Genomic DNA, 56,794 nt, shown 5'->3' on the forward strand with positions numbered 1-56,794 from the left:
CTCGTTCCAGGATTTGGCCCCCAATTCCCGCGGTGAACAATCGGTTTGCAGTTGGGCCAGCAGTCGATGCGACGGGGCGGGTAGCTGAGAGCGCAGCGTCTCGTATTCGTCGAGCACGGCGAGCAGCTCAGTACGGGTCAGCGAGCCGACCTCGCAGGCCGCGAACGCGTCAAACGCCGCCCGCAACCCGGCAATCGCCGCGACCACACCACCCTCCATTCATCGAACATACATTCGACCACCGACAAGTCCGCGCCGCGCATAGATGTGATGTATCAGGACATCGGTGACAGTTCTGTATCAGGACATCGGTGACGGTGAAGACGCTGGCTGTTCTCGAGGTGGTCGAATGCGCCGACCCGGGATTGGAGTCCACGCCGTACTCGACACAGAACGGCGAGACCTCCCACGAGGCGCTTCACCGGGCCACCGCGAGATGGCGAGGCGAACACGAGGATCGATGGGTTCATTAACGGCCACCGCCAGAGCCTGGGGCCTGAAGTGTCACCACCAAGACCACCAGAACTGTCACCGATGTCCTGAGACATAACAACGCATGTCGGTGGGTCGGCATAGCGTCTCGAACATGAGTTCGATATTGGTATCAGAAAAGGACATCCTGAGCGATGCTCTCGATCACCTGGCCTCCGCCTGCAGAGAGATCGACGCGTTGTCCGTGCACGGGTTGACTCGCTCCGAGCTTCAGGAGGTGCTGAGTCGGCTCTATGCCGGCGAGAAACGGTTGGCGGCCGTTCAACAACGGCTGCTGGGACGGATGGTCGCCACCGGCACCGCCGCACCGCCCCAGTTCAATCCCGCCGGGGTGCTGGCCAGGAGATTGCGGATCTCACTCGGTGAGGCAAAGCGACGAATCGAGGAAGCTGCTCCGCCTGCCGCGTGAGCCCACGGGCGGAGGTCAGCGTCGTGGCGCGGCCACGGCGTCGGCGACGGCCTTGCCCAGCGCCTCCGTCGTCGCGGTACCGCCCATGTCGGGGGTGAGCGTGTCGCCGCCGCGCGCCAGCACGGTCTCCACCGCCGCGAGTACCGCTGCGGCGGCATCGGGTTCACCGAGATGTTCGAGCATCATCGACGCACACCAGATCTGGCCGATGGGGTTGGCGATCCCGCGGCCGGCGATGTCCGGGGCCGAACCGTGCACCGGTTCGAACAGGCTCGGGAAGATGCGTTCCGGGTTTATGTTCGCGCTCGGCGCGATACCGATGGTTCCCGTGCAGGCGGGGCCGAGGTCAGACAGGATGTCGCCGAACAGATTTGAGGCCACCACGACGTCGAACCAGTCCGGGTGCATGACGAAATTCGCCGTCAGGATGTCGATGTGGTACTTGTCCACCGCCAGATCGGGATAGTTCGCGGCCATCGCCTGTACCCGCTCGTCCCAGTACGGCATCGAGATCGAGATGCCGTTGCTCTTGGTGGCGGAGGTCAGATGTTGCTTCGGGCGGCTCTGGGCCAGATCGAAGGCGAACTTCAAGATCCGGTCGACTCCGACGCGGGTCATGACAGTCTCCTGCATCACGACCTCGCGGTCGGTGCCCTCGAATATCTTGCCGCCGACGCTGGAGTACTCACCTTCGGTGTTCTCCCGCACGACGTAAAAGTCGACGTCGCCGGGGCTGCGTCCGGCCAGCGGGCTGGGCACCCCGGGCATCAGGCGGACCGGCCGCAGGTTCACGTACTGGTCGAAAGCGCGACGGAACTGGAGCAGGCTGCCCCACAGCGACACGTGGTCGGGCACCACCTCCGGCCAGCCGACCGCGCCGAAGAAGATCGCGTCGAACCCGCGGAGTTCGTCGAACCAGTTGTCGGGCAGCATTTTTCCGTGCTTGGAGTAGTAGTCGGCACTGGAGTGGTCGAAATGCTCGAAGTCGAACTTCACGCCGAACTCCGATGTCACCGCATCGAGCACGCGCAGCCCTTCCGGGACGACCTCGGTGCCGATGCCATCGCCGGGGATGACGGCTATGCGATGGGTCAGGGTCATTGAAGTGTTCCTCTCACAGCGTTGTCGTCTCACAGCGTCGTGGTCGATCTAACGGGGCGGGAAGGGCCATGTCCAAGACGCAGATTCGACCAGTTCGATAGAGAACAACTATCGGTCACGGCGCGAAGCCTGGATGAACGCCGCCGCGGCCGGGCTGAGGCGACGCTGCTGCCAGACCAGACCCACGTGCAAAACCTCCGTGGTCGCCAGGGCTCGAACGGACAGCCCGACTGAGTCGGCCAGTTCACGCCAGGACTCCGCGACGACGGCGACGCCGAGGCCGCTGAGGACCAGCGGAAGCAGCGCTTCGCGGTGCTCGATCTCAACGGCCAGGCGGCAGTCGGTGGCAGCGAGGATCGCGTCGGCAACACGGCGCATGCCGGTGCCGGGCTGGCCGACGATCAGGCGCAGGCCACTCAGGCGCGCGATGTCGACCGGGTCGCCGTCGGGCAGGTCGACGTCAGGCCGCGCAACGAGCACGAAATGTTGGGTTTCGACAGGCAATGTCTCCAGATCATCGAATTCGTCGAGCCCGCGCGGAGTGGCCAGCAGACCCAGCTCGGCGGTGCCCGTGCGCAGCGCCTCCCGGACGTCTTCGGGCCGGTCACTGGCCACGACAGCCACTTCGACATCGGGATAGTGGTTGGCGAAATCCGCCACCATCCGCGTCAACGGACTCACCGCCTGCGACGGCATCGACGCGATCGTGAGTCGACCACCGCGCAGCCCCTCGACCGATTCCACCGTGGCCCGGGCCACCTCCAGGAGTCGCACCAGCTCGCGGGCCGGATCCACCAGAGCCTGGCCCGCCGAGCTCAGCACCAATCCCCGGCCACGGCGCATGAACAGTTCTGTCCCGAGTTCCTCCTCGAGACGGCGCAACGAGTGCGACACCGACGGCTGTGCGACGTAGAGATGGTCAGCGGCGCGATGGACGGTGCCCTGGTCCACCACTGCCAGGAAGTACCGCAGCTGTCGGATGTCCACGCAGACCCTCCGGACCAGGAGAAAACCGATTGATAGACGCAGACTATCTAATGCACTCAGAACTCGTCTTGGACAAGGTGGCAGTGACTGCGGTCACCTTTTGACATGTCGGATCAAGTTCTGTTGCTCGTCAACGCCGCGGCCGCCATCATCGGCATCGTTGCCAGCATCACGTGGCTGAAGTTCCCGCCCGTGTTCGCCCTCCTGCTGGGCACGCTCTATCTCGGGGTGACCACGAAGTTGGGCTTCGCGGGCACCCCCAAGGCGATCTCGGACGGATTCGCCGACGTCATGGGCGACATCGGTGTCCTGGTCACCTTCGGCGTCATCCTCGGCGCGCTGCTGACCGTCACCAACACGATGCAACGTCTTGTCGAAGCGATGCTGCGGCTGTTCGGTGAACGCAGTGTGCCCTACGTGTTCGCTGCGGCGCTCAGTTCGCTGTTCTCCTCGATCTATTCGGATGTGCTGCTCGTCCTCTCCGCCCCGCTCGCCCGTCGTCTCGGGCCCAAATTGGGAGACCGCGGACTGGCCATGATGGGCGGCGCACTCACCGCTGGGATCGAGGTCGGTCTGGTGTTCGTGGCACCGGGAGTCGCCGCGGTGGCCATTGCCGGCATCCTCGACGTGCCGCTCGGTCAGATGTTCCTGCTCGGACTTGCCGTGGGACTGCCGACCGCGCTGCTGACGATGTTCGCCTTTCAACTGCTGCTTCCGGTGATGGGCTGGAACGCCAAACTCGATGAAATCGACGTGGGCGACGGGTTCGACGCAAACGGCATCTCTGACCGGGCAGTTGACGAGGGCACACCGTCCGCAGCCGACGGCCAGGCCGGTGACACTGCCGCGCAGACCGGTGACACTGCCTCGCAGGCCGGTGGCATCGCCACCGCAACCACTACCGAGCCGAAGGTCCGCGAACTCAACCTTTTCGTCTCCATCACCCCCGTCCTGCTCACCTTGGTACTCATCGCCGGAGGCGCCCTGGCCCAGGCCGCCGGCTGGGAGGCCGATGTCATCACGTTCGTCACCGATCCCGTGGTGGCGATCTTCGCCGGAGCCGGACTGGCTTTCATCCTCGCCAGCCGGGTACGTCAGCGCGCCGAGATATCCAGCGCCATCGGCACCGCCCTGACCTCCTGCGGCCCCATCCTGGTGTTGAGTGGCATCAGCGGATCACTCGGATTCGTCATCGAAGGGTCGGGAATGGCCGACATGCTCGGCAGCGCATTCCGCTCCGATTTCCTGCCGCCGCTGCTGCTCGTGTGGATAGTCGCCGCCATCCTCCACATCGCTCTCGGGTCGATCACCGTCGCCGGAATCACGGCCGCAGGAATCCTGGCGCCCATCGCAGGCACGTTGGGAGTTCCCGTCGTCCTGGTCGCGCTCGCCGCAGGCTCCGGGGCGCTGTTCCTACCGCACGTGAGTAGCAACTTCTTCTGGATGTTCCAGTCGCTCTTGGGATTCTCGACTCGGGGTACCTTCAAAACGCACAGTGGCGCAATGACTCTCGCTTCCCTGATTTCACTGCCGATCATTCTCGCCCTCAGCACGGTCCTGTAGCAGAATAGGGGCATGCCGACGCCCAGCGACTTCGTCGCGAACTGTTCGATGCTCTATGCCGATACGCCGACACTGCGACGTCCGGCCGCGGCGACGGCAGATGGTTATCGAAAGCTGGAATTCTGGTGGCCTTTCGAAGTTTCCGTTCCCGACGCCGCGGCCGTCGACGAGTTCGTCGATGCGGTCGCCGAGAGCCGGGCGCGGGTGGTGGCAATGAATTTCACTCTCGGCGACACCGAATCCGGTGGGCGCGGCATTGTCTCGCATCCGGACCGGGCCGCCGAGTTCGGTGAGCATCTCGGCGTGGTGGCCGACATCGTCACGCGGCTGGGCATTCAGCGGTGCAACGTGCCGTTCGGCATACACCTGCCGCAGTACACCGCCGAGCAGCAATTGGACACTGCGGTCGCCAATCTCAGCAAGGCAACCGACCGGCTGCATTCGTTGGGTGCGGTGCCGATGCTGGAGCCGCTCAGCGGCGTCGACAACTATCCGGTGGTGACCGCCGCACAGGCCGTGCGCATCATCGCGAAGGTCGACGATGCGGTGGGCCGGCGTGGCACGGTAGGGCTGCTCGCGGATCTGTACCACTTCGCCGCCAACGGCGAAGACATCGATGCGGTGCTGCACGATCATTGGGAACGCATCGTGCACGTCCAGGTCGCGGATTTCCCGGGCCGGCACGAGCCGGGCACGGGACAACTGGAGATCGATCGATACCTGGGGCTGCTCCGGGACCTCGGCTACCGCGGCGAGGTGGCGCTGGAATACATTCCTTCGCAGTAGTTCACGCGATGCGGGCCACCACGCCGTTCGCATCGACGGGGAATCTCCGCATCACCTCGGGATCGTGCCCGGGCACCACTTCCGCATCCTGCGCCCGGGTGCGCAGCCACTTCAGACCCGCATACATGTCCGGCAGGCTGGATGCGATGTGGAACGGTCGCTCCTTCTCGAATTCCTCGTACATGTGGGACGCGTCGGACGCGAGAATGACCGGGCGCCCGGCAGTTTCGACCTCGACGACGATCTGGCCGGGAGTATGGCCGGTGACCTCACGGAACGACAGGCCCGGGATGGCGGGGTCTTCCCGCGGCACCAACGTGAGGCGTTCGTCGACCATCGCCTTGCGCACCATGTCCACCTCCTGCGCCTCGACCGCGGTGGCGAAGATCGGTTGTTCAGCGATCTCGCCGGTCCAGAATTCGTACTCGGTGGCACCGGCGACCACGTGTGCCCGGTCGAACAGATCGAGGTTGCCGATATGGTCGTAATGGAAGTGGGTCAGCACCACGTGGGATACCGCGGAGGGATCCACCCCCGCCAGAGCGAGCGCGTCGGGCACCGGTGTGACCAGCTCGCGACCCCGGCGTCGGGCAACCTCCGGGCGGAAACCCGTATCCACCACCACGGTTCGTTGCGCATTGCGCACCACCCAGAAGAAGTAGTCGATCTGCACCGGCGCATCCGGCTCGTGGTACACATCGAACGAGTGGTAGATCTGGCGCATCGTGGTGTGCCACACGCCGTATCGGACGGCGAGTACCTCGTAGGGTTCCGGCGCTGGTGTGCTCATGCCTTCGATCCTGTCTGTACGGCCGTCGTCGCAGCGTCGGGTTCGGGGACTCCGGACTGGGTCGGTGGACGACGCGACCAGTAGTTGGCCAGCAGCGATCCGGTGATGTTGCCCAACGGGCTGAATACCGCCGCGGCCAGGCCTGCCGTGCCGATCATGCCCATCGACGATGCCAGACCTGTTGCCATACCGCCGTTCTGCATGCCGACCTCGAACGACACCGAACGCGCCGAGGATTGGTCCAGCCCGCTGAGCCGACTGCCCCAGTAGCCGAACACATAACCGGTCAGGTTGTGCACGATGCCGACCGCCAGCAGCGTCAGGCCGACGTCGAGCAGCGCATCGCGTCCGGCGGCCGTGGTGATGGTGTTGTAGTACATGATCCCGAACATCGACGCGTAGGGCATCGCGGTCTCGATCAACGGCAGCGGGCCCGTCACCAGCAGGTGATACACCCTGGCCACCACGATCGCGGCGGCCACGTACGACATCGACTGGAACACACCGAGTTCGGTGTCCGTCAGGTGTGCGGTGGCGAAGTTCCAGCCGCCGGCGACCAGTGCGACGAGCCAGGCTCCCGAGAGCACGACCGCGATATCGACCCGACGAATCGCCTTGGGAGCCGCGGTCCGCAGGTAGTCCACCAGCAGCGCGGCGGCCACCGGCACCAGGGTGATCCGGATGACGTCGAACATCATGCTGATGAAGCTGACGTCGACGATGCGCCCGGCGAACACCTTCATCAGCAGCGGGGTCATCAGCGGTGAGGCGATCGTGGACATCGCGGTGATCGTCACCGCAAGAGCCAGATTGGCCCGGGCCAACAGGCTCATCACATTGGAGGCCAGGCCGCTGGACACACAGCCGTAGAGGATGACGCCGAGGCCCACTTCCTTGGGCAGGCCGGCGAATTGCACCAGAATGAACGCCGCGACGGGCATCACCGTGTAGTGGCCGATCAGGCCGACGAGGACACCACGCGGGTGGCGGGCCACTCCCCTGAAGTCGGCGAGCCGCATCTGGGTGGCCATCCCGAACATGACCAGCTGGATGATCGTGGTCATCAGGAACTTGCCGGTCAGTTCCACGCCGCCCCAGCTGTGGAACGCCTGCGGGAACATCAGTGCAGCGATGACGCAGGCCAGGATCCAGGCGGTGTACTGGTAACTCTTCACCGATTCGATCGCCCCGATGCCGATCGCGGCGCCGAACACCGCCACCAGAACGGCAGGTTGCCAGACGCCCGGCACCGAGACGAGCAGGCCGATGACCATCACCACCGTCGCCAGCGCGGCGATGGCCAGACAAGACTTTCGTACTGTGTGCATTCCGCCTCCGCAGAGTTGTTGGCGTCGCCTCAGACGAAGGCGCCGAGAATCATCACGCCGATCCCGGCCACCACCGACACCGTGCAATCCATGACCGTCCAGGTTCGGAACGTGTCCTTGACACTGAGATTCAGGAATTCCTTGACCATCCAGAAACCGGCATCGTTGACGTGCGACATGAACCGCGACCCGGCGCCGATGGCCAGCGCCATCAACGCAGCGTGGTTCGGACTCATCCCCATTGCCACCGGCGCCAGCAGGCCCGCGGTGGTCACGATGGCGACAGTGCCCGAGCCGACCGCGATGCGAATGAGCGCGGCCAGCAGCCAGCCCAACATGAGCGTCGGCAGTCCGAGGCTGTGCGCGTGATCGGCGATCACATCACCGACTCCGGTCGCGACCAGTGTGGACTTGAATCCCCCACCGGCACCGACGATCATGATGATGCCGGCCACCAGCGGCAGGCCGGATCCCATCACACTCCCGACCCGTTCTTTGCCCATGCCGGTGGCCAGCCCGAAGGTGAACATGGCAGCCACACAACCGGCGAACAACGCCACGGTCGGCTCACCGATCAACTCGGCCGCAGCCCGAACGGTATTCCCCTCGGCCAGAACCAGTTCCGCGACGGCCCGGATGAGCATCAGCGCCACCGGCAGCAGCATCGTGACCAGGGTCGCGGTGGTACCCGGAATCTTCAGCGCAGGCTTCGGCGGCGCCATGGTCGTCGTACCGCCGGAACCGGACGGCTCCTCCTTATCGGGGGTGTTTCCGCTTGTGTTGCCGAACAGCAGGCTCTTGACATCCGGGGACGGCACCCATCGGTTGAGCACATTGCCCAGCAGCGGCCCGCCGATGATCACGGTGGGGACGGCGACGATGATGCCGAACAGCAGGGTGCGGCCCAGATCAGCGTTGAACGCCGAAACCGCAAGCAGCGGACCGGGATGCGGTGGCAGGAATCCGTTGAGCAGCGACAGCGAGGCCAGCGCGGGCATCGCCACTTTCAACAGCGACATGCCGGTGCGACGCACCACGAGCACGATGATCGGGAAGATCAGCACGAGCGCGACTTCGAAAAACAGCGGCAGCCCGATCAGGAACGCGATCCCGGCCATGGCCCACGGAATGGCCCGCGGTGGTACGGCATGCACGAACCGGTCGACCAGGCTGGTGGCCGCGCCGGAGACATTGAGCAGTTGTCCCAGCATCGCACCGAGCGCGATCAACAGTCCGGTGTCGCCGATGGTTCCACCCAGGCCGTCGGTGAAGTTCTCGATGGTCGCCCCGGCGCCGAGCCCCGAGGAGATACCCAGCACGGCCGACCCGGCGATGAGCGCGATCAGCGGATGCAGCTTGGCCCACGCGATGAGAACGATGATCAGGACGACGCTGCCGATGGTCAAGCCGAGCAGCAGATCGTCACCGACGGTGGCGGTCGGTTCCTCGCCGGCAGCCAGCAGCGCGGCGGTGGCCAGGGTGTTCATGCCGCGTGCTCTTGGGCGACGCGCGCGACGGCTTCGGCGACCGCGTCGCCGAACTCCGAACAGCTGAGGCTGCCCCCGAGATCCGCCGTCAGCTGACCGGACGCCATCGTCTCGACGACGGACTGCTCGATGATCTTGGCCCCGGCGCGCAGATTGTCGTCGTCGTGCCGCTGCGCCAGCCAGTCGAGCATCATCCTGGCCGAGACGATGGTGGCCACCGGGTTGGCCCGGTCCTGGCCTGCGATGTCGGGTGCGGAGCCGTGCGCCGGCTGGAACATCGCATGGTCGTCGCCGATGTCGCCGGACGGCGCCAACCCGAGTCCGCCGACGAGAGCCGCGGCCAGGTCGGACAGGATGTCGCCGAACATGTTCTCGGTGACCAGGACGTCGTACTGCTCGGGCTGCAGCATCATGTTCATGGAGAACGAGTCGACGAGCGCGTGGTCGGTCTGCACACCGGGATGTTCGGCGGCGACCTCGTCGAACACCCGCCGGAAGAATGCCAGCGAGCGGAAGATGTTGGCCTTGTCGACACAGGTCACCAGCTTCTGACCGTCGCTCGGGCGGCCGTTCCGCTCTGCGGCGAGGTTGAGCGCGTACCGGCTGATCCGTTCGGTGCCTTTGCGGGTCACGATCATCGTGTCGGCGAAGACGTCGTCGCTGACCTGTGCCCCACCACCGAACGAGGCGAACAGCCCTTCGGTACTTTCCCGCACGATCACCAGGTCGACCTCGGCTTCGGGGTCGAGACCCCGCGAGCCGGGATAGGCCTTGATCGGCCGCACGCCGGCGTAGAGGTCGAGGGACTTACGGGCGTTGACGATGAAGTGGCCCTGCACCTCGGTGCCGTCGGGCATCCGGATGTCGGGGTGCCCCATCGAGCCCATCAGGATCGCGTCGGCGCGCCGCATGGCGGCCCACGTCTCCTCGGGCGCGACCTGGCCCGTACGCACGTAGTAATCAGCGCCGCCGTCGAGGTAATCCAGTTTCAGGTCGACTCCCCGGACGGACTCCGCCGTCGCCGCCAGCACCTTGGTCGCTTGATCCACGATTTCGGGCCCGATGCCGTCGCCCCGCAGGATTGCAATGTCGTAGGTCACCGATGATTCCCATTCTGAACGTGTGTTGTTTCGCATACCAACACGATGAGTCGTATATCGAACTTCTAGTTCGATGCGCAACACGATAAAGTGATCCGCATCTCAGCGTCAAGACGTAAAACCCGAGTCCTTCCTCAAAAATGCCTGGCATTGACACGAGACCGACAGCGATTTAGCTTTGGCTAGCGAATCAATGATTCGCAAACCGATAAGGAGTGTGACTCAGTGACCGAATCCGGCGCCGAGGCAATGGCCGCCCACCCGGCACGACGCGATCGTGAAGTCGCGTCGGTGTCCAACGCGATGCGGCTCATCGAATCCCTCGGCCGCGTCGAGTCGTCCGGCATCACCGAACTCGCCCGCGAACTCGACCTGTCCAAGCCCGCGGTGGACCGGCTGCTGAGCACGTTGATGAGCGCCGGCTACGTCGAGCACGTTGCCGAGGGCCGCAAATACCGGCTGACCATGAAGCTTGTGGCGGTGGCGAACTCGATCAAGGACCGCACCGGGCTCATCGACCTGGCCCGACCGAAACTGCTCGAGCTCGCCGAGCAGTTCCACGAGACGGTCAACCTCGGCACCCTCCACCGGGGCGCGATCGTCTATGCGGACAGCATCGCCTCACGCCAGATGTTCCGCATCGAGCCGATGCCCGGCTCGGAACATCCCGCGTACTGCACAGCCATGGGCAAGGTGGTGCTGGCGTACTCCCCTGCCGATCAGCTTGAGCAGTATCTGCGCGAGTTCCGTGCCGTGCCCTACACCAGGTTCACCGCCACCACCGCAGGCGAACTGCGCGACCGGATCGAAAAGGCCCGCAGGGACGGCTATGCCGTCGATGACGGCGAACTGGTCGAAGAGGTCTGCTGTGTCGCGGCGCCGGTGCTCGACACCACAGGGTCTGCGGTAGCCGCTATTTCGATCACCACCATCCGCAGCACGTTCTCCCGATCCGGCGATCAGATGGCCAAGGCCGTCGTCGAGGCCGCGCGCCAGGTCAGTGAGACGCTCGCATTGGCGGAGTCCCGATGAGCCGCTCACAGCAGTGGTTCGGCGGCGCCGACAAGACGGGGTTCTTCCACCGGTCGGGCATCAAGGCGATGGGCGTGCCCAACCGGATGTTCGACGGCAGGCCCGTGATCGGCATCTGCAACACCTGGTCGCAGCTCACCCCGTGCAACGCCCACTTCCGCGAACTGGCCGAGCACGTCGCGCGCGGGGTGTACGAGGCGGGCGGCTTCCCGCTGGAATTCCCCGTGACCTCGATGGGTGAGACGCTGATGCGTCCGTCGACGATGATGTACCGCAACCTCGTCAGCATGGACGTCGAGGAAACCTTGCGCGCCAACCCTCTTGACGGCGTGGTGTTGCTCTGCGGCTGCGACAAGACGACGCCCGCACTGCTGATGGGCGCCGCCAGCGTCGACCTGCCGACGATCGTGCTGTCCGGCGGACCGACCCTGCCGGGCCGCCGCCGCGGGGTGCCGCTGCCGTCGGGCACCGGCACCTACGCCATGTACGACGAGGTGCGGGCGGGCACCATGAGCGCCGACGAATTCGTCGACGCCGAGGCCTGCATGTGGCGCTCCAACGGCCACTGCAACACCATGGGCACCGCGTCGACGATGGCCTCGCTGGTGGAGGCGATGGGCCTGAGCCTGACCGGCAATGCTGCGATCCCCGCCGTCGATGCCCGACGCAAGGTGCTGGCCCAGGACACCGGTGTGCGTGCGGTGGAATTGGTGCGCGAAAACCTGCTGATGTCGGGTGTTCTGACACGCGAGGCGTTCGAGAACGCCATCCGGGTCAACGCTGCGATCGGCGGATCCACCAACGCGGTGGTGCACCTGCTGGCACTGGCCGGTCGCATCGAGGTTCCGCTGAACCTGGACGACTTCGACAGCGTCGCCGCCGGCGTGCCGCTGATCGTCGACCTGGTGCCGTCCGGCAAGTACCTGATGGACGAGTTCTTCGACGCCGGCGGGCTGCCTGTGGTGATCAACGAGCTCGGCGACCTGCTGCACCGTGACGCGCTGACAGTCACCGGAAAAACCCTTGGCGACGCCGTCGAAGGCGCCACCTCATGGGGTTCCCCCGCCATCAGGACCCGCGACAACCCGCTGCAGCGCGATGCCGGGATCGCTGTGCTGCGCGGCAATCTCGCGCCCAGCGGGGCGATCATCAAACCATCCGCCGCCGCACCCGAACTCCTCGTGCACCGCGGCCCCGCGGTGGTCTTCGAGGACATCGACGACCTGCGGGCGCGCATCGACGACCCGGAACTCGTGGTGGATGCGGACTCGGTGCTGGTGCTCAAAGGAGCTGGGCCGCGCGGTTATCCCGGCATGCCGGAAATGGGCAACCTGCCCATCCCGGCGAAGCTGCTGAGAGAGGGTGTCACCGACATGGTGCGCATCTCCGACGCCCGGATGAGCGGAACGGCCTTCGGCGCCGTGGTGCTGCACGTCGCCCCGGAGTCCGCGGCCGGCGGCCCGCTGGCCTTCGTCCGGGATGGCGACATCATCGACCTCGATGTGCCGAACCGCCGGTTGAATCTCGGCGTCTCCGACGAGGAGTTGGATCGGCGTCGCGAGAATGCCCAGCTGTCAGGGCAGCCCAAGCGGGTCGAGGGCGGCTATCTGCAGCTGTATCTGGAGCACGTCACGCAGGCCGACACGGGTGCCGATTTCGACTTCCTGTGCGGTAAAAGAGGATCGGCGGTGCCCCGTGCCGGTCACTGAACAACGGGTTGCGGTCGTCACCGGCGGCGGAAGCGGGATCGGGCGCGCCGCCGGGCTGGCGCTGGCCCACACGGGCCACCGGGTGGTGTTCTGCGGGCGCACCGCGACAAGCCTGACCGAGAGTGCCGAACTTGCCGGGTCCGGTGACATCGCCGTGCTCGATGTCACCGACGAGTCGGCCGTCGACGCGTTCTTCGCCGGCCTGGCTCGCCTGGACGTGCTGGTGAACTCGGCCGGTGTGTTCGGCACCCGACAACGGGTCACCGAGACCTCGCTGGCCGAGTGGTCGGCGACGATGACCGTCAACGTCACCGGAACCTTCCTGTGCGCACGGGCGGCCATGCGACTGATGGCCGCTGCACAGCCGCGCGGCGGGCGGATCATCAACATCGGCTCGGTCTCCGCTCAGGTACCCCGGCCGGAGGCGACGCCTTATACGGCAAGCAAATTCGCCGTCACCGGGCTCACCCGCTCACTCGCACTGGAGGGCCGTGAACTCGACATCGCGGTCGGCCAGATCGATGTGGGCAACGCTGCCACGGCGATGACGTCGGGTTTCGAGACCGGCTCGCTGCAACCCGACGGCAGCGTCCGTCCGGAAGCCAAGATCGATGTCGCCCATGTCGGTTCGACCATCGCGCACATCGCCGGACTGCCACCCGAGGTCAGTGTCCCGTTCCTCACCATCATGGCCACCCGCATGCCGTTGCTCGGCCGCGGCTGAATCGCTGTAAGGAGTTTCGCTCGATGACAACACAAGTCGCCATCATCGGTTCGGGAAACATCGGGACCGACCTGCTGATCAAGTGCCTGCAAGGATATCCACGGCTGAATCCCGTCGCGCTGGTGGGCATCGATCCTGAATCCGACGGCCTGGCGCGGGCCCGCAGCCTCGGTGTCGCGACCACCGACAAAGGCGTCGCCGGGCTCATCGCGATGCCCGAGTTCGGCGACGTCGACATCATTCTGGACGCGACCTCGGCCAAGGCGCACATCGCCAACGCCACCGCGCTCGAGCCGTACGGTAAGCAGTTGCTCGACCTCACCCCCGCCGCAATCGGCCCGTATGTCGTTCCGGTGGTCAATCTCGATCAGCACCTGGGTGCGAGGAACCTGAACATGGTGACCTGCGGCGGACAGGCCACCATCCCGATCGTGCATGCCATCTCCCGGGTCACGCCGGTGCCCTATGCCGAGATCGTCGCGTCGATCGCGTCGCGTTCTGCAGGCCCCGGCACCCGCGCCAACGTCGACGAGTTCACCGAGACCACGTCCAGGGCCATCGAAGAGGTCGGCGGTGCCCGGCGCGGCAAAGCGGTGATCATCCTCAACCCGGCCGAACCTCCGATGCTGATGCGTGACACCGTGATTGCCATCGTCGAGGAGCCCAAACGCGACGAGATCGCCGCGTCCGTGCGGGAGATGGTGGCCGAGGTGGCCCGCTACGTCCCCGGGTACCGGCTCAAGCAGGAGGTGCAGTTCACCCCGGTGCCCGACGACGAGCCGCTGCGCACACTGTTCGATGCCCAACCGAAGGACCGGTGGAAGGTCTCGGTGTTCCTGGAAGTCGAGGGCGCCGCACATTACCTGCCTGCCTACGCCGGGAATCTCGACATCATGACCTCGGCTGCCCTTGAGGTCGCCAACCGACTCTCGGTCGAGGCCGAGAAGATGAGCGGAGTCGCGTGATGGCTACCAGAGTTTTCGTTCAGGACGTCACACTGCGCGACGGCATGCACGCCATCCGCCACCGCATCGGCATCGAACCGCTGGTGAAAATCGCTGCCGCGCTTGATGCCGCGGGTGTGGACGGGATCGAGGTGGCCCACGGTGACGGACTGGCGGCGTCGACCCTGACCTACGGCCCGGCCAGCCACACCGATGACGAGTGGATCGCCGAAGTGGCCGCGGTGGTGAAGAATGCGCGCCTGACCACCCTGCTGATTCCCGGCATCGGCACCGTCGGTGACCTGCGGCGCGCCTACGACCTGGGTGCGCGGTCGGTGCGGGTCGCGACACACTGCACCGAAGCCGACGTCGCCCCCCAGCACATCGAACGCGCCCGTGAACTCGGCATGGATGTTTCGGGCTTCCTGATGATGTCGCACTACCTTCCTCCTGAGGAGCTGGCCAAGTCGGCCAAGGTGATGGAGGACGCCGGGGCGCATTGCGTGTACGTCACCGATTCGGCAGGCCGGCTCACGATGGACGGTGTCCGGGCGCGCGTGCGCGCCTACCGCGACGTGCTCAAGCCGGACACCGAAATTGGCATCCACGCCCACGAGAACCTGTCGTTGTCGGTGGCCAATTCGGTGGTGGCGGTGGAAGAGGGCGTCTACCGGGTCGACGCATCGCTGGCCGGGCATGGCGCCGGTGCCGGTAACACCCCGCTCGAGGCTTTCATCGCAGTGGCCAATCTGCTCGGCTGGCAGCACAATTGCGATCTGTTCGAACTGGAGGACGCGGCCGACGACCTGGTGCGCCCGGTTCAGGATCGGCCCATCCGGGTCGACCGCGACACCCTCACGCTGGGCTATGCCGGGGTGTATTCGAGCTTCCTGCGGCACGCGGAGAAGGCGTCCCGTGACTACGACGTCGATATGCGTGAGCTACTGGTGGCGGTCGGCAAGCGTGGTCTGATCGGCGGTCAGGAAGACATGATCGTCGATGTCGCGCTCAGCCTGGCGGGAGGCTGATGAGCGGGCGCCTGGCGGACAGGACGGTGATCGTCGCCGGCGGCGGCGCGATCGGTTCGGGGATGAGCAATGGGCGGGCCGCCGCGTTGGCCTATGCCCGCGAAGGCGCACGGGTTCTGGTTGCCGACCTGGACCGCGGCTCAGCGCTGGAGACGCAGGAACTGGTACGCGCCGAGGGCGGCGGATGCGATGTCTACGTCGGCGACTTGTCGGTGGCAGGCAACGTCGAGGCGATGGTGGCACACTGCGTGCAGTGCTTCGGCGGTGTCGACGTGCTGCACAACAACATTGGCATCATTCGGGTCGGCGGTCCGGTGGAGCTGACCGAGGAGGACTGGGACCGCGTGGTCACCGTGAACCTCAAGACGCTCTACCTCACCGCCAGGTATGTGGTGCCGGTGATGGAGAAACAGCGGTCGGGCGTCATCACCAATATCGGCTCACTGGCCGGGCTGCGCTTCACCGGGCTGCCGATGATCGCGTATTCGACCACCAAGGGTGCGATCCCGGCATTCACCCGGTCGCTGGCGCTCCAGTACGCGGCGTCGGGGATCCGGGCGAACTGCATCCATCCCGGCGTCATCGACACACCCCTGCAGGCATCGACCGACGAGGCGTACGGCGCCGGCGGTGATGCCGAGGCGTTACGGGCCCGCCGGGCGGCCACGGTCCCGCTCGGCCGATTCGGTTCCCCGTTCGACGTCGCCAACGCCGCGGTGTTTCTCGCCTCCCCGGAGGCACAGTACATTACGGGCACCGAGCTGGTCGTCGACGGCGGATTGATCCAGAAGGCCGGCTAGCTACAACGCCCGGCTGATGATCTCCTTCATGATCTCGCTTGTCCCGCCGTAGATCTTGTTGACCCGCGCCGCAGCGTAGAGGCGGGCAATCGGGTATTCGATCATGTAGCCGTATCCGCCGAAGAACTGTACGCAGCGGTCGACGATGGCGACGCCCTTGTCCGCGGCGACCAATTTGGCCATCGACGCGAGCGCCGGATCGATGGTGCCATCGATCAACTGCTGTACGCAGTAATCGACCGTGGTCTTGATCGACAACACCTCAGCTTTGAGCTCGGCCAACTCGAACCGGGTGTGCTGAAACTTGATCAGTTCCCGGCCGAACGCTTCGCGCTCCTTGGTGTACTTGATGGCTTCCAGCACAGCGGCTTCGGCCATCCCTGCACACATGGAGGCGATGACCAGGCGCTCACGCGCCAACTGCTCCATCAACTGGTAGAAGCCCAAACCCTCCTGCGCGCCGAGCAGGTTGGCGACCGGCACCCGCATGTCGGTGAAGAACAGTTCGCGGGTGTCCTGGCCGTGTTGACCCACCTTCTCCAGCACCCGGCCCCGCTCGAAACCCTGCAGGTTTTCGTCGGTCTCCGCGACGATCAGCGACACCCCGGCCGCTCCCGCGGTCGGGTCGGTCTTGGCCACGATCACCAGAAGGTCACAGTGAGACCCGTTGGAGATGAACGTCTTCGATCCGTTGATCACGTACTCATCGCCGTCGCGAACCGCCGTGGTGCGCACCGCCTGCAGGTCTGATCCGGTCCCCGGCTCGGTCATGGCGATCGCGAGCACCAGCTCACCGCTGATCACCTTGGGCAGCCAGCGGCGCTTCTGATCGTCGTTGCCGTAGGTGTTGAGGTAGTGGGCGACGATCGGCGAGTGCACCGACCATCCCGACGCGGAATCGTGGGCCAGGGCGAATTCCTCGCCGACAATGGCCGAGTAACCGAAATCGCCTGCGGTGCCGCCGTATTCCTCGGGCAGATCGAGGCCCAGCAGGCCTGCGTCGCCCAGCTTGTTCCAGAATTCGCGGTCCACCTGATGGTTGCGCGCCCAACGTTCCTGGTTCGGGGTGGCTTCCTTGCGCAAGAACTCCGCGGCGTGCCTGCGCAGCTCGCGGTGTTGATCGGTCTCCCAGGTGGCACGGTAGGCAGGAAACAGTTCCGACACGGCGGCGACGATACACTTGTATCGTTTACTGGTCGAATGTATAGGGGTGCGGGTGCTCGAGGACGATCTGACCGCGAAGGCCCGTATCCGCAACGCGGCGCTGGAGCTCTACGCCTGCCACGGGGAAGGCTCCGTCTCGCTGCGCACCATCGCCGGCGCGGCGGGTGTGACCCTCGGCCTGGTCCAGCATCACTTCAAAACGAAGGCCGGGCTGCGCGACGCCGTCGACCGCCTGGTGGCGGACCACTTTTCCGCTGCGTTGGCCACAGTCCCCGATGACGCGTCCACGGCCGTCCGCGACGCTGCGGTACGCGACATGCTCCGGGACAATCCCCCGGTACTGAATTACCTCCGGCGGAATCTGCTTGCGCCGATCGAGGAACACAATCATCTGCTCGACGTGCTGGTCGAGCTGACCGAACGCGAGGTCGACGCCCTGCGCACGTCGGGCCGGGCATCCACTACACGGCGGGAGTCGACCCAGGTTGTCGCGGTACTCGCACGCCAGATCGGCGAACTGCTGCTGCAACCGATGGTCGAGGCGGTCTGGGAACGCGTCGCCAAACCCAGCGAGCGCAAACCACGCCTGCGCGTGAGCATCGACGAGGCGCCGCCCCGCTGACCGTTATTCGTCGTCGATCACGTGGACCGCGGCTTCTTCGGCCGATGCCGCACCGCCGTCGATGCCGACCTCCCGGCCGAGCAGGTCCGCCTCGTCGTCCTCGCCTGCGCCGTCGTCGGGCGCGACCAGCCGACCGGCCCGGCCATCGCCGACCTCGTCATCCCCGGCCTGCTCGTCAGGGGCGTCCTGCTGCATCGCGGGATCGGGTTCCTCCTCTGACAGCAGCTCATCGAGGGTCTCGTTTTCCCTGGGTTCCTTCCACCTGTCCGGTGGCGAGTAGCCCTCGTCCAGCAGGTCGTCGACACCCCGGTCGATCAGGGCGTCCTCCTGGGTGAGTTGGTCGTCGTCATCGATGTCGTACTCGCCCACGCGTTCTTCCGGAGTTCCTGGACCGCTCATAGGTCAACGATGTCACTGCGCGACGGGTACTGCCACCATTCGCCGGCGCATGGTTGGATGAAAAAATGGCTGTCACCGTGTTGCTGGAACTCAAGTTCAAACCCGACTCCGTTGCCGCTGCGCGCGAGGTGTTCGGGAAAGCGCTACAGGACACCCGCAATTTTGAGGGCAACCTGGTCACCGACGTCATCGTCGACGAATCCGACGATGCACACTGGATCATCTACGAGCGGTGGGACTCCGTCGAGCACGACGAGGCGTACCGGGCGTTCCGCGCAGGCGAGGGAAAGATCGTCGATCTGCCGCCGCTACTGGCCGCACCTCCGGTCAAGACCCGCTACCTCGATACCGACGTCTGAAGGACGCCGATCGCGCGTCGCTGAGCCGACTGATCGAGCCGGGTGCCTATCCTCAGCGCATGACCGACCCCGGGGACATCGTCATCATCCACACCGACGGCGGTTGCAGACCCAATCCGGGCCCAGGCGGCTGGGGCGCAGTGTTGCGTCATCGTGAACGGGTGCGCGAGATGTGCGGTGGCGAACCGGGCGAGACGAGCAACAACCGGATGGAGTTGACCGCGCCGATCATGGCGCTCGAGGCACTCACCAGGCCCGTGGTCGTGCACCTGCACACCGACAGCACCTACGTCCGCAACGGCATCACCAAGTGGGTGCTGGGCTGGGAACGCAACGGCTGGATGACATCCGCGAAGCAACCGGTGAAGAACGTCGACCTCTGGAAGCGGCTTCAGCTCGCCTGTGCGCGACACCAGGTCGAGTGGTTCTGGGTGAAGGGACACTCGGGTGTCGCCGACAACGAATTGGCCGACGTCCTGGCAACCAGGGGCATGCAGGAGGCGATCGCCGCGGCGGGCATCGGCGTCTAGTCAGCGATCCAGGAATTCGATTGCGGCAGCCGCGAAATCGCTGTGGTACTGGAAGATCGCCCCGTGTCCGGAGTTGGGGTAGATGGTCAGTTGCGAGCCGGCGATCCGCCGGTGCAGGTCTTCGGAGAGCACGGAGGGAACCATGCGGTCGTTGTCACCGTTGGCGATCAACGTCGGCTGGGTGATGCGTGACAGGTCTGCCGGAGTGGAGCGGCCCCATCCTTTGATCGCCTTGAGTTGGGTCTGGAACGCCCGCACGTCCATCTTCGCGTCCCGGTCCTCGGTGCGTTCGCCGAGGCGTTCGATGAATGCCCGGCCGGCACGTTTGCCGACCTCGTCACGGTTGAAAAACAGGAACTCCTTGGGGTCCCTGCGGGTGAGGGTGGCCCGCAGAATGTCGTAATAGGTTGTGCGGGCGACCTTGTCGATGTCCGTTCCGCCTGCGGGTCCGGTTCCGGTGAGGATCAGCTTGCGGACGAGTTCGGGATGTTTGAGCACCAGAGCCTGGGCGACCATCCCGCCGAGGGAGAAGCCGAGGATGTCGACGGTGTTGAAACCCAGTGCGGTGATGAAGGTGTAGGCGTCCTCAGCCATCGCTTCGACGGTATCGGGAACGGTTCCGGTGGAGGCTCCGGCGCCGCGGTTGTCGAAGGCGATGACGTGGTGACGTTCGGCGATCGGATCGATGACGCGGGGATCCCAGTTGTCGAGCGTGGCAGCGAGATGGACCAAGAAGATGACGGGAATGCCGCCCTTGGGTCCGAGTTCGCGGTAGGCGTAGGTGATCCCACCTGCGGTGAGGGTGCGCGACGGCGTGTGGGCATACATGACTGTCTCCTGAGGTTCGTGGATGCGTTAGTTGGCGAGGAACTGCAGTGCGTCGGGCACGAAGGTCTGGTGGTGCTGGAATACCCCGCCGTGCCCGGAGTTCGGGTAGATCTTCAGCTGCGCATTGGGAAGTCGACGTGCCATATCGGCGGAGTGGCTGCTGTCCACCATGAGGTCGTGGTCGCCGTTGGCCACCAGGACGGGGTGGATGAGGACGGAGAGGTCATCGGGTGCGCACTTGCCGGCGTGCCGGATGGCCTTGATCTGAGCAAGGCCGGCTTGCAGGGAGATTTTCTTGTCGCGGTTCTGTGTCCGCTCTTCGAGCCGGCCCAGGTACTGCGACGCGGCGTGCTTTCCTTCTGGCGTGCGGGGGAAGAACAGGAAGTTCCTCGGGTCGCTGCGGGTGAAGGCCGCCTTGAGGTAGGCGCCACCGACGATGGTGGCCATCTTGTCGATGCCGCCTGCGCCGCGGGGACCGGTGCCGGCCAGGACCATGCGGCGCACGAGTTCCGGGGCCTGCAGAGCCACCATCTGCGCGACGCCGCCGCCGAGTGAGAATCCGAACAGATCAACCTGTTGGAGGCCCAGGGCGCGGATGACGGCGATCGCATCTGTCCCCATCTGCTCGACGGTGGTCGGCACCGACCCTCCGGTGGCGCCGACACCGCGATTGTCGAAGGCGATCACGCGGTGACGGGCGGCGATGCCATCGATGACACGCGGGTCCCAGTCGTCGAGCACTGCGGTCAGGTGATGCAGGAACACCACCGGAATGTCTGAACCGCCGCCGAGTTCGCGGTACGCGAATCTCAGCCCGCCGACGTCGACGGTGCGGTTCGGTGTGTCTTTCCAGGTGGTCATCGGAGCCTTTCCCCACTCTTCGATCGTTATCTTACGACCGTAATATTATGATCGTAAGCCGTTGTGCTAATATTGGCAAGCACGACATCTCACGACGACTGGGAGCTAGCCATGACGCCATCGGCCGCCGAACGCAAAGCCGCGACGCGACGCCGGATCATCGACACCGCCAGCGACCGCTTCAAGCAGGACGGCATCGACGGTTCCGGCATCGCCACGCTCATGTCCGATGCCGGACTGACCAACGGCGCGTTCTACGCGCACTTTTCGTCCAAGGACGATCTCGTGGCCAACGTCGTGGCCGACCAGCTACGCGCGCAGCGCGACAACCTGAAGGCGCTGCCGCCCGGCCGGGCGGCGCTGGAAGGATTCGTGCGCGAGTATCTCTCGCCACAGCATCGCGACCACCCGGGCACCGGCTGCCCCAACGCTGCCCTGCTCGATGAGATCAGCCGGTGCGATGCCGCCGTCCGGGATGCCTACACCGACGGAATGCAATCCATCGTCGAGGTCATCGCCGCGCATCTGTCTCCACGCGCCCCGTCCGCGGCGCGCACCACGGCCCTGGGGCTGTTCACAGTTCTCGTCGCAACGCTGCAACTCGCACGCGCGGTCTCCGACCAGAAACTGTCCGACGACATCCTCGCCGCAGGCATCGTCAATGCGCAGCTGCTCCTGGACCGCGAGCCTGAAAGGAAATGACCCACATGAAGGCATTCATCGTCACTCGATACGGCAAGAACGACGTTCGCGCCGCCGACGTACCTGAGCCGGGCGTCGGCGACAATGACGTGCTCGTCCGGGTGAGCGCGGCCGGCGTCAACCCGCTCGACATCATGGTCCGCAACGGTGAGTTCAAGCAGCTCCTGAAGTACAAGCCGCCCTTCGTGCTCGGTCACGACGTCGCCGGCGTGGTCACCGAGATCGGCGCGGGCGTCCGCGGTTTCAGCGTCGGCGACGAGGTGTATGCCCGCCCCCGCGACCAACGCATCGGGACCTTCGCCGAGTACATCGCCATCGACCACAATGACGTCGCGCTCAAGCCGTCCGCACTGTCACTGCACGAGGCCGCCGCGGTCCCCTTGGTCGCGCTCGCCGCGTGGCAGATCCTGGTCGAACGGGCGCAGGTGACTCCTGGGCAGAAAGTTCTCGTCCACGCCGGCGCAGGCGGGCTCGGGTCCACCGTCATCCAGCTTGCCAAGCACCTCGGCGCGCATGTGGCGACCACCGCCAACGGCGCCAGAGCACAACTGGTCCGCGACCTCGGAGCCGACGTCGTCATCGACTACACCACAGAGGATTTCGCCCAGAGTCTGTCCGGTTACGACCTGGTGGTGGACTCGCTCGGCGGGGAGAACCTGATGAAGTCGCTCACCGTGCTCAAACCCGGAGGCCTGGCGATCGGCGTCGCCGGCCCGCCCGACGCCGGATTCGCCAAACAACTCGGCGCACCCAAACCATTCGAGTTCGTGCTGTCGTTCCTCAGCCGCAAGGTCCGCAGGGCCGCCAAAAAGCTTGGCGTGCACTACTCGTTCTTCTTCATGCACGCCAGTGGCACCCAGCTACGGGAGCTTGCCACGCTGTACGACGCCGGGCACCTGCGCCCGGTGATCGACTCCACCTTCGCCTTCGACCAGACGCTGGAAGCCCTCGGCTACGTCGAGAACGGCAAAGCCAAGGCGGGCAAGGTCGTCATCACCCGTTCCGACGATCGCGCCAGGCCAACATCTCCTTGACGGTGGTGAAGTCATAACCGGCGATGGGGTCCGGGGCGATCTCGTGGACGAAAATGGTGGCACCGGCGGCGTGGTAGCTCTCGGCGCTGTCGAGGCCGAACCAGTGCACCGACCGTTCAATCTCGTTTCCGTCGCGTCCTGCTGCGGCGGCCATCTCGTCGAGCTGTGCACTCGCCGTGGTGAAGCCCTCGACCGACAGGAAGGTATGCCAGATGTCGGCGTAGCGCACCACCAGGGGCAGGGTCCGCTTAGGGCCGGTGCCGCCGATGAGGATGGGGATCTTGTGCAGTGGCGGTGGGATCAATTCACCGAAGCGAGCGTCGATTCGTGCCAGCCCCGCCTCGAACAGGTCGAAGCGTGATTTCCAGCTGCCGAACTCATATCCATATGTGGTGTAGTCCTTTTCGTACCACCCTGCACCCAGGCCCAGCACCAGGCGGCCGCCGCTGATGTGGTCGACAGTGCGGGCCATATCGGCGAGCAGATCGGGATTGCGGTAGCCGATGCCGGTAACCAGCAGGCCGATCTGGGCACGGTGCGTGATCTCACCCCACGATGCCAGGGCGGTCCAGCCCTCGAAGTTCGTCACATCCGGTTGGACCTCGGCGAGGACCGGGATCCCCTCGTTCAGTTCGGCCATCTCGGGCCGGTGGAAGTGGTCCCAGCCGAACACCAGATCAGCGCCGAGTTCTTCAGCCTGGATGACCGCGCTGCGCCAGGTGGCGTAGTCCGGGGTGTTGCCGGGCGGCAATGCAACTGCGATGCGAATCGGTCGTGTCATGGGTCGTTCAACACAGCACCGGCATGAAGGCTTTCCCAAACTGCATCGATACTCTGGCGGTCAGTCATCCAAATTATGGATACAGTGGTGGATGCCGTCTCTCCGAGCACTGGAATGTCTCGTCGCGGTCGCCGACACCGGATCCATCACGCAAGCCGCCCGGCTGCTGCATTCCTCGCAACCCGCCGTCTCTCACCAGCTCGCCATGCTCGAGCGCGAAGCCCATACGGTGCTGTTGCATCGTGACCCCAAGGGCGCGCGGCTTACGCCCGCAGGCCGAGCAGCCATCGCCGATGCCAGACAGGCGATCGACGCGGCCACCTCGGCCGTCAGATCGGCCCGTTCAGTGGGTGAGGCGGCGGGCGGATCACTTCGCCTGGCCTGTGCCCAGAGCCTGACCGTGCCGATGCTCGCCCCCGTGATCCGCAGTTGGCATCGCCGCCACCCCGACGTGGCGATCAGCCTCCGTGAGGCCGCCACCATCGGGGCATTCCTCGGCTTGATCGACGCCGACGAGGTCGACCTGGCGCTCGTTCCACTTCCGGTACCTGACCGCTTCACCACCACTGCCCTGGCGGACGAGGAGATCGTGCTGGCCGCCCCGTCGGGTCATCCCCTGACGCGACATGCGACCGTGCGCATGCAGGATCTGGAGGGCGCACAGATCGTGCACTTCACGCCGGAGAACGGCCTCAGTGGATGGCTGGATCGGTCCCTGGCGAGCGCGGGGATTCACACCGAAACCGCGATGAGGACGGCGGTCAGCGCCGCGGCGCCTCAGCTCGCCGCGGCCGGCCTGGGTATCGCGGTATGCCCGGTGAGCGCGGTCAGCGCCGGATTTCCCGGCGCAGTCCGTTCCTTCTCGCCACGGTGGGTACGCCAGCTTGTCGCGGTGACGCCCGCCACGCCCGATCCGCTGACTGCGCAGTTCATCGGCGATCTGCGAAAGCGTGGCGTGCAGGTGTCCAGCGACGTGCGTGCCCAACTCGCGGGCGAGGACGGGTCGGCACGGAAGTCGTCGAAGACAGCTCGCTAACGTGCGCTCGCCTTCGCCCGAAGTTCGAAGTACTTCAGGGCGACGGTCGGGATCAACGCGATAACTGTGATCAGCAGTACCTCACCGAGAATGTTCGCCATCCTGACCTGGGTCACGTTGCGAAGGAGCTCGAACCCGAGACCGGTCGTTCCAGCGAACATCTCGGCAAGGATGAGTCCCACGAACGTCAGTCCGAAGGTCACGCGCATCGCAGTCAGAAGCGTTGGGACGAGCTGCGGTACGACGATCTTCCGCAGCAGCGCCGGGTAGCTCATCTGCAGGCTCGCCGCCAGCTTCAGATGCAGCCGGTTCACTGCCGCACTGCCTTCGAGCATGATCAGGAACATCGGAAGCAGACCCTGGAAGAACGCGAACGAGACCTGGCTCAACGCTCCGAGGCCAAGGAACAGCAGGAAGATCGGGTACAGCACAATTTTGGGGATGCTGTTGAGCGAGAAGATGAGCGGTGACAGGGTCCGGCTCCAGAATCCGCTCAGTCCGACGAGCAGGCCGAGTACGCCACCGATAACCACCGCCAACGCATACGCGATCACAAGGTTCAAGACCGTCGAGCCGACGCTCTCCCGGAATCCGCTGTCGGCGAGCTCCTTACCGAGAGTCGATACGGACTCGACCGGTGTCGGAAAGACCGCGCTGTCGATGAGATCGGCGCCGATCCACCACGCCGCGACAAGGACGCCGAGCAATACAAGGGGTGGCAGGATGCGGGTACGCGTTTGATTCAGGGCCGATTTCGAGGTGGCCTCGGGCGCGGCCGGCGTTACCTGGCTCATCGACGCCTCCAATCGAGCCGGTTCAATGCGGCCGAAATTCCCAGGGTCGCGACGAGCGCGAGAAGCCCGACGATCAGAATCGCGCCGTACATGTCTGCGACCGCGAAACTGTCGTATGCATTCGCGATGAAGTTCCCCAACCCGTCGGAGGCCAGGATGAACTCCATCGCGAGGGTCGCGATAATGGAGTACGCCATACAGAGCTTCACACCGGCGGCGATGTCGGGCATGGCAGACGGCAGCAGCACGAGCCGGAAAGACTGCCACCGGGTGAGCTCCAGAGATCGCTCCAGCTTGCGGACCACCTCTGGCACCGAGTCGAAGCCGGCCAGGGCATTCAGGATGACGACGACGATGCTGAACGTCGAGGCCAGTAAGACGATCGGCCACACGCCAACTCCGAACAGCACAACGAGAATCGGGTAGACCGCAAACGTAGGCACCGCGTAGAAGACGCTCAGGTATGGCTCGAGCGCGGAGCGGACGATGCCGCTGCGCCACATCAGGTACGCGATCGCCACACCAAAGAGCGTGGCGACGACAAGGCTGATGGCGATGATGCCGACACTGCGCAGGAGATCGTTCATCAGGAACTCGGGATCGGTCAGCAGTTCACCGGCCCGCACGACCATCTCGGTGACCGGGACAAGCGAAAGCCGTGGGACCGCACCGGACTGCGCGAGAATCTCGACCCCACCGAAGAAGGCGAGAATCATAATGATCCGCCACGCGCCTGCGGGCATCTTGAGCGCTCGGGATGCCGGTGGACGGACGTAGCTCGGGACCGCCGAGCGCGTTGAACCAGCCGGCTCGGCCCGTGACCCTGCCGGTGCCATGGTCGCGCTCACCGCGCTGCTCATCGCGTGGTCGCTTCCATCGCTTTGCCTGCCTCGTCCTTCAGCTGGGTCCAGATCCGCTCGGTCAGCGCGGCCATCTTCGGTGCGGCCAGCGTGTGCTCGTTGCGGGGACGTGGCAGGTCGACGTGGATCTCGTCCAGGACCGTGCCCGGGCGGGCACTCATCACGAGGATGCGGTCGGACAACAGCACGGCCTCCTGAATGCTGTGCGTAATGAACAGCACCCCGCAGGACAACTCCTCGACCACCCGCATCAGCTCGAACGACATCAGCAACCGGGTCTGCTCATCCAGTGCACCGAACGGCTCGTCAGCCAGGATCAGGTCGGGATCCATCGACAGGCAACGCGCGATGGCAACGCGCTGACGCATCCCGCCGGACAGTTGCGACGGATAGTTGTCCTCGAATCCGCCGAGCCCGACCGTGCCGATCAGCTCGTCCGCACGTTCGCGGCGTTTGGATTTCGGCACTCCGCGTACCTCGAGCGCGAAGGCGACGTTGTCCCGCACTGTCCGCCAGGGCAGCGTCGCTGACTCCTGGAACGCGATCGCCGTACGGTCGCGCGGGCCACGCAGCGGTTCGCCTGCCACGGCGATGTGCCCCTCGCTCGGATCTTGAAGTCCTGCAACCAACTCCAATAGCGTCGACTTCCCGCACCCGCTCGGTCCGACGATGGACACGAACTCACCCGGTCGGATCGTGAGGTCGACCGGGCCGAGCGCGTGCAGCCTGCCGAACCGCTGAATGCAGCCGGACACGTCGACGATCGGGTTTGCGGCGCTCTGGTCGCTCATGGATCTCTGCGCGGTTGGTTGCATCGTTGCACTCCTCGAAGGCAGATATGTCAACAGTTCTCGGAAGCCGTCGTCGACGCTCCGTCAGGCAGGTACTGCGGGTCGAACAGCTCACAGAGGTCGACCGCTGACGCGTCCTTGCCGACGAGCTGGAACCCCTTCAGCGCGTTCGCGATGGCTTCCGCATTGAAGCCGACGCCCCAGTAGTTCGCCTGCAGGTAGCTCTGGACGATCCGCTCGGCGACGGCGTCGGATTCCTTGGTGTGCTTTGCCCAGATGGCGGCAGCTTCCTTGGGGTGGTCAACGGTCCACTGGACCGCTTCGTCGTATCCATTGGTGATCGCTTCGATCACTTTTGGGTGCTGTTGGGCGTACTCGGGCGTCGTGGTCATGACCGTCTGCTGAAAGGCCGGGATCACTTCTTTGGCCGAGACCACCAGCTTGTACGCATCCGGATTCTTCAGCGCCTCCGCGATCGGCACGACCGTTGCATCGACGTCACCGCCTTCGAGCAACGCCAAGCCCTCTCCCAGCCCACCTGCGGTCGTGCGCTGGACAGAGTTGGGATCGACCCCCTCGGCATCGGGGAGTAGGTAGGTGAGCTGCTGGGTAACCGAGCCTTCCCTCGTGAACGACCACACCTTCACATCCTTGACGGAATTCACGGCATCGTTGCCGGCGAGTGCGTAGAAGTCGTTGCCCGCCAGGGATTGCACGGCGCCACCGACGACGACGAGATCAGCACCGCTGGCCTTGGCGTCGACCACTGCCGGGAAACTGGTATCGGCGATCGGAAGGTCGCCGGAAAGCTGGTTCTGGATCGTCGATGCGCCGCCCTTTCCCGGTACGATCTTGCCGACCTCCACCCCACGTTCCTTGAAGAAGCCCTGATCGATTGCGACGAGCCACGGGACCGAGAACGGCTCGGTGTCATGCGTGACCGTGATGTCAATCTTTACCGGATCATCCGGATTCGCGTCCCCGCCATCACTTCCCGAGCACCCGGCAAGGAGCCCCACCACGACGGCGGAGGAAGCCAGGGCCGACGACACGCTTCGCTTCATTGACATATCACTGCTCCTAATCGGTGCTACCCGGTCGCAGGTACCCGTCTTCTTCGAGTCGCCGCAGCAGACCACCACGCCGGAGGATCTCGATGAGGAATTCCGGGTACGGCTTCGACTCGGTGAGGACGGCACCGGTCGAACGATTCTTGAAGGTCGCGTTGACGACATCCACAGTCAGCTCATCGCCCTCGGTCACCGCGGACGAGACCCCCGGCACGACGAGGAGGGGCAACCCGTAGTTGATGCAGTTGCGCAGGAACAACGAGTTGAAACTCTCGGCGACCAGGCAACTGACGCCGAGCTCACGGAACAGCAGGGCGACCGGGCGGCTGGATCCGAGTCCGAAGTTCGTGCCACCGACGACGATGTCGCCGGATTGCACCAGCTCGGGCCAGCCGGGGCGCGACGCGTTGAACATCTCGTGTGCGGCCTCGGCGATCGGCAAACGCATCGCATACCCGGGAAACATCTCATCTGTGGTCACCTGGTCACCGAAGACCCAGGACCGACCGGAAAGAACGAGCTCGTTTGTCGCTGTAGTCATCAGAGATCTCCGGGAGTGCTGATGTGTCCGGCGATCGCCGATGCCGCGACAGTCGCCGGTGAAGCCATGTAGATCTCTGCGTCCGGACTCCCCATACGGCCCTTGAAGTTTCGGGTACTGGCAGTCACGCAGACCTCGCCCGGTCCGAGCACCCCCATGTGGTATCCGAAGCAGGCGCCGCAGGTCGGGTTCGTGACGACGCCCCCAGCGGCGACGATCGACGTGACGTAGCCGGCAGCGACGGCATCGAGATACACCTGCTGTGAGGCAGGCGTGACAATCAGCCGGACACCGCTCCTGACCTGCTGTCCGTCAAGGATCGCAGCTGCGACGCGAAGATCGTCGAGCTGGCCATTGGCGCAGGACCCGATGAATGCCTGATGAATCGGCTTGTCGCCCAACTCGCTCACCGGCATCGAGTTGTTGATGACCGTCCCCGGCTTCGAGACCATGGGTTTCAGCGCGGACAGATCGACCGTCCGCCGTACTGCATAATCCGCGTCGTCGTCCCCGTTGCACGGATTGACGTCTTGTGCTTGGGATCCCAACGATTCCAGACATATCTCGTCGGCCGGGAACACCGAGAAGTCGGCGCCGACCTCGGCGCCCTGCGCCGCGATCGTCCGACGGTCCGATATCGGCACACTGGACAGGCCTGGCCCGCCGTACTCGATGGCGTGATCGGTCGCATCGCCGTACTCGCCGGCGACGTGCAGGAAGATGTCCTTTCCATTGATGTGGTCGGGCTTCTCCCCCACCAGGTCGTAACGGATGGTGGGCGGGACCACATGCCACGTCTTCCCGGTGCACACGATCTGCAGGACCTCTGCCGGTCCGAGGCCCCGCGCGGCGACGTTGAGTGCGCCCGCAGCGCACGTGTGGGAGTCGGTGCAAGCGAGGTTCTGCCCGGGCGATGCGAGGGCCTGCTCCGCGATCACCTGATGCACGATGCCGTGCCTGCCGATGTCGTAAAACTTCCTCACACCATGTGATCGGGCGAATTCACGTGCCCGCTCACCCCCTGCGGCGTCTCGAATCGACGGCGCGGGAACCGCATGGTCCATGACCACGGCGAGCCGGTCCGGATCGTGGACCTTGAGGACATGGTGCAGCCGGTCATGCTGGAACTGCATGTCGATCAGCACGGTCATGTCGACGTCGACGACGACCGTGTCACCAGGCTTTGCCGCAGCGTTGTCCGATGCGCGACCGAGCAGCTGCTCAATGACGGTGGATCCCATTGTCACACACTGGTTCCCGCGGCGAAGCGCTTGCCGATGTCGTCCCAGTAGTCCAGGCCGACGGCGCGGAACAGGTCGGTGGGCGACCACTGCCGGCCCGTGTCGGTATCGCCGCTGCGAAGGGTCGCGAGGGCATTGTCGACCGCATCCGCTGCTGCGCCGAACGCGAGACCGGGTGCGATGACGATCGAGTAGCCCGCGGTTTGCAGCGATTCCAGCGAGACTGCCGGCGTCTTGCCGCGCGGTACGAGGTTGAACAGTGTCGGCCTGGAAAACAGTCCGGGGATCTCCGCGATCTGTTCGGCGCTCTGCGGAGCTTCGATGAAGATGATGTCGGCACCTGCCTCGACGTACTTCTTCGCGCGCGCGACGGCGTCGTCGAACCCGAGGGATGCGAGCGCGTCGGTCCGCGCGATCACCAGCATCTGATCGTCGGTACGCGCTTCGACCACAGCTTCGATCTTTCGCTGAAAGTCTTCCGGCGCAATGACTTCCTTGGAGTCCAGATGCCCGCACTTCTTGGGGAACAGTTGATCCTCCAGCTGGATGGCCGACACCCCGGCACGTTCATACAGCTGAACCGTCCGCACCACGTTGATGATGTCGCCGAATCCCGTATCCGCGTCGGCAATGAGCGGTACGTCGCCGAGCACACCGGTCAGCAGCGCAGCCCGCGAGGCCATCTCGCTCTGACTCGTCAGGCCGAGGTCGGGCAGCCCGAGTGATGAGGCGACCGCTGCACCGGACATGTACGCCGCGTTGAAGTCCTGACGCTTCACGAGCGCTGCAGTCAGTCCGTCGTACACTCCGGGGGCCACTGTGAGCGTGCCGGATTCGATCTGCGCATTGAGCTTCTGACGAGCTTCCACTTATCTGTCTCCTAGTTTCTGGTGTCGTTCCTGTCATTCATGTCCAGAGCCGACGGGTAATCACCCACATGGCCGATGACCAGTGACAGCTCGCGAGCCGCAGCGAACACCATCTCGCCGAGTTCTTCGGCGCGCGCTTCACCCATCCGGAAAGACGGTCCGCCGATGGTCATCGAGCCGATCAAGCCGCCCGCATCGAACACCGGCGCGGCCACCGAATTCAGCCCCTCCTCGCGCTCGCTCTGTGCGTACGCCCAGCCGCGCTTGCGGATCAGCTCCAGCTCGTCGACGAGATCCGCGCGGGTCGTGATGGTTCCGCTGGCCAGCTTCTTCAAGCGCTTGGGCAGCAGCTGCTGGTTGCTGAACGCGACGATCACCTTGCCGCCGGATCCTGCGTGCAACGGGAGCGTCTGCCCGATCTCGGTGTGGAAGACAATCGACTTCCTCGACGAGCAATTGTTGATCACGTACCGACAGTCGTTGTCCAGCAGCGCGAGTCCGGTCGATTCGCCGGAGCGATCCCGCAACTCGGCGAGGATGGGCGTGGAAGCTTCCACCAGATCGGAAGCCGCCTTCGCGACCTCCGCCCACCCGACAAAACGCAGTGACAGCTTGTATCCGCGCCGGTCCTGGCTCAGAACGCCACGGTCAAGGAGAGACCGCAGTAGCCGGTTGGCAGTGGTGGGTGGAAGTCCAGTGCGCTCACGGATCTCGGCGGCGGTTGCCACCGGCGCATCAACCGAGAAGCAGCTCAGCACACTGACGAACCGGTCCAGCATCTGACCCGAAGTCTCTCGTTCTACCAACGGCCGCTCCAACCACTGAGTGGTTTGTCAAAACCACTGAATGGAGGAGATTCAACGTGGCTCACATCGATCTGTCAAGACCCGGACTGCAATGGCCTGATCTGGTGGTCGGCGACGCCTTAACTTGTCCAACCCCTCTGCTTTGATCTGCTTTGATGCCGTACCAACCCCGAAATCGCCGGCCGGCCCGCCGATATGGATCGGCGCGACTTGTTTGGAAGCCTGTCAACTAGAGGTGACAACCCCGCGAAGAACAGTGTGGGGCGCTACGCCGGCGCCGGTCGCGGCGGAGGCGGTTCAGGTCTTGATGCCGACCTTGAAGATGAGGGCCGTGAGCGCTCCGAAGGCGCCGCGGGCGCTGATGTAGAGCCGTTTGGTGTCGTATCCGGCGACGTCCTTCATGGTTTCCGCGCCGAAGCGGGCAGGTGTCTGGCCGTCGATGACCGTGACGTCGGCACCAAGCAGTGCGTGTCTGATGCGACCGCGTTCGGCACCGGTGGCCGTGGCCACCACGGCCCCGATGGTGCGCTCCCCACCCGTGGTGGGAACCGCCGCGCAGGTGACACCATGCTCGTCGAGATACCGGTTGAGCGCCTCGACCGTGGTGTCAGCGCCGACGACCAGGCTGAGGTTGCCGAGATTGACGGTGATGTCGGTGTTTTCACCGGTGGTCAACGCGGCGCCCGGTTCAGGGGTCAGGTCGCCGGTAAGGGCGGCCTGGACCGCAGCGCCGAACACGCTGGTGTCGGGTTCGTCTGGCGATGGCTCGGGCAGCATGATCCCGGGGTTGAGCAGCCCGGCCGGATCGAATGCCCTCTTGATCGCGCGTTGCGCGGCGATCTCCACCGGGGTGAAACGCTTGGTCATGAACTGAATCTTCTCGGTGCCGACCCCATGTTCACCGGTGATGGTGCCGCCCAACCCCAGTGCTGCTTCGATGATCTCGTTGTTCGCCGCTGCCAGCGCCGATGCCGCAAGCGGATTGTCCTTGTCGAAGAACGTGGTGGGATGCAGGTCACCGTCACCGGCGTGACCGCACACCGCGATGAACAGCAGGCCGTCGGCGTGGCGCGCGGCGGTGGCCTGTATGGCTTCCTGCATCTCGGGGATCCGGTCGCGCGGCACCGTGACGTCGCCAATGAAGAACCCCTTGCCGCTCTGCACCACTGAATTGGGGGCATTGAGACGGCCGTACCACAGTGCGGCGCGGGCTTTTTCGTCTTCGGCCACCCTGACCTCGGTGGCCCGCTCTCGCAGCACTCTTTCTACGACGGCTTGGTCGTGGGCCACCTCGGTCGCAGTGCCGTCGACGTCGATGAGCACAATCGAATCGGCGTCCAACGGATAGCCGGTGTCGTAGAACTGCTGAAGGCCGGCGATACCCGCCCGGTCGAGCCACTCCACCGCCGCGGGCACCACACCGCTGGCGATCACCGCGGCAATGGTGTCGGCGGCCTCCCTCGCGGAGGCGAATGCACCCATCAGGCTGTGGGTGACCGCGGCGATCGGGCGCAGTGAGACGGTCACCTCGGTGACGATGCCGAGGGTGCCTTCCGACCCGATGAGAATGCCGAGGAGGTCGGGGCCGTCGTCATCCGCCCTGAAGGTGGCGGTGGATCCGTCGGGCAGCACGACATCAGCGGACAGGATGTGGTTGTAGGTGACGCCGTACTTCAGGGCATGTGGGCCGCCGGCGTTCTCGATGAGGTTACCCCCGACCGTGGCGAGGTGGGCCGAGACGGGGTCGGGCGAGAAGCACAACCCGTGCGGCGCCAGTGCCGCCTGCAGGTCGGAGTTGATGACTCCGGGTTCTACTCGGGCGCAGCGGTTCTCAACATCGATCTCGAGGATTTGGTTGAGACCTGACAGGTCGAGCAGGATGCGACCCGGGGTCGCCATCATGCCGCCCGAGCAGTTCGACGCCCCACCTCGGGGCACGATCGGGACGTGATGTTCGGATGCCAGCCGCATGATCGGTGCGATGTCCTCGCGGCGGTGGGGCCGCAGTAGCAAGCCGGCCACTCCCCCGACGCCCCAGTAGTCGAGTCCGCGTTCGGCGAGTACGGCCTCGTCGGTCACCACCACACCATGGCTCGAGGCGGCCTCGGCGAAATGCTCCAAGGAGGGAATGTCAGTGATCATCGACCGGATCTTTCAGCGACTGTAGCCACGCCTCCTCTTCGCCGGGGGCGGGCAGCACCCGGCCACCTTCGATCGCGAGATGCGCTGGGCTGTTCTGGATGACGACGAGGACCCGTTGGGCGGGAATACCGGTCACCCGCGAGGCCGCTGCGGCGATCTCGGCGACGAGCTGGCTGCTCTGGGCCTCGGGGTGTCCGGTGCGAACCCATCCATTGATCAGAAGCGGCTGTGCGGGTTGACCGTTGGTGTAGACCTCATCGGTTGCCAGCTCGTGGAAGACAACGTTCACATAGCTACCGGGAACGTGATTGATCATCGAATGGATCCTGGTCACTTCGGCGGCAAGTTCGGCCTTCGCGTCACCGCTCAGCGTGGATTGCACCGTCGTACATGTGTAAACGGGCATCGCTCAGCCCAGGAACGGTAGGTGCGGCTGGGTCGGCACCACCAGGACGGTGGGCCCGTCGGCTTCCAGGGCCGCCTTGAATTCGAGCGACAATTCCTCGGTGCTCGCCACATTGGCCGCTCGGCATCCGAAACCTGTTGCCAGTGCGGCGATATCGAGCCCCGGCAGGTTCAGTCCGGGAACATTCGGCGTCTCCTCGAGAAGCGCGAAGGACTTCAGCACGCAGTATTCGCCGTTGCGCTGTACGACGAACACGATCGGCAGCTTGTGCTGCGCCGCGGTCCAGATGGCCTGGATCGAGTACTGGAACGATCCGTCGCCGATCGAGGCGACGATGGTTCGCTTCACGCCGCGGGCCCGGTCGCCGAGCGCGATGCCGACCGCCGCAGGTACGCCCCAGCCGATGCCGCCGCTGCCCGTCGCGAAGAAGCTGCCGGTGCGCCGAGTGGGCCACCACTGAATGAGGTCTGCCAGCGTAGAGGTGGACTCCATGACGACCGCGGCGTCGTCGGGTTTGACCCCGCTCAGCACCGCGTAGACGTCATTGGGCAGCAGCGGCGCCGATGCGACCGGGAGATCGCCACTGAAATCTCGGCTCAGTCCGGGCGGAGCCTGCCGGTCGGCTGGGACGTCCACCAACTCCACGAGCTGTTCGAGGACCGTGCCCACATCGCCGAGCAGGCTGTCACCTACCGGCGCGATCGCGGCGAGGTGGGGATCGCCGGTGATCTGCAGGACCTCGGTGCCGTCGGGTAAGTACTCGCCCCCGACGTACGGGTAGTACCGGAACACCTGTGCGCCGATCGTGATGACGAGGTCGAAGCCCGCTACGGCCTCGTTGACGCCGGCGATCGTCAATGGCAGCGGACCCGCGTACAGCGGGTGATCCTCGGGAAATGAGCACCTGTCCGACAGCCCACTGCCGCGAACCGATGCGCGCAGTTTCTCGGCGAAGGCGATGCCGGCATCCCACGCGCCCGCGCGATCGACCTCCGGCCCGAGTACCAACAGGGGTCGCTCCGCCCGGCTGATCCGGGTGGCGAACTCGCGCAGCCGCTCACCGTCCGGCTCGACGCGTCGGCTGACCGTCCTGACCACCGCAGGCCCCAGCGCCGGCTTGTTCCAGTCGTCGAGCGGAATGGACAGGAACACCGGCCCCGCCGGCGGCTGCATCGCGACGGCGTAAGCCCGCATGAATGCCGCGGGCACGTCCTCGGCACGCGCCGGCTCGTAGGCCCATTTGACCCATGGCTGCGGCATGATCGTCGGGTCGGGGTTGTTCAAATATGGATCACACAATGACATTTCGCGGGTCTGCTGGCCGGCAGTGACGATCAGCGGCGTATTCGCGCGGTAAGCCGCGACGAGGCTGCCCATCGCGTTCCCGGTGCCTGCCGCGGTGTGCAGGTTGACCAACGCGGGCTTGCCGGTGGACTGCGCGAAGCCATCGGCCATCGCCAACACCGACGCTTCTTGTAATCCCAGGATGTAGGTGAAGTCGTCCGGGAAGTTCTGCAGGAAGGTCTGCTCGGTGGAGCCTGGATTGCCGAACACCGTGGTCAGCCCCAGCGTGCGCAACAGGTCATAGGTGGCGTCGTGGACGGTCATGTTTTTGGTCATCGTGAAAGCCCTTCATGGAATGAATGCAGTCCGCCTGGGAAAATCACACACCCCGGCGAGCTTCGTTCACCCCGTGAAAACCACGGGTTGACGGCGACCCGGGACTGGGCAGCGGGTAGCCGAACTGTGGAGCTTCGGGCGGCTACCAGCTCGTTCGCGTGTAAAGATCACCGCATGGCCGACGGTGTGCGACGCGGCGCGCTGGTGGGACGGCGCGCTGAGCAGCGACAGTTGACTGAGCTACTCGAGCGCGCCCGCGGTGGCGGGAGCGGAGTCCTGGTCGTGCGGGGTGAGGCAGGCATCGGCAAAACGGCGTTGCTGCGCGATCTTCACGACAATGCCGCAGATCTGCACGTCATTGCCGTCAGCGGCGCGGAATCAGAGCTGGAGCTCGCCTACGCCGGCCTTCAGCAGCTGTGCGCGCCGCTACTCGGACACATCGACCGGTTGCCCAACCCCCAGAAGAACGCCCTACGGGTGGCGCTCGGCTTGCGCGACGGTGCTGCGCCGGATCGCCTGCTGGTGGGCTTGGCGGTGCTTTCGCTGCTGTCCGACGCCGCTGCGGAGCGCCCCACCCTCTGCCTCATCGATGACGCACAGTGGGTCGATCGCGCCTCACTCCAAGCGCTGGCGTTCGCCGGGCGCCGGCTCGCCGCCGACCCTGTGGTGATGGTCTTCGCGGCGCGCGGAACACAGACCGATCCGGGACTGGCCGCATTACCCGAGTTGCACCTCCGGGGCCTCGCCGATGCCGATGCACGGGCACTGCTCTCGGCGATGATGCCGACCCGACTGGACGAAATCGTCCGCGACAACATACTGGCCGAAGCGGGCGGAAACCCTCTGGCCTTGCTCGAATTGAACAGTGCGCTGCCACCCGCGCGGCTGGCAGGCGGATACGGATTGGCGGCTGCCAATCCGCTGGCGGCACGCATCGAGCAGACGTACGGCCGGCGACTGCGCGAACTGCCGCCGCAGACACGCATGCTCCTGCTGCTCGCGGCCGCCGAACCGACCGGCGAGCCGGCATGGTTGTGGGCCGCCGCCACGCGCCTCGGAGTCGGTGCGGACGCCGGTGTTCCGGCGGAGGAGAGCGGCCTGGTTACCGTCGATACCCGGCTACGCTTCCGGCATCCCCTGGTGCGGTCGGCGATCTACCGGAGCGCCTCGCCATCGGAGCGTCGGCGAGCTCACGCGGCATTGGCCGAGGTGATCTCCGGGCCGATCGCCGGTGAGCACCGTGCCTGGCACCGCGCTCACGCCACGGATGCACCCGATGAGGCGGTGGCAGTGGAACTGGTGGGCTCGGCCGAGCGAGCCCGCCGCCGTGGTGGATCCGCCGCGGCCGCAGCGTTTCTGGCGTATGCCGTCGAACTCACGCCTGATCCCGTCCGGCGCGCCGAGCGCGCACTGGCCGCTGCGCTCGCCACGCTGGACGCGGGCGATCCGGAGGCCGCAGCCCGGCTGCTGGCGCCGGCCGCCGGGGCTGAAGACGAATCACTCAGTGCCCGAGTCGGTCTCGTCCGAGCAAAGATCGCGTTCGCCGCCCAACGAGGCCGAGACGCACCACCGCTGCTTTTGACGGCCGCCCAAAGACTGCGCCCCGTGGATGCCACACTGTCGCGTGACACCTACCTCGAGGCCCTGACCGCGGCGATGATCGTCGGCCGTCTCTACTCCGATGAGGGCGGGTCCGCGGCAGCGATAGCGGCCGCGGCGCGACAGGCACCGCCCCCATCCGAGCCGCCTACGGCCGCCGACCTCTTCCTCGACGGACTGGTCCTCCGGCTGACCGAAAGTCACGCCGCCGCTGCACCACTGCTGCGTCGCGCCATCGCCCGGTATCTGGAGGAAGACACGGCCGGGACCGCGGATCCGCGTTCGCACGACATCACGCTCCGAGTCCTGCTCGACCTGTCCGATCAGGACACGTACAACTCGCTCAATGCCCGCCAGCTCGAACTACTCCGTGCGGCAGGCGAGTTGACGGTGCTGCCTGCCGCATTGACCACCTACGCAGGGGTTTGTGTCACGGCAGGCGACTTTGCGCAGGCGGCGGGTCTGCTCGAAGAGTCCGACGCGATCTCTACCGCAACCGGCGCGCCGCCCCACCGCTCCATCCAGACCTATCTCGCCGCTTGCCGCGGACAAGAGCAACTCGCCAAGGGCCTCGCTGCGGCCACGATCGAGGACGCGACCGCGCGCGGTGAAGGCAGTGAAATCACCGTCGTGCTCTTCTCGGTGGCAATCCTGCACAACGGGCTCGCACAGTACGACGAGGCGTTCGCAGCATGCACATCGGCCCTCGAATACGACGACGTGGGAATGTACGGCCATGTGCTCAACGAGATGGTCGAGGCTGCTTCCCGGTCCGGCAACACAAGCGCCGCCGAATCGGCAGCTGCACAGTTGATCGAACGTGCCGAAGCCAACGGAACCCCAACCGCACTCGGCTACGCGGCACGCGCCAAGGCCCTTTTGGGCGCGGGCCCAGCCGCCGAGCACGAATACCGTTCGGCGATAACACATTTAGAGAACTCTCCGCTCACCGTAATGACCGCGCGCACCCATCTGATCTTCGGCGAGTGGCTGCGGCGCGAGAACCGCCGGGGCGAAGCACGCGAGGAGCTGCGCATCGCTCATGAGAAGTTCACGCAGATGGGGGCCGACGGTTTCGCCGAGCGGGCGCGCCGCGAACTCCACGCCGCGGGCGAGCCGTTACGGAAAGAGCGGGCCGACAGAGCGCCGGTGCCATTGACGACCCAAGAAAGCTACATCGCTCGACTTGCAGGTGACGGTTATACGAACTCCGAAATCGCGGGTCATCTGTTCATCAGCCCACGGACGGTGGAATGGCACCTGAGCAAGATCTTCGCCAAACTCGGTGTGTCGTCGCGCCGCGAGCTGAGGCAACGCGGATAACGGCCAGTTCTTTCGTCGGTATGTCAACTAGCGGTGACGATCCCGCCAGGGACAGTGCGCTGCGCTCCACGCGGTCCGAAGGCCGTTGCCATCGCCGCCGTACCAACCGCCGTCATCAGCGCGGCTGTACGGCTGGCGGGAGCGACCGGGGCCCGCCAGGCGACATAGCCGTCGGGCCGGATAAGCGAGGCCCCACCGCACCCAATTCCATATCTGGCCAGGAATTCTCGATGAATGTCGGGATCGGAGGCCGACGGCACACGTACGAAACGAATCGGCACACCGATGTCCCGCGTGACGCGGGCGGCGGCGGCGCCCCATGCCTCATCGTCGGTGACGAGTACCCAACCCCGTCCGAACATGTCGAGCAGTGATCGACTGCTGGACTTGTCGAGCCAGACGTGAGGTGCACGGGTACCGGGCTGGCCGTTCCACTCGTCGGGTTTGCGGGCCTGCGGCACATCGTCGTCGATGCCCTCCAGTGCTGAAGAGCGGTACAGCTGGCCGAGTTCCACGGCGATATCGGCGATGATGTCGCCTTCGGCGTCCGGGCCCTCGATGTACGCCTTGAAGTCAGCCCGGGCAAAAATCTGATCATGGCGCAACTGGGCGACGGGGCGGCGTTCCGCGTCGTAGGTATCGAGCAGCTCCGGGCGGCTGACTCCCGCTCCGACGGCGGCCAGTTTCCAGCTGAGGTTGTGTGCGTCGGCGATTCCGGTATTCGCTCCGTAGCCGCCCCGGTTGGGTGGCAACTGGTGAGCGGCGTCGCCGACGAGGAAGATCCGGCCGTTACTGAAGTGATCGGCGATGAGCGCGGACAGTTCCCAGCGTCCGGTGGTGATGAGTTCGATGGGCAGATCATCGATGCCGGTGGCCTGTCGGATCACCGCCCGCTGTTCGTCATCGGTCCGGTCGAGATCATCTTTGAGCATCAGCACCCAGCGGCCGTCAGAGTAGGTGGTCAGGAACGCATCGAGGTCCGGTTGGTCGATCTCGAACTGCACGACGCCATGCTCCAGGTAGTCCTGCAGCGGAGCCCGGAACAGAATGCTGCGTTGCACTGACAGCAGTCCGCGCCCGCTGCGGGCGATGCCGAGTTGCTGACGGATCGGACTGTCGGCACCGTCTGCGGCCACCAGATAGTCGGCGTGCAGCTGATATTCGTGCCCGTCGTCGCGTCGGCGCAGTGTGGCCGTCACGCCATCCTCATTCTGGAAGAACGAGACGAGCTCTGTACCCAGGCGTAGTTGGGCTCCGAGTTCGCACGCCCGGCTTCGCAGTATCGGCTCCAGGTAATCCTGGGCGATGGCCGAAGCGTGCACCGGCGAATAGTCCTCGGAGGACTCCGGTTCAGCTCGTGCTGGTGACCACGGGAGCTCCTGGAGCCAACGCCCGTTGAGGCTCTCGACCCGTACCCGACGTGGGCTGCCGTTGCCCTGTGCGCTCGGGCCCGGCTGAATGCCGACCTGCCGGAAGATCTCGATCGTGCGGGTGGTGTAGCCGATCGCCCGCGGATGCAACGAACTGCCGCTGTGCCGTTCGACAAGCGTTGCCGGGACGCCATGCCAGGCGAGGAAGACCGCCGTGGACAGTCCCACCAAACTGCCGCCGACGATGAGAACCGGTGTGGTTTCGATCGTGGTGTCCATGTCCACTCTCTCTACCTTCCATGAAATTACTTTATCGCATTAAATTTCATAATCACTAATAATGTTGATCAAGTCAAGTGGGCGCTATAGTGGTCCGGTGACGAACGGAGGGCTAGGTCGACGTGAGCGCAAGAACGCCCGGACGCGTCACGCCCTGTCTGAGGCCGCCGAAAAGCTGTTCCTTGCCAAGGGTTACGACAATGTCAGCGTCAAGGAAATCGCAGATGCGGCGGACATCTCCGTTCCTACGCTGTTCAACCACGTGCCTGACGGCAAAGTGGCAGTCATGTTCGACGACGGCACCCAGCGGCGCGAGAGTCTGCTCGCCGCGGTGCATGACCGCGCCGACGGAGTTTCGGTGATGGCCGCGTTACGCGAATTCATGTCTCAGCGAGGGCCTTTCATGGACAACCCCTCGAAGGCGTTCAGACGCCGAACCGAGCTGATCATGGGCACGCCGGCACTACGCGAGTACCAACGCAAGCTCTGGATCCGCTGCGAGGAACCGCTTGCCGCGGCAATCGCGGCCGAGCTGGGCTTGCCCTCGGGCGCAACCACTGCCCGCGCCGCTGCCCGCTTCGTTTTGGAGATCCCACAGTTCGTCGGCGATGAGCCCGACCCGCGGGCGGCTTTGCACGCAGTCTTCGACCTCCTCGAATATGGTCTGGGCTCCCCCGGCCGATGAATCGGAGCTCAGATCTGCTCCCAGACAACTGGTGGAGGTGCAGTATTCGAAGTGTGCGGTATTTGTGTGCGCAGTTCGGCGGACTTCACGGCCGGCGCCATCACCTCCGTATGCCAGCGCGATTTCACGGCGGACGATTATGGTCGATCTGCGGACCCTCTAGTCATTGACGCCAGCAGATCTGCCAGGTTCCTCGCTTCGACGCTGCTCAGGAGCTGCTGGGTCGCGAGCATGCGGTACCAGATCACCCCGAAAACGATGTCGCCAACGAGCTCGCCGCCCACTTCAGGGGGGAGGTCACCGCGGGATTCAGCGCGGCTGATGATCTGAAACAACGCGGCACGGCGTCGCTCGAGGAACCCTTGCTGAAACCGCAATAATAGGTCGGGATTCTGCTGCGCCTCCGCCATCAAGCTGCGCAATGCGCTTCGAACCCCTTGCGGGCGAAGGAGCTTGAAGGTCTGGCTGAGGAACTGAAGCAGATCTTCTTGGTATGAACCCTGATCCGAAATTGAGATCTGCGCGTCCGCCTGCGCGGCCAGTGACTCCAGAAGGATGTCTCCTTTGGTGGGCCACCACCGATAGATCGTTTGCTTGCTGACGCCCGCTCGGGCCGCAATGGCCTCGATCGTGAAGTCTTGCCCCTCCGCGGCCACCAGATCGAAGGCCGCCGCCAGAATCGCTCGCCGGCTCTCTTCACTTCTCCGCCGTCCGCGCCGCCGAGGCTCTTCGCTGCACACACAAGAAGTCTACTTATTAACGGTGCGCGGCGTCTCGGAAAGAGCGTACAGTGATTTACGAGACGCAACGCACCGAAAATAGGAGGCAACGTGCTAGACAGTGCGCTGGATGGAAACGTCGTTCTGATAAGCGGAGCATCAAGCGGAATCGGCAACGCCGCCGCACAAAGGCTGGCCAGTGCCGGCGCCAAAGTCGCCCTCGCCGCGCGGCGGGCCGACAAACTCGAGGGACTGGCGGAACAGCTACGGTCCCAAGGCCATGAAGCCTTGGTGATCGCTGCTGACCTGACTGATGCGGGCAACGCGCAATTGACTGTTGACCGAACCGTCGACGAGTTCGGCCGCCTCGACACCCTGGTGAACGCAGCGGGCGTGATGCTGAACGGCGCATCCGAAGAATCGCCGCTCGAAGAGTGGGACCGAATGGTCGACATCAACCTGCGCGGCCTCATGTATGTGACGAAGGCGGCGTTGCCGCACCTGCTCATCGCTGCACAGACCAGCCCACGCTCGGTGACCGACGTGGTGAACATTTCGTCCGTCGCCGGACGGGTCGCGGCACCGACGGTCGCAATCTACAACGCCACAAAGTTCGCCGTGACGGGCGCAACCGAAGCGTGGCGGCAAGAGTTTACCAAGCGCAACGTCCGTTTCTCGGTCATCGAGCCCGGTCGCACCCAAACCGAATTGTTCGACCAGAAGGGTAATTCAGACGCAGATTTCAAAGCGGCGTTCGGAGCAGTGGAGCAATTGCACGCGGAGGACATCGCCGAAGCGATCGCCTACATCGTCACGCAACCGCGCCGCGTCGCCGTGAACGAGATCGTCATCCGGCCCACCGATCAGCCGTAGCGGAAATCGGCACACATCACAGAAGGAACTCGTCCCATGAGCTCGAAATTGACTGGAACAGTCGCCCTCGTCACCGGCGCCAGCAGCGGCATCGGTGCTGCCACGGCCCGCCATCTCGCTGAGCACGGAGCCACCGTCGCACTCGTAGCACGACGCAAGGACCGTCTCGTCACACTTGTCGCAGACATCGAAAGCGACGGTGGCGCCGCGACAGCTGTGGAAGCAGACGTCAGCGACCGCGCACAGGCTGATGCCGCCGTCGAAGAGACGGTCCAACGATTCGGACGACTGGACATCGTCGTCAACAACGCGGGCCTCATGCTGCTGGGCCCCGTCGCCGGCGCCGACGCACAGGACTGGGATCGAATGATCGCCGTCAACGTCAACGGCCTGCTGAACACGACCCATGCTGCACTGCCGCACCTACTGGCGGCCGCCGAAGGCGGCCCGCGTCGAGTCGCGGACATCGTGAACGTCAGCTCGGTCGCGGGCCGCACAGCCAGCGACGGCTACGGGGTGTACAGCCTCACGAAGTTCGGCGTGAACGGCTTCACCGAGTCCCTACGGCAGGAAGTCACCCAACGGCACGTTCGCGTGGGCGTCATCGAGCCCGGCGGAGTGAACACCGAACTGGGTTCCCACAACAGCAGTGATATCCAGGCTCGGATCATTGAGCCGTTCAACGCAACCGTTGAGGCATTGGCGCCCGAAGATGTCGCAGAGAGCATCGGCTACATGGTCACCAGACCCCGCCATGCCGCGATCGGCGAGCTTTGGATCATGCCGACCGAACAACTCGCCTAGGTCCGTGATGTCGCCAAGCGTCGCACACTCGGTCAGGTTTGCATCAGGTGCATCATCCATCGTTATACCTGGCTACGGTTCCCATTTCACCTCGTCGGGCGTCTTGTCTGACCGCAGCCCGCGCCAACTCGGTTGACGCAGGCGGCTATCGGTGGTGCGCTCGCTGTAGCGGACCTCCCCGACCAGTTCCGGTCGCACAAATGTCACGCCCTTGGCGTCCTGGGTGGGCAGCCGGGAGTTGAACGGTGACTCGTCGGTGTGCAGCGGTTTGAGCATGGCTTTGAGCTTGGCCAGGTCTTTCTCCGTGAACCCGGTGCCCACGCGCCCGACGAACTGCAACCCACCCTCTGCAGGGATGCCGAGCAGCAGCGCCCCGATCCCGCTGCTGCGGCCACCGGTGCCTTCGCGCCAGCCACCGATCACCACTTCCTGGGTGTTCCAGAACTTGTCCTTGATCCAGGACGCCGACCGTCGGCCCGGTTGATACGTGGAGTCCCGTTTCTTGGCGATGACGCCTTCCCAACGGTTTTCACGCGCGTACGCCATGGCCTCGGGGCCGTCACCGGGAAGCTGTTCGGGCACGATCAGACCACCCCCTGCGGCCAGTGTCTCCAGCAGCCTGCGGCGGTCGGAGTACTTGGCCCGCAGCAAGGACCGGCCGTCCAGCCACAGGATGTCGAACGCCCAGAATTCCAACCTGGTGGAGCGGGCCCGGTTCTGCATCTCACCGAAACTGGGCACCCCTGACTCGTCGAGCGCCACCGCCTCACCGTCGAGAATCACGTGGTGATCGGCCAGATCGGCGGCCAACGCCTGCAATTGCGGATATTCGGCCGTGACGTCCCGGCCACGGCGGGACCGTAGGGTCAGCGTGCCGTGATCGGCGTCGGCCAACAGCCGGTAACCGTCCCACTTGCCCTCGAACGCCCACTGCGTGGATTTCAGCTTGTCGACCGAACCTTCCGTCGCCAGCATCGGCGCCAGATCGCCTGCGGTGGGCTGCTGTTGGTCCTTCATGCGGTGGGCGAGCCAGTTCTTGCCGTCGGTCTGGATCAGCGCGTAGCGGCCGGAGATCCGGTCGCCGCGCAGGGTCACGATCACCTCCCCGCCCTTGTCCGGGCCGTCGGGCGCATTGTCGTTGAACTTCTCGGTCTCGTAGGTGCCGGTGTCCCAGACGATGACCTTGCCGCCGCCGTACTCGCCCTTGGGAATGTCACCGTGGAACGTCAGGTACTCCATCGGGTGATCCTCGGTATGCACGGCAAGGTGATTCACCGAGGTGGTGTCGGGAAGATTCTTGGGCACCGCCCAGCTCACCAGCACACCGTCGCGCTCAAGTCGGAAGTCGTAGTGCAGCCGGCGGGCGTGGTGCTCTTGAATGACGAACTTGTCGTTGTTGCCGGTCTTCGGTGATTTTCTGGGCACCGGTTCCGGCGTCTTCGCCGCATCACGCATCCCGCGATAGGTCGTGAGTTTGTCGTCCAGTGCGACCGTTTCGTCAAGGTCCTCCAGCAGGTCGCCGTGCTCCTCGACACGCTGGAGCACTTCATCGAACCGCAGGTGTCGTAGCTCCGGACCACCGATCTCATCCCAGGTGCGGGGGGCTGCCACGGTCGGATGTTCGCGCCCACGCAGCGAATACGGGGCAATGGTGGTTTTGGCGGCATTGTTCTGGCTCCAGTCCAGAAACACCTTGCCGGTTCTCAGGCTTTTGGTCATGGTCGCGGTGACCAACTTGGGCATGGCCTTTTCCAGCTGCTGGGCCACCCGTCGTGCCAGCACCGAGGCACCGTTCGAACTGATCGGTTCCGCCAACGGCACATACAGATGCAGACCCTTGCTACCGCTGGTGAGCGGATAGGTGGTGAAACCGATGTCACCCATCAGATCGCGGACTTCGGTTGCCACCTCGCACAATTGCCGCATGGTCACACCCTCGCCCGGGTCGAGGTCGAACACGATGCGGGTGGCCGGACCCTGCTTGCCGCTCGACTCATTGCCCACCCCGCTGCGCCCGCCCGAACCGAACTGCCACTGCGGCACATGCACTTCCAACGACGCCTGCTGACCGATCCAGGCCAGGCCTTCGCGGGTGTTGATGATCGGATAGGTGGTGGTCCCGGATTTGTGGACGATGGTGCCGCGCTCCAGCCAGTCCGGTGCCGAGGAGGCGAGCTGCTTCTCGAAGAACGATGCCTCATCCACACCGTTGGGCCAGCGTTTACGGGTCACCGGCCGCCCGGCGATATGCGGCACCATGACCTCGGCGATGCTCAGGTAGTAGTCGAACACCTCGGCTTTGGTCGTGCCGGTGGCGGGATAGAGCACCTTGTCCGGGTTGGTCAGGCGGACCCGTTCGTAGCGCTCCATGTTCCCAGGCTAGATCCGCGCCCCCGTCTCCGGGTGGAACAGGTGCACCACGCCTTCGGGTGTCTTGCGCAGTTCGATGGTGTCGGCCAGGCGGGCCGGACCGCGGGATATCGAGCGGGCGACGAGCTCCACGTCGGGTCCGGCGTGGGTGTAGAGGTAGATCTCGCTGCCGAGGTCTTCAATCAGGTCGATCACCACGTCGATGCCACCGCTGTCGGAGACCTGAAGGTGTTCGGGCCGTACTCCGACGGTCACGGTTTCCAGGCCGGCCTCGTGCAGCCGGGTCAGCTGTTCGCGTTCGAGCTTGAGCGTCGAGTCGTCGCCGATCCGCACGCCGTCGGCGACGATCGGTGCGGTGTGGAGGTTCATCGCCGGCGAGCCGATGAACCCGGCCACGAAGGCGTTGGCCGGGTTGCTGTACAGCTCCGAGGGCGAGGCGAACTGTTGCAACTTTCCGTTGCGCAACACTGCCACCCGGTCACCCATCGTCATCGCCTCCACCTGATCGTGGGTGACGTACACGGTGGTGGTGCCCAGCCGGCGCTGCAACGCGGCGATCTGGGTGCGGGTCTGTACCCGCAGTTTCGCGTCGAGGTTCGACAGCGGCTCGTCCATGCAGAACACCTGCGGCTCACGGACGATCGCGCGGCCCATCGCCACCCGCTGGCGTTGACCACCGGACAGTTTCGCGGGTTTGCGGTCCAGGAACTCCTCCAGGTCAAGCAGTTTCGCCGCCTCTTCGACCTTCTGGCGCCGCTCCTTGGCAGACACCCCGCGCAGTTTGAGCGCGAAACCCATGTTCTCGGCGACGGTTTTGGTCGGATACAGCGCATAGTTCTGGAACACCATGGCGATGTCGCGGTCTTTGGACGGCACCCCCACCATGTCCTTGCCGCCGATCTCGATGCTGCCGTCGTCGATGTCCTCCAGGCCGGCCAGCATCCGCAGCGCGGTGCTCTTCCCCGACCCGGAAGGCCCGACCAGGACCACGAATTCACCGTCGTCGATGTCGAGGTTCAGCGAGTCGACGGCAAGTTTGTCCGACCCTTCGTAGATGCAGGAGGCGTTGCGGTAAGTGATTGCAGCCATGAGTCATTTCTCCCTATTTGATGGCGCCGAAGGACAGTCCACGAACCAGCTTGTTCTGCGCGATCCAGCCCGCGAGAACCACCGGAAGCGCGGCCATCGTCGCCGCCGCGCACAGCTTGGCCCAGTACAGGCCCTCCCCTGCGATGAAGCCGACCAGGAACACCGGCATGGTCTGGGCTTGTACCGCAGTGAGATTCACCGCGAAGAAGAACTCGTTCCAGGCGAAGATGACGCAGATCAGCGCGGTGGCCGCGATTCCCGGCGACACCAACGGCAGGATCACCTCGCGCACCGACCGCCAGGTGCTGGCGCCGTCGAGGCTCGCGGCCTCCAAGAGTTCGCCAGGCACTTCGAGGAAGAACGAGCGCATCATCCACACCGCGATCGGCAGGTTCATCGCCGTGTACAGGATGATCAGTGCCCAGATGTTGTCCAGCAGGCCGATGTTCGACACGATCACGTACAGCGGGATGATCGCGGCGACGATCGGCAGCATCTTGGTGCTCATGAAGAAGAACAGCGCGTCCTTGGTTTTACGCACCGGCTTGAGCGACAGTGCGAATGCCGCGGGCACGCCCAGCGCCAGCACCAGGATCGTCGACACCGTGGTGGCGAACAGGGAGTTCAGCAGGCTGGTGCCGACACCGTTCTCGAACACCGCCTTGAACTCGTCGAGCGTCGGCACGAAGAAGATCTTCGGCGTCGGGGTGTAGGCGTCGACCTCCTGCTTGAACGCGGTCAGCACCATCCACAGCACCGGGAAGAAGAACCCCAGCCCGACGATCCAGGCCACCACACCCCACGGATCGAACTTGCGCCGCTTGACCTTTGACGGCTTGGGCGCCGGTGCGGCCGTGGTCGCGGTTTCGGTTACGGTGCTCATCAGGCCGCCTCCTCCTTGCCGGTGAACGATTTGAAGATCAACCGCAGCGCGAAGCTTGCGATGATCATGGTGAAGATCACCACGATCACTCCCATCGCGGCGGCCTGGCCGATGTCGAAGCCCAGGAACGCGCGTTGGTAGATGTAGAACGGCAGGTTTGCGCTCGCCGTGCCGGGGCCGCCCTGGGTCATCATGTAGATGGCGTCGAAGGTGTTGACCAGATAGATGGCGCCGAGCACGGTGCCCAGTTCGATGAACCGGCGCAGGTGCGGCAGGGTGAGCTCCCGGAACAGCTGGAATCCTGTCGCGCCGTCGACTCGGCCGGCCTCCAGGATGTCTCGCGGCATCGACTGGAGGCCGGCGAGGATCAGCAGCATCATGAACGGGGTCCACTGCCAGACCAGGTTGATCACCACGGAGGACAGCGGGAAGCGGCTCACCCAGTCGATGTGTTCGAGTCCGAACGGGGACAGCACCCAGTTCACGATGCCGAAGACCGGATCGAGCATCGCGGTCTTCCACATCAGTGCCCCGGCCACCGGCGTCACCAGGAACGGGGTGATGAGCAGGGTGCGAACCACCCCGCGCCCCAGGAAAACCCGGTCCAGCAGCAACGCCAGGATCAGTCCGAGGATCACCGAGATCAGCACCGTGGCAACGATGATGACGACGGTGTTGATCGCGACCTGCCAGAACGTGGTGTCACCGATGACGTCGATGTAGTTCTGCAGGCCGATGAACTCCCGCGACCCGGGTCGCACGAGGTTCCAGGACAGCGTCGAGTAGTACAGGGTGAACAGGAACGGGATCTGGGTCACCACGATCATGAAGATCAGCGCGGGCAGCAGCGGGCCCCGCCGTCGCCATCCTTCGGCGCGTGACACCCCCACGTCCTGCTTGCTCTTGATCCGCGCGACGTGTTCAGCCTCGGCCTCGGCCTGGGCTTTCGTCTCCGTGGTTGTCATGGCTTCTCCTGATAGGTCCGGCCGACGACTTCTGCGTACTTCTGTGACTGTTCGAGCGCGTCGGCGACGGACTGCTGCCCGGCGATGGCCGCGCTGATCTGCTGACTGACCCGTGTCCCGAGGTCCTGGAACTCGGGGATCGCCAGGAACTGCACACCGGTGTAGGGCACCGGTTGTACCGTGGGTTTGGCGGGGTCGGCGCCTTCGATCGAGTCGAGCGTGACCTGACCGAATGCCTTTGCGGCTTCCTTGTACTCGGGAATCTGGTAGGTCGAGAGCCGGCTGCCCGGTGGCACCCGCGCCCAGCCCAGTTCCTCACCGACCAGCTTGATGTAATTCTGGTCGGTCATCCAGGAGATGAACTTCCAGGCCGCGTCGGGCTTGTCGCTGCTCTTCGGGATTCCGAGCGCCCACGTGTAGAGCCAGCCGGAGTTCGGCTTCTCGACGGTCGGCGCCATCGCGTATCCGACCTTGCCGACCACATTGGACGATTCCGGGTCCTCAAGCACCGACACCGCCGAGGTGGCGTCGTACCACATCGCCGCTCTGCCCTGGGCGAACTGCGTCGCGCATTCACCGAATCCGCTTGTCGCCGCGCCGGGTTCACCGTACTTGCCGACGAGGTCGACGTAGAAGTTGACGGCCTTGGACACCTCGGGGCTGGTCAACTGGGCGTTCCAGTCCATGTCGTACCAACGTCCACCGAACGTGTTGATCACGGTGTCCAGCGGGGCCAGCACCTCACCCCAGCCGGGCTTGCCGCGCAGGCAGATGCCGACCATGTCCGGACTGTCCAGTTTCTGTGCCGCGTCGGCGACCTGCTGCCAGGTCGGATTGCGGGGCATCTCGATACCGGCCTGCTCGAACAGATCCTTGCGATACATCAGGAACGAGGATTCGCCGTAGAACGGGACCGCATACATACTGCCCTCGTAGGACAGCGATTCGCGCAGGGACGGGATGAAATCGTTCTCGTCGTAGCCCGGGGTCTTCTTGGCGTAGTCCGACAGATTGACGAGCCAGCCGTTTTCGGCCCACTGCGGGGTTTCGTAGTTGCTGATCATCACCACGTCGAACTCGCCGCCACCCATCGCCGTCGACGCGGTGATCTTGGCGCGGGCCTGGTTCTCCGACAGCGTGACGAATCGCAGCTTGATATCGGGGTTGTCCGCTTCGAACCGCGAAGCCAGGGCGCGGGCGTCGGTCATCTGCGAGTTCGACACCATCGCGATCGTCACCGTCTGATCAGTGGCGCCCAATGTGCCCGCCCCGGCACAGCCGGCCGTCATGGTCAGGGCGACCGCAGCGGCGCAACTGGCCAGTCTCTTCACAAACCTCATATGCCAACCTCGTTCCTTCACTGCGCCAACAGCCAACGGGCGCAATCGATGTCACAGACCAAAAGACGCGCCAGCTTGCCACGCAGGGCGCCGAGAATCGCCTGGTACTTCCCTTCGCCGCCGGACACCAGGATGGTCCTGTCACACGTGCGGATGTCCTCCAGCGGCACCGACATCGCACGCTGCTGCAGTTCGCCGTGTACCGGCTCACCGTCGGCGTTGAAGAACCGGCCGCCGATCTCCCCGACTGCTCCCAGCGCGATGAGGTCATCAAGCATCCGGATCTCGAGGAAGCTGCCGTCGAACAGCGTCGTCGACGTCGACACCGCACCGACCCCGAACAGCATCACATCGGCGCGCTTGCCTGCGTCGAGTGTTCGGGAGATCACCGAGTCACCACGCATGGAGACCACTGTCGCGGGGTCGGCATACAGCGGGGCCGGTAGGCGGAATGGGTTGGCACGCAGCGTATCTGCACACCGGGTGAGGATGGTCTCGGTGCCGGTCTGGTACGCAGCGGTCGACATGGCGCCGTCGAGTTGCACCACCGCCCGGCAGCTGGCCACCCCGGAGACCAGTGCATTGGCCACCCCGACCTGCTCCGGACCCCAGGTGAATCCGAGGACGTCGTCGGCGCTGAGCCGTCGCATCAACAGGGCCGCACCGGCCCGGCTCGCGTTCGCCGCCACGACAGCCTCGGTCAGCCCGAACCGGCGCTCCAGTTCGCGTTCCTCTTCGGCGTGGACGTCTTCGCGCATGTCCGGGGGCACCACCACCTCGATGCGCACCAGTCCGTTGGCCTTGGCCCTGGCCACCAGCCGGCCGGCGGTCGGGCGGGACACCCCCAACCGCGACGCGATCTGGGCCTGGGTGAGGCCGTCGAGGTAGTACAGCGTCGCCGCACGTAGGGCGAGCCGCAGATCCTCGGTCGTCGGCGCGGGCAATGGTCACCACCTTCGTATCCGTGAGCAGCTGCTCAAGGGTGCGAGTAGATGCTCAAGACGCTAACATGAGGAATGTGACGTACACAACACCCACAGCGGAAGAGCCGGAGAAGCCCGAAGCACTGGACTGCCACCCCACGCCGGGTAGCGTCAAAACTGTGGTGACCGTGTCATGAAGCTCGCCGCATCGACGCTGACCGAGCTGCCGATCCCCGGGCCGAGCTACAACCGCGACGAGATACAGGTCGGCATCGTCCATTTCGGTGTCGGTGGGTTCCACCGCGCACACCAGGCGATGTACATCGACCGGCTCCTGGAGCAGGGATTGGCCACCGATTGGGGCATCTGCGGTGTCGGCGTACTGCCATCCGACCGCAGGATGGCCGACGTGATGGCGGCCCAGGACGGCCTGTACACCCTGCTCCTCGAGCATCCCGACGGCACCCGCGAGGCGCGCGTGATCGGTTCGATCGTCGACTACCGCTACGCGCCCGAGGACCCCGAGGCGGTCATCGAACTGCTGGCCGCCCCCGCCACCCGCATCATCTCGCTGACCATCACCGAGGGCGGTTATGACATCGATGCCCTCGCGACCGACTCGGTGAACGTGTTCGGTCTCGTGTCCGAGGCGCTGGCGCGCCGTCGTGACCGCGGCATCGGGTCCCCCACGATCGTGTCCTGCGACAACATCGAGGGCAACGGCGATATGGCCCGCCGGGTCTTCGCGACCTATGCCGACCGGCTGCATCCCGGACTGGGCGACTGGATCGCGACCCATACCCGGTTCCCGAATTCGATGGTCGATCGCATCACCCCGGTCACCACGCCGGAAGTGATCGCGACCGTGGAAGCCGAGTTCGGCGTCACCGATCTGTGGCCGGTGGTGGCCGAACCGTTCACCTCGTGGGTGCTGGAGGATTCGTTCGTCGACGGCCGACCGCCCTACGAGGACGCCGGCGTGCTGCTGGTCGACGACGTGACGCCGTACGAGCTGATGAAACTGCGCCTGCTCAACGCCAGTCATCAGGCGCTGTGCTATTTCGGCTACCTCGCCGGCTACCGGCTGGTGCACGACGCCGCCAGCGACCCGTTGTTCGCCGAATTTCTGTTGAACTACATGGATTCGGAGGGCACGCCGACACTGCAACCGGTGCCCGGCATCGATCTCACGGACTACAAGCGCACGCTGATCGAGCGGTTCGCCAATCCCGGGGTGCGTGACACCATCGTCCGGTTGTGCTTCGGATCCTCCGATCGCATCCCCAAATGGCTGCTACCCGTCATCCGGGAGAACCTCAAATCCGGGGCGCCGGTGCGGTTGTCGGCCGCCGTGGTGGCCAGTTGGGCCCGCTACGCCGAGGGTGTCGACGAACAGGGTGAACCGATCGATGTGCAGGACCAGCTTGCCGACACCCTGGTGCCGTTGGCCCGCTCCCAGCGTGACCGACCGACCGCGTTCATCGAAAACACCGCACTGTTCGGCGATCTCGCCACCCAGCAGCGATTCGTCGACGACTATCTGTGGGCACTGGATTCCCTGCACCGCGACGGCGCCAGGGCGACATTGGAGGCATTGCGATCATGAGCCGCGCACTGGTCATCGGTGAGGCGCTGATCGACATCGTCCAGCGCGATAGAACCGTCAGCACTGAGCGAGGCCACGAGCGAGCATCCAGCACCGAGCATGTCGGTGGCAGTCCGCTCAATGTCGCGGTCGGCCTGGCCCGGCTGGGCCGCGACGTCGACTTCCTCACCCACATCGCTGACGACGAGCACGGTCGTCGCATCGTCGAGTACGTCAAAACTGCTGGTGTGCAACTGGTCTCGGACAGTGTGACGGCCAAGCGGACCCCCACCGCGCAAGCCGTCCTCGCCGCCGACGGCTCGGCGCAGTACACCTTCGACATCGACTGGCAGCTCTCCGGGACCCCGGAGGTGGCACCGCCCCTGGTGGTGCACACCGGATCGATCGCCAGCGTGCTGGAGCCGGGCTGCCGGGCGGTGGCCGCCCTGCTGGACGCCTACCACGTCTCGGCCACCGTCACCTTCGATCCGAATGTCCGGACCGCGTTGATCACCGACGAAGACGCCGCGCGCGGCCGCATCGAGCGGCTGGTCGAACGTGCCGATGTCGTCAAAGCCAGCGACGAGGACCTGCGCTGGCTCGATCCGCGACGGACCCCCGAGCAGATCGCGCAGACCTGGCTGGGCATGGGACCGGCGGTCGTCGCGGTGACCATGGGGGAACGCGGCGCGTTCGCTGTCAGTGCCGCGGGAATCGTGCGGGTGCCTGCCCGGCCCGTGCAGGTGGTGGACACCGTCGGCGCCGGCGACGCATTCATGACCGGTCTGATCGACGCGTTGTGGTCCCACGGGCTGTTGGGGGCGGACCGGAGGGCGCAGTTGGCGCGGATCAGCGCCGAGACACTCGAGGACGTCGTCCAGACCGCCGGGTTGTCATCCACGCTGACCGTGGCACGCGCCGGGGCCGACCTCCCCGACCTCGCCACCCGCAATGCCGCCGTCGCGGGCGAACCACCGGCGCAGGGCTGAGCTCAACCAGCTGGAACCGACCGCAGCACCTCCGCGATGACCGCAGCCACAGCGCCTGCCTGCGTTTCGGGGAGCAGTGCATATCCGCACACCAGTCCTCGGAGGCCACCGGGGTACGCGAAGAACCCAGACAGTGGCGGCACCGCGACGCCTCGGCTGGACAGCGCGGCGGCGATCGCGGTGTCGTCGCTGTCGTCGGGCAGCCGGAGCACCAGATGCAACCCGGCCTCGACACCGATGAGTGCAACGCCGTTGCACTCCTGTTTGAGCGCGCCCACCAAGGCGGTCCTGCGGGCGGAGTATGTGCGTGACGCCCTGGCGAGGTGCCGGGTGAGCGCGCCCGATTCGATGAACCGGGCCAGTGCCAGGGCGGTCACGCCGCATACCGATTCACCGCTCACATCGAGCACCTCGGCGACCGCATCCCTCAGGGTGGGCGGCGGGAGTAGCCAGGCAAGCCGTACCGACGGGGTGAGCACCTTCGAAGCGGTTCCGACATAGGCCACGCAGTGTCGCCCACCGGCCACGCTGCGTAGCGCGGGCAGGGCCGAGACGTCGTACCGGAACTCCCCGTCGTAGTCGTCCTCGATGAGCAGCTTGCCTGCGCCGGCCGCCCACTCGACGAGCGCAGCGCGGCGCGGCACGGGTAGCCGCGCGCCGAGCGGATACTGGTGCGCCGGAGTGCAGTACACCGCGGCGTCTGACTCACGCAGTGATCCGGGATCGAGTCCGTCGACGTCGACGGCAACCGAACGCGGCCGGGCGCCGGACATCTCGAATGCCCGCCGGGCCTCGGCGTAGCCCGGTTCCTCGAACGCGACGTCGTGTCCCGCGAGCCGGGCCGCACCGGCGACGGTACGCAGTGCCGATGCCACCCCCGGCACGATGATCAATTCGCCCGGTTCCGCGGCGATCCCGCGGGTGCGGCGCAAGTGTCCGGACAGCGCCCGCCGCAGCTCCGCGTGCCCGTCCGGACCCGCCGCCCTGGCAGGCACCGGCGCCGCGGCGGCGGCACGCCAGGCCCGGCGCCAGTCGGTTGTCGAGATGAGGTCCGCATCGGGCTGACCCGGGGCCAGATCCCACGAGGGCGGCGGCCGGTGCGGTGCGGGTGGCGCCGCGATCGCGGCCGCGCCCGACGCGACGTGCGATGCCGCACCGGCGGTGGCCGCGGCGTCCGCGCCCGCGGCCACGCGCGTGCCCGACCCGGCCCGCGCGGTGACATAGCCGGCCGCGGCGAGTTCGTCGTATGCCTCGACGACGGAGGACCTGGCCACCGCCAGTTCGGTGGCCAGGACGCGCGTCGAGGGAAGCGCGTCACCGGGGCGCAGCCCGCCCGTGCGGATCTGCTCGACGATCGCGTCGGCGATGCGGTGACGCAGCGGTGACCCGCTGACCGGCAGCCGCAACGCGAGATTCAATTCCGACGGGTGACGCGCCACGGCATCCAGAATAGTGGTCTGGACATTCTTATCAGTTCTGGACCTGTTGATGAGGCCACAATGAGCTGACGATCGATGTGTGGAACAGATCGGCAGACTCCCGGACCGTGCCAGAAGCCAACGACTCGACCTGGATACGGTGCTCGATGCCGCGGCGGTCGGCACCCTCGCCACCGTGGTGGACGGCCTGCCGTGGGTGGTGCCCATGCTCTACGCCCGCGACGGTGATCGCATCGTGCTGCACGGCTCGACCGGCGCGGGCGCACTGAGACAGGTCGCGGCCGGTGCGCCGGCGGCCTTCGCCGTCACCATGCTCGACGGAATCGTCGTTGCCGACACCCTTTTCGACTCCTCTGCCAACTATCGGTCAGCCGTGGTGCGGGGCCACCTGACCGTCCTCGACGGGCCCGATGCGGTACAGGCCCTCGACCTGATGAGTGATGCGCTGATCCCCGGCCGCACCGCCGAGGTGCGCACCCACACGAAGAAGGAGCTCGCCGCGACACTGGCGATGGCGCTGCCGATCGAGCCGGGCGCCTGGACGGTCAAACTGCGCGATGCGCCGCCGGCCGAGCCATCGTCCGACACCGGCGTATGGGCCGGCGTGGTCCCGTTGCGGACCGTGGCCGGGGCGCCGGAACCCGCGCCCTGGGTGGGCGCGCAGATCCCCCTGCCCGAATCCGTGCGCCGCCTCGTCGAGGGCAACTAACCCGGTGTAGGTCCTCCGGTGCGCCATACTGGCCTTATGCGATCCATCTGGAAGGGTTCGATCGCCTTCGGCCTGGTGAACGTTCCGGTGAAGGTCTACAGCGCGACCGAGGACCACGACATCAAGTTCCACCAGGTGCACGCCAAGGACAACGGGCGCATCCGGTACAAGCGGGTGTGTGAGGTCTGTGGCGAGGTTGTCGAGTTCCGCGACATCAACAAAGCCTTTGAATCCGACGACGGTCAGATGGTGGTGATCACCGACGAGGACATCGCCACCCTGCCCGAGGAACGCAGCCGCGAGATCGAGGTGGTCGAGTTCATTCCGGCCGAGCAACTCGACCCGCTGATGTATGACAAGAGCTACTTCCTTGAACCCGATTCGAAGTCATCCAAGTCCTACGTGCTGCTGGCCAAGACTCTCGCCGACACCGACCGCATCGCGATCGTGCATTTCTCGCTGCGCAACAAGACCCGGCTCGCAGCCCTGCGGGTCAAGGACTTCAGCAAGCGCGACGTGATGATGATTCACACCCTGCTGTGGCCCGACGAGATCCGCGATCCCGACTTCCCGGTCCTGGACAAGGAAGTTCAGATCAAACCCGCCGAGCTCAAGATGGCCGGTCAGGTGGTGGAGTCGATGACCGACGACTTCAAACCCGACCAGTTCCGTGACGACTATCAGGAAGAGCTGCGCGAGCTGGTGCAGGCGAAACTCGAAGGTGGCGAGGCCTTCTCCGTCGAGGAGCAGCCGGCAGATCTGGACGAGACCGAGGATGTGTCGGATCTGCTGGCCAGGCTCGAGGCCAGTGTGAAGGCGCGCGGTGGGGGCGGATCGGGCAAGGACGACAAGGAGTCCAAACCCGCCAAGAAAGCCCCGGCGAAAAAGGCGCCTGCGAAGAAGACAGCGGCCAAGAAGTCGAGCTAGCGGGGCCTACTCACCGGCACAGTCGGATCCATCATTCAGTGGTGAAAGCGAGTCGTCTCACCGAGCTCGGCGCGGGGAATGTCGATGTTGTTTATCGGAGCGTCGGTGTCGGCATAACCGAAGGAGATGCCGAACAGCAGTTTGCGGTCGCGCACCCCCAACACGTCACGGACGGTGTCCGCGTAGA

At 65.3% G+C, this 56,794-nt stretch carries 55 protein-coding genes and 1 pseudogene (1 of these 56 cut by a window edge); 23 read left to right on the plus strand and 33 right to left on the minus strand.

All coding sequences use genetic code 11. The annotated features are described in order from the left end of the window. Window positions 1-219 (minus strand): annotated as a pseudogene (locus M1247_RS35215) (HNH endonuclease signature motif containing protein); the annotation flags it as partial. Window positions 220-586: 367 nt separating this feature from the next. Between M1247_RS35215 and M1247_RS35220 the strand changes: the two are divergent. After that, window positions 587-901: a DUF222 domain-containing protein gene (locus M1247_RS35220; RefSeq protein WP_317161096.1), complete on the plus strand. Its 315-nt coding sequence runs from the start codon at window positions 587-589 to the stop codon at window positions 899-901. A 15-nt stretch (window positions 902-916) separates the two neighbouring features. Here M1247_RS35220 and M1247_RS35225 read toward each other — a convergent pair whose 3' ends face one another. Further along, complete coding sequence (locus tag M1247_RS35225) at window positions 917-2,002, minus strand: tartrate dehydrogenase (protein WP_317161097.1); 1,086 nt, start codon at window positions 2,000-2,002, stop codon at window positions 917-919. 108 nt (window positions 2,003-2,110) lie between these two features. After that, window positions 2,111-2,989: a LysR family transcriptional regulator gene (locus tag M1247_RS35230; RefSeq protein ID WP_317161098.1), complete on the minus strand. Its 879-nt coding sequence runs from the start codon at window positions 2,987-2,989 to the stop codon at window positions 2,111-2,113. A gap of 105 nt (window positions 2,990-3,094) precedes the next feature. Here M1247_RS35230 and M1247_RS35235 point away from each other — a divergent pair, with 105 nt between their 5' ends. Together M1247_RS35235 and M1247_RS35240 are read left to right on the plus strand one after the other, a co-directional pair. Further along, window positions 3,095-4,552 carry a GntP family permease gene (locus M1247_RS35235; protein WP_317161099.1) on the plus strand — a complete coding sequence of 486 codons (1,458 nt, stop codon included), beginning with the start codon at window positions 3,095-3,097 and terminating at the stop codon, window positions 4,550-4,552. 12 nt (window positions 4,553-4,564) lie between these two features. Then, window positions 4,565-5,338, plus strand: a complete 774-nt coding sequence (locus tag M1247_RS35240; RefSeq protein WP_317161100.1) for a TIM barrel protein — start codon at window positions 4,565-4,567, stop codon at window positions 5,336-5,338. Window position 5,339: 1 nt separating this feature from the next. On the opposite strand, the gene M1247_RS35245 is transcribed toward M1247_RS35240, so the two are convergent. Genes M1247_RS35245 through M1247_RS35260 form a run of 4 tightly spaced genes read right to left on the minus strand, consistent with a single transcriptional unit; the run spans window position 5,340 to window position 10,043 of the window. After that, on the minus strand, window positions 5,340-6,128 hold the full coding sequence (locus tag M1247_RS35245; protein ID WP_317161101.1) for an N-acyl homoserine lactonase family protein: 789 nt from the start codon (window positions 6,126-6,128) through the stop codon (window positions 5,340-5,342). Then, window positions 6,125-7,456: a bile acid:sodium symporter family protein gene (locus tag M1247_RS35250; RefSeq protein ID WP_317161102.1), complete on the minus strand. Its 1,332-nt coding sequence runs from the start codon at window positions 7,454-7,456 to the stop codon at window positions 6,125-6,127. The genes M1247_RS35245 and M1247_RS35250 overlap by 4 nt, the downstream gene beginning before the upstream one ends. A 29-nt stretch (window positions 7,457-7,485) precedes the next feature. Next, entirely contained in the window at window positions 7,486-8,943 is a 1,458-nt protein-coding gene (locus M1247_RS35255; RefSeq protein ID WP_317161103.1) for a GntT/GntP/DsdX family permease, read from the minus strand. Next, complete coding sequence (locus M1247_RS35260; RefSeq protein ID WP_317161104.1) at window positions 8,940-10,043, minus strand: isocitrate/isopropylmalate dehydrogenase family protein; 1,104 nt, start codon at window positions 10,041-10,043, stop codon at window positions 8,940-8,942. Before M1247_RS35260 ends, M1247_RS35255 begins: the two co-directional genes overlap by 4 nt. Window positions 10,044-10,268: 225 nt before the next feature. Between M1247_RS35260 and M1247_RS35265 the strand changes: the two genes are divergently transcribed. Genes M1247_RS35265 through M1247_RS35290 form a run of 6 tightly spaced genes read left to right on the plus strand, consistent with a single transcriptional unit; the run spans window position 10,269 to window position 16,280 of the window. Next, a complete protein-coding gene (locus M1247_RS35265) occupies window positions 10,269-11,075 on the plus strand; it encodes an IclR family transcriptional regulator (RefSeq protein WP_317161105.1) in 807 nt (268 codons plus the stop codon). Then, window positions 11,072-12,784, plus strand: coding sequence for an IlvD/Edd family dehydratase (locus M1247_RS35270; RefSeq protein ID WP_317161106.1), 1,713 nt, complete (start codon window positions 11,072-11,074; stop codon window positions 12,782-12,784). Before M1247_RS35265 ends, M1247_RS35270 begins: the two co-directional genes overlap by 4 nt. Continuing rightward, on the plus strand, window positions 12,771-13,508 hold the full coding sequence (locus M1247_RS35275) for an SDR family oxidoreductase (protein ID WP_317161107.1): 738 nt from the start codon (window positions 12,771-12,773) through the stop codon (window positions 13,506-13,508). Before M1247_RS35270 ends, M1247_RS35275 begins: the two co-directional genes overlap by 14 nt. A gap of 23 nt (window positions 13,509-13,531) precedes the next feature. Next, window positions 13,532-14,473: an acetaldehyde dehydrogenase (acetylating) gene (locus tag M1247_RS35280; RefSeq protein WP_317161108.1), complete on the plus strand. Its 942-nt coding sequence runs from the start codon at window positions 13,532-13,534 to the stop codon at window positions 14,471-14,473. Next, complete coding sequence (gene dmpG, locus M1247_RS35285; protein WP_317161109.1) at window positions 14,473-15,480, plus strand: 4-hydroxy-2-oxovalerate aldolase; 1,008 nt, start codon at window positions 14,473-14,475, stop codon at window positions 15,478-15,480. The genes M1247_RS35280 and dmpG overlap by 1 nt, the downstream gene beginning before the upstream one ends. Beyond that, on the plus strand, window positions 15,480-16,280 hold the full coding sequence (locus M1247_RS35290; RefSeq protein WP_317161110.1) for an SDR family NAD(P)-dependent oxidoreductase: 801 nt from the start codon (window positions 15,480-15,482) through the stop codon (window positions 16,278-16,280). Before dmpG ends, M1247_RS35290 begins: the two co-directional genes overlap by 1 nt. Here M1247_RS35290 and M1247_RS35295 read toward each other — a convergent pair whose 3' ends face one another. Continuing rightward, on the minus strand, window positions 16,281-17,444 hold the full coding sequence (locus M1247_RS35295) for an acyl-CoA dehydrogenase family protein (RefSeq protein ID WP_317161111.1): 1,164 nt from the start codon (window positions 17,442-17,444) through the stop codon (window positions 16,281-16,283). A 40-nt stretch (window positions 17,445-17,484) separates the two neighbouring features. On the opposite strand from M1247_RS35295, the gene M1247_RS35300 reads away from it, so the two are divergent. After that, entirely contained in the window at window positions 17,485-18,066 is a 582-nt protein-coding gene (locus M1247_RS35300; protein WP_410506995.1) for a TetR/AcrR family transcriptional regulator, read from the plus strand. A 3-nt stretch (window positions 18,067-18,069) separates the two neighbouring features. On the opposite strand, the gene M1247_RS35305 is transcribed toward M1247_RS35300, so the two are convergent. Further along, entirely contained in the window at window positions 18,070-18,465 is a 396-nt protein-coding gene (locus tag M1247_RS35305) for a DUF5709 domain-containing protein (protein WP_317161113.1), read from the minus strand. Between the two features lie 65 nt (window positions 18,466-18,530). On the opposite strand from M1247_RS35305, the gene M1247_RS35310 reads away from it, so the two are divergent. Next, on the plus strand, window positions 18,531-18,824 hold the full coding sequence (locus tag M1247_RS35310) for a putative quinol monooxygenase (RefSeq protein WP_317161114.1): 294 nt from the start codon (window positions 18,531-18,533) through the stop codon (window positions 18,822-18,824). Between the two features lie 59 nt (window positions 18,825-18,883). Continuing rightward, window positions 18,884-19,354, plus strand: coding sequence for a ribonuclease HI (rnhA, locus tag M1247_RS35315; RefSeq protein WP_317161115.1), 471 nt, complete (start codon window positions 18,884-18,886; stop codon window positions 19,352-19,354). Here rnhA and M1247_RS35320 read toward each other — a convergent pair whose 3' ends face one another. Then, complete coding sequence (locus M1247_RS35320) at window positions 19,355-20,182, minus strand: alpha/beta fold hydrolase (protein ID WP_317161116.1); 828 nt, start codon at window positions 20,180-20,182, stop codon at window positions 19,355-19,357. It lies immediately after the preceding gene. Between the two features lie 27 nt (window positions 20,183-20,209). Further along, window positions 20,210-21,043: an alpha/beta fold hydrolase gene (locus tag M1247_RS35325; protein WP_317161117.1), complete on the minus strand. Its 834-nt coding sequence runs from the start codon at window positions 21,041-21,043 to the stop codon at window positions 20,210-20,212. A 111-nt stretch (window positions 21,044-21,154) separates the two neighbouring features. Here M1247_RS35325 and M1247_RS35330 point away from each other — a divergent pair, with 111 nt between their 5' ends. Further along, the gene (locus M1247_RS35330) at window positions 21,155-21,745 is read left to right on the plus strand and encodes a TetR/AcrR family transcriptional regulator (protein ID WP_317161118.1); all 591 of its coding nucleotides are present in this window, start codon (window positions 21,155-21,157) and stop codon (window positions 21,743-21,745) included. A gap of 5 nt (window positions 21,746-21,750) precedes the next feature. After that, complete coding sequence (locus M1247_RS35335) at window positions 21,751-22,779, plus strand: NADP-dependent oxidoreductase (protein WP_317161119.1); 1,029 nt, start codon at window positions 21,751-21,753, stop codon at window positions 22,777-22,779. On the opposite strand, the gene M1247_RS35340 is transcribed toward M1247_RS35335, so the two are convergent. Next, window positions 22,739-23,560 (minus strand): LLM class F420-dependent oxidoreductase, encoded by an 822-nt coding sequence (locus tag M1247_RS35340; protein ID WP_317161120.1) that lies wholly within the window; start codon window positions 23,558-23,560, stop codon window positions 22,739-22,741. The genes M1247_RS35335 and M1247_RS35340 overlap by 41 nt on opposite strands. A 91-nt stretch (window positions 23,561-23,651) precedes the next feature. Between M1247_RS35340 and M1247_RS35345 the strand changes: the two genes are divergently transcribed. Beyond that, window positions 23,652-24,596 carry a LysR family transcriptional regulator gene (locus M1247_RS35345; protein ID WP_317161121.1) on the plus strand — a complete coding sequence of 315 codons (945 nt, stop codon included), beginning with the start codon at window positions 23,652-23,654 and terminating at the stop codon, window positions 24,594-24,596. Here M1247_RS35345 and M1247_RS35350 read toward each other — a convergent pair. The 11 genes from M1247_RS35350 to mdlC form a co-directional block, all read right to left on the minus strand. Then, a complete protein-coding gene (locus M1247_RS35350; protein WP_317161122.1) occupies window positions 24,593-25,390 on the minus strand; it encodes an ABC transporter permease in 798 nt (265 codons plus the stop codon). The two genes, M1247_RS35345 and M1247_RS35350, sit on opposite strands and share 4 nt — an antisense overlap. After that, complete coding sequence (locus tag M1247_RS35355) at window positions 25,387-26,250, minus strand: ABC transporter permease (RefSeq protein WP_317161123.1); 864 nt, start codon at window positions 26,248-26,250, stop codon at window positions 25,387-25,389. The genes M1247_RS35350 and M1247_RS35355 overlap by 4 nt, the downstream gene beginning before the upstream one ends. Continuing rightward, window positions 26,247-27,041 carry an ABC transporter ATP-binding protein gene (locus M1247_RS35360; RefSeq protein ID WP_317161124.1) on the minus strand — a complete coding sequence of 265 codons (795 nt, stop codon included), beginning with the start codon at window positions 27,039-27,041 and terminating at the stop codon, window positions 26,247-26,249. The genes M1247_RS35355 and M1247_RS35360 overlap by 4 nt, the downstream gene beginning before the upstream one ends. 50 nt (window positions 27,042-27,091) lie before the next feature. Further along, window positions 27,092-28,111, minus strand: coding sequence for an ABC transporter substrate-binding protein (locus M1247_RS35365; RefSeq protein WP_317161125.1), 1,020 nt, complete (start codon window positions 28,109-28,111; stop codon window positions 27,092-27,094). Window positions 28,112-28,121: 10 nt separating this feature from the next. After that, a complete protein-coding gene (locus M1247_RS35370) occupies window positions 28,122-28,652 on the minus strand; it encodes a LeuD/DmdB family oxidoreductase small subunit (RefSeq protein ID WP_317161126.1) in 531 nt (176 codons plus the stop codon). After that, window positions 28,652-29,893: a 3-isopropylmalate dehydratase large subunit gene (locus M1247_RS35375; RefSeq protein WP_317161127.1), complete on the minus strand. Its 1,242-nt coding sequence runs from the start codon at window positions 29,891-29,893 to the stop codon at window positions 28,652-28,654. The genes M1247_RS35370 and M1247_RS35375 overlap by 1 nt, the downstream gene beginning before the upstream one ends. A gap of 2 nt (window positions 29,894-29,895) precedes the next feature. Further along, a complete protein-coding gene (locus M1247_RS35380) occupies window positions 29,896-30,762 on the minus strand; it encodes an isocitrate lyase/PEP mutase family protein (RefSeq protein WP_317161128.1) in 867 nt (288 codons plus the stop codon). Between the two features lie 11 nt (window positions 30,763-30,773). Then, entirely contained in the window at window positions 30,774-31,568 is a 795-nt protein-coding gene (locus M1247_RS35385; RefSeq protein ID WP_317161129.1) for an IclR family transcriptional regulator, read from the minus strand. A gap of 297 nt (window positions 31,569-31,865) precedes the next feature. After that, window positions 31,866-33,710, minus strand: a complete 1,845-nt coding sequence (locus M1247_RS35390; protein ID WP_317161130.1) for an FAD-binding oxidoreductase — start codon at window positions 33,708-33,710, stop codon at window positions 31,866-31,868. Beyond that, window positions 33,700-34,116: a tautomerase family protein gene (locus tag M1247_RS35395; RefSeq protein ID WP_317161131.1), complete on the minus strand. Its 417-nt coding sequence runs from the start codon at window positions 34,114-34,116 to the stop codon at window positions 33,700-33,702. Before M1247_RS35395 ends, M1247_RS35390 begins: the two co-directional genes overlap by 11 nt. 3 nt (window positions 34,117-34,119) lie before the next feature. Beyond that, window positions 34,120-35,736: a benzoylformate decarboxylase gene (gene mdlC, locus M1247_RS35400; protein ID WP_317161132.1), complete on the minus strand. Its 1,617-nt coding sequence runs from the start codon at window positions 35,734-35,736 to the stop codon at window positions 34,120-34,122. Between the two features lie 174 nt (window positions 35,737-35,910). On the opposite strand from mdlC, the gene M1247_RS35405 reads away from it, so the two are divergent. Next, on the plus strand, window positions 35,911-38,658 hold the full coding sequence (locus M1247_RS35405; RefSeq protein ID WP_317161133.1) for a helix-turn-helix transcriptional regulator: 2,748 nt from the start codon (window positions 35,911-35,913) through the stop codon (window positions 38,656-38,658). A gap of 23 nt (window positions 38,659-38,681) precedes the next feature. On the opposite strand, the gene M1247_RS35410 is transcribed toward M1247_RS35405, so the two are convergent. Beyond that, window positions 38,682-40,307 carry an FAD-dependent monooxygenase gene (locus M1247_RS35410; RefSeq protein ID WP_317161134.1) on the minus strand — a complete coding sequence of 542 codons (1,626 nt, stop codon included), beginning with the start codon at window positions 40,305-40,307 and terminating at the stop codon, window positions 38,682-38,684. 97 nt (window positions 40,308-40,404) lie between these two features. On the opposite strand from M1247_RS35410, the gene M1247_RS35415 reads away from it, so the two are divergent. Continuing rightward, entirely contained in the window at window positions 40,405-40,992 is a 588-nt protein-coding gene (locus M1247_RS35415; RefSeq protein WP_317161135.1) for a TetR/AcrR family transcriptional regulator, read from the plus strand. A gap of 137 nt (window positions 40,993-41,129) precedes the next feature. Here the strand turns inward: M1247_RS35415 and M1247_RS35420 are convergent, their stop codons facing one another. Beyond that, window positions 41,130-41,732 carry a TetR/AcrR family transcriptional regulator gene (locus M1247_RS35420; RefSeq protein ID WP_317161136.1) on the minus strand — a complete coding sequence of 201 codons (603 nt, stop codon included), beginning with the start codon at window positions 41,730-41,732 and terminating at the stop codon, window positions 41,130-41,132. 90 nt (window positions 41,733-41,822) lie between these two features. Between M1247_RS35420 and M1247_RS35425 the strand changes: the two genes are divergently transcribed. Then, window positions 41,823-42,584, plus strand: a complete 762-nt coding sequence (locus M1247_RS35425) for an SDR family NAD(P)-dependent oxidoreductase (RefSeq protein WP_317161137.1) — start codon at window positions 41,823-41,825, stop codon at window positions 42,582-42,584. Window positions 42,585-42,620: 36 nt separating this feature from the next. Next, entirely contained in the window at window positions 42,621-43,388 is a 768-nt protein-coding gene (locus tag M1247_RS35430) for an SDR family NAD(P)-dependent oxidoreductase (protein WP_317161138.1), read from the plus strand. A gap of 72 nt (window positions 43,389-43,460) precedes the next feature. Here the strand turns inward: M1247_RS35430 and M1247_RS35435 are convergent, their stop codons facing one another. The 6 genes from M1247_RS35435 to M1247_RS35460 are packed head-to-tail and all read right to left on the minus strand — an operon-like array spanning window position 43,461 to window position 50,979. After that, window positions 43,461-45,758, minus strand: coding sequence for an ATP-dependent DNA ligase (locus M1247_RS35435; protein WP_317161139.1), 2,298 nt, complete (start codon window positions 45,756-45,758; stop codon window positions 43,461-43,463). 9 nt (window positions 45,759-45,767) lie between these two features. Further along, the gene (locus M1247_RS35440) at window positions 45,768-46,847 is read right to left on the minus strand and encodes an ABC transporter ATP-binding protein (RefSeq protein ID WP_317161140.1); all 1,080 of its coding nucleotides are present in this window, start codon (window positions 46,845-46,847) and stop codon (window positions 45,768-45,770) included. Window positions 46,848-46,860: 13 nt separating this feature from the next. Further along, window positions 46,861-47,730, minus strand: coding sequence for a carbohydrate ABC transporter permease (locus tag M1247_RS35445; RefSeq protein WP_317161141.1), 870 nt, complete (start codon window positions 47,728-47,730; stop codon window positions 46,861-46,863). Next, window positions 47,730-48,695, minus strand: coding sequence for a carbohydrate ABC transporter permease (locus M1247_RS35450; RefSeq protein WP_317161142.1), 966 nt, complete (start codon window positions 48,693-48,695; stop codon window positions 47,730-47,732). Before M1247_RS35450 ends, M1247_RS35445 begins: the two co-directional genes overlap by 1 nt. After that, window positions 48,692-50,035, minus strand: a complete 1,344-nt coding sequence (locus tag M1247_RS35455) for an ABC transporter substrate-binding protein (protein ID WP_317161143.1) — start codon at window positions 50,033-50,035, stop codon at window positions 48,692-48,694. Before M1247_RS35455 ends, M1247_RS35450 begins: the two co-directional genes overlap by 4 nt. Before the next feature lie 17 nt (window positions 50,036-50,052). After that, complete coding sequence (locus M1247_RS35460; protein ID WP_317161144.1) at window positions 50,053-50,979, minus strand: sugar-binding transcriptional regulator; 927 nt, start codon at window positions 50,977-50,979, stop codon at window positions 50,053-50,055. A gap of 172 nt (window positions 50,980-51,151) precedes the next feature. Between M1247_RS35460 and M1247_RS35465 the strand changes: the two genes are divergently transcribed. Next, window positions 51,152-52,564 carry a mannitol dehydrogenase family protein gene (locus M1247_RS35465; protein WP_317161145.1) on the plus strand — a complete coding sequence of 471 codons (1,413 nt, stop codon included), beginning with the start codon at window positions 51,152-51,154 and terminating at the stop codon, window positions 52,562-52,564. Then, on the plus strand, window positions 52,561-53,532 hold the full coding sequence (locus tag M1247_RS35470) for a carbohydrate kinase family protein (protein WP_317161146.1): 972 nt from the start codon (window positions 52,561-52,563) through the stop codon (window positions 53,530-53,532). The genes M1247_RS35465 and M1247_RS35470 overlap by 4 nt, the downstream gene beginning before the upstream one ends. 2 nt (window positions 53,533-53,534) lie before the next feature. On the opposite strand, the gene pdxR is transcribed toward M1247_RS35470, so the two are convergent. Continuing rightward, a complete protein-coding gene (pdxR, locus tag M1247_RS35475) occupies window positions 53,535-54,971 on the minus strand; it encodes a MocR-like pyridoxine biosynthesis transcription factor PdxR (protein ID WP_317161147.1) in 1,437 nt (478 codons plus the stop codon). A gap of 79 nt (window positions 54,972-55,050) precedes the next feature. Here pdxR and M1247_RS35480 point away from each other — a divergent pair, with 79 nt between their 5' ends. Next, window positions 55,051-55,680 carry a pyridoxamine 5'-phosphate oxidase family protein gene (locus tag M1247_RS35480; protein WP_317161148.1) on the plus strand — a complete coding sequence of 210 codons (630 nt, stop codon included), beginning with the start codon at window positions 55,051-55,053 and terminating at the stop codon, window positions 55,678-55,680. 36 nt (window positions 55,681-55,716) lie between these two features. Beyond that, on the plus strand, window positions 55,717-56,607 hold the full coding sequence (gene ku, locus M1247_RS35485) for a non-homologous end joining protein Ku (RefSeq protein ID WP_317161149.1): 891 nt from the start codon (window positions 55,717-55,719) through the stop codon (window positions 56,605-56,607). Between the two features lie 35 nt (window positions 56,608-56,642). Here ku and M1247_RS35490 read toward each other — a convergent pair whose 3' ends face one another. After that, window positions 56,643-56,794 carry the end of a nitroreductase gene (locus M1247_RS35490; RefSeq protein WP_317161150.1) on the minus strand. It continues 529 nt past the right edge of the window, so the window shows 152 of its 681 coding nt (coding positions 530-681); the start codon falls outside the window, past its right edge — the gene reads right to left on this strand; its stop codon occupies window positions 56,643-56,645.

This window comes from Mycobacterium appelbergii, from assembly GCF_032883035.1.
GTDB lineage: Bacteria > Actinomycetota > Actinomycetes > Mycobacteriales > Mycobacteriaceae > Mycobacterium > Mycobacterium appelbergii.

What these genes read in the sequence shown, in the direction of transcription:
- M1247_RS35220 (WP_317161096.1), top strand. Translation starts at nt 587, where the DNA reads ATGAGTTCGATATTGGTATCAGAAAAGGACATCCTGAGCGATGCTCTC.
- M1247_RS35225 (WP_317161097.1), bottom strand. Translation starts at nt 2,002, where the DNA reads ATGACCCTGACCCATCGCATAGCCGTCATCCCCGGCGATGGCATCGGC.
- M1247_RS35235 (WP_317161099.1), top strand. Translation starts at nt 3,095, where the DNA reads ATGTCGGATCAAGTTCTGTTGCTCGTCAACGCCGCGGCCGCCATCATC.
- M1247_RS35240 (WP_317161100.1), top strand. Translation starts at nt 4,565, where the DNA reads ATGCCGACGCCCAGCGACTTCGTCGCGAACTGTTCGATGCTCTATGCC.
- M1247_RS35245 (WP_317161101.1), bottom strand. Translation starts at nt 6,128, where the DNA reads ATGAGCACACCAGCGCCGGAACCCTACGAGGTACTCGCCGTCCGATAC.
- M1247_RS35250 (WP_317161102.1), bottom strand. Translation starts at nt 7,456, where the DNA reads ATGCACACAGTACGAAAGTCTTGTCTGGCCATCGCCGCGCTGGCGACG.
- M1247_RS35255 (WP_317161103.1), bottom strand. Translation starts at nt 8,943, where the DNA reads ATGAACACCCTGGCCACCGCCGCGCTGCTGGCTGCCGGCGAGGAACCG.
- M1247_RS35270 (WP_317161106.1), top strand. Translation starts at nt 11,072, where the DNA reads ATGAGCCGCTCACAGCAGTGGTTCGGCGGCGCCGACAAGACGGGGTTC.
- M1247_RS35280 (WP_317161108.1), top strand. Translation starts at nt 13,532, where the DNA reads ATGACAACACAAGTCGCCATCATCGGTTCGGGAAACATCGGGACCGAC.
- dmpG (WP_317161109.1), top strand. Translation starts at nt 14,473, where the DNA reads ATGGCTACCAGAGTTTTCGTTCAGGACGTCACACTGCGCGACGGCATG.
- M1247_RS35290 (WP_317161110.1), top strand. Translation starts at nt 15,480, where the DNA reads ATGAGCGGGCGCCTGGCGGACAGGACGGTGATCGTCGCCGGCGGCGGC.
- M1247_RS35305 (WP_317161113.1), bottom strand. Translation starts at nt 18,465, where the DNA reads ATGAGCGGTCCAGGAACTCCGGAAGAACGCGTGGGCGAGTACGACATC.
- M1247_RS35310 (WP_317161114.1), top strand. Translation starts at nt 18,531, where the DNA reads ATGGCTGTCACCGTGTTGCTGGAACTCAAGTTCAAACCCGACTCCGTT.
- rnhA (WP_317161115.1), top strand. Translation starts at nt 18,884, where the DNA reads ATGACCGACCCCGGGGACATCGTCATCATCCACACCGACGGCGGTTGC.
- M1247_RS35320 (WP_317161116.1), bottom strand. Translation starts at nt 20,182, where the DNA reads ATGTATGCCCACACGCCGTCGCGCACCCTCACCGCAGGTGGGATCACC.
- M1247_RS35325 (WP_317161117.1), bottom strand. Translation starts at nt 21,043, where the DNA reads ATGACCACCTGGAAAGACACACCGAACCGCACCGTCGACGTCGGCGGG.
- M1247_RS35330 (WP_317161118.1), top strand. Translation starts at nt 21,155, where the DNA reads ATGACGCCATCGGCCGCCGAACGCAAAGCCGCGACGCGACGCCGGATC.
- M1247_RS35335 (WP_317161119.1), top strand. Translation starts at nt 21,751, where the DNA reads ATGAAGGCATTCATCGTCACTCGATACGGCAAGAACGACGTTCGCGCC.
- M1247_RS35340 (WP_317161120.1), bottom strand. Translation starts at nt 23,560, where the DNA reads ATGACACGACCGATTCGCATCGCAGTTGCATTGCCGCCCGGCAACACC.
- M1247_RS35345 (WP_317161121.1), top strand. Translation starts at nt 23,652, where the DNA reads ATGCCGTCTCTCCGAGCACTGGAATGTCTCGTCGCGGTCGCCGACACC.
- M1247_RS35350 (WP_317161122.1), bottom strand. Translation starts at nt 25,390, where the DNA reads ATGAGCCAGGTAACGCCGGCCGCGCCCGAGGCCACCTCGAAATCGGCC.
- M1247_RS35355 (WP_317161123.1), bottom strand. Translation starts at nt 26,250, where the DNA reads ATGAGCAGCGCGGTGAGCGCGACCATGGCACCGGCAGGGTCACGGGCC.
- M1247_RS35360 (WP_317161124.1), bottom strand. Translation starts at nt 27,041, where the DNA reads ATGAGCGACCAGAGCGCCGCAAACCCGATCGTCGACGTGTCCGGCTGC.
- M1247_RS35365 (WP_317161125.1), bottom strand. Translation starts at nt 28,111, where the DNA reads ATGTCAATGAAGCGAAGCGTGTCGTCGGCCCTGGCTTCCTCCGCCGTC.
- M1247_RS35370 (WP_317161126.1), bottom strand. Translation starts at nt 28,652, where the DNA reads ATGACTACAGCGACAAACGAGCTCGTTCTTTCCGGTCGGTCCTGGGTC.
- M1247_RS35375 (WP_317161127.1), bottom strand. Translation starts at nt 29,893, where the DNA reads ATGGGATCCACCGTCATTGAGCAGCTGCTCGGTCGCGCATCGGACAAC.
- M1247_RS35390 (WP_317161130.1), bottom strand. Translation starts at nt 33,710, where the DNA reads ATGATCACTGACATTCCCTCCTTGGAGCATTTCGCCGAGGCCGCCTCG.
- M1247_RS35395 (WP_317161131.1), bottom strand. Translation starts at nt 34,116, where the DNA reads ATGCCCGTTTACACATGTACGACGGTGCAATCCACGCTGAGCGGTGAC.
- mdlC (WP_317161132.1), bottom strand. Translation starts at nt 35,736, where the DNA reads ATGACCAAAAACATGACCGTCCACGACGCCACCTATGACCTGTTGCGC.
- M1247_RS35405 (WP_317161133.1), top strand. Translation starts at nt 35,911, where the DNA reads ATGGCCGACGGTGTGCGACGCGGCGCGCTGGTGGGACGGCGCGCTGAG.
- M1247_RS35410 (WP_317161134.1), bottom strand. Translation starts at nt 40,307, where the DNA reads ATGGACACCACGATCGAAACCACACCGGTTCTCATCGTCGGCGGCAGT.
- M1247_RS35430 (WP_317161138.1), top strand. Translation starts at nt 42,621, where the DNA reads ATGAGCTCGAAATTGACTGGAACAGTCGCCCTCGTCACCGGCGCCAGC.
- M1247_RS35435 (WP_317161139.1), bottom strand. Translation starts at nt 45,758, where the DNA reads ATGGAGCGCTACGAACGGGTCCGCCTGACCAACCCGGACAAGGTGCTC.
- M1247_RS35440 (WP_317161140.1), bottom strand. Translation starts at nt 46,847, where the DNA reads ATGGCTGCAATCACTTACCGCAACGCCTCCTGCATCTACGAAGGGTCG.
- M1247_RS35445 (WP_317161141.1), bottom strand. Translation starts at nt 47,730, where the DNA reads ATGAGCACCGTAACCGAAACCGCGACCACGGCCGCACCGGCGCCCAAG.
- M1247_RS35450 (WP_317161142.1), bottom strand. Translation starts at nt 48,695, where the DNA reads ATGACAACCACGGAGACGAAAGCCCAGGCCGAGGCCGAGGCTGAACAC.
- M1247_RS35455 (WP_317161143.1), bottom strand. Translation starts at nt 50,035, where the DNA reads ATGAGGTTTGTGAAGAGACTGGCCAGTTGCGCCGCTGCGGTCGCCCTG.
- M1247_RS35465 (WP_317161145.1), top strand. Translation starts at nt 51,152, where the DNA reads ATGAAGCTCGCCGCATCGACGCTGACCGAGCTGCCGATCCCCGGGCCG.
- M1247_RS35470 (WP_317161146.1), top strand. Translation starts at nt 52,561, where the DNA reads ATGAGCCGCGCACTGGTCATCGGTGAGGCGCTGATCGACATCGTCCAG.
- ku (WP_317161149.1), top strand. Translation starts at nt 55,717, where the DNA reads ATGCGATCCATCTGGAAGGGTTCGATCGCCTTCGGCCTGGTGAACGTT.